Genomic DNA, 57,671 nt, shown 5'->3' with positions numbered 1-57,671 from the left:
AGTATAACCAGTACGCGTTACTGACAAATGTCATTCAAACCGATGACAATACACCCTGTTGCCCTAGATCAAAAACCTACACACTAAACCTGTTGATTAAGAGCATCGGCCTAGGGTTGAAAGTAATAGAATGGAAACACCTTCCCAGCTAGAGAGGACTTCGAGTGACCACAAAAACAAAATCCGATCTTTTGCAGCAATTAACCATCGACAAAAGCACGAGCGCCGAGTCGACGGGCATTTCTCAAATAGTTGTTGTGTTAATCACTGTCGTATTAACTGCCATAAGTGTCGCCTTGATGATGTGGTTTTTAGTACTGAATCGAGGTGCTAATAGCCAGGCCCCTAGCGACCCTGCAGCAACGGCCACGAAGCCGATCTCTGGCACCAAATATAACGTCGAAAAACCGAGAATAGATTCCACCGCGAGCGTGTCGTCTGAGCCGGATGGGCAGCCGGTTCTAAATGCCTCTGGTTATATCACCGCGCGAAGAATCTCTACCGTTGCCGCCGAAATTGCCGGTCGGATTACGACGATTGAAGTGGAAGAGGGAATGCTGGTGAGCGAAGGACAAGTTCTTGCAACGCTCGATCAAACCCTCGCTAAAGTGAATTGGCAGTTAGCAAAGGCTCAGCACCAATCACAGCTACAGCGTGTGGTAAGTATCGAAACCGATCTGCGCGAAGCGGCACGCGTATTGAAGAGGCTAGAACAGCTCGGTATAGACCAGTATTCCAGCGAAGCACAGCGCAGTCGCGCACAGGCGGATGCCGACAAACTCAAAGCGGCGTTAGCTAGTGCCAAGGCCGAACTTAAGGTCACCAGCTTAAATGTGGAACGGCAGGTAGAGCTGTTAGATAACCATATTATTCGCGCGCCGTTTGGGGGTGTTGTCACCTTTAAGAACGCACAGCCGGGTGAAATAGTATCGCCTGGGGGTTACAACAGCCCGGGCATTTGCACCATTGTTGATATGGATTCGCTCGAAATCGAAGTCGATGTGAATGAAGCCTACATCGGCCGTGTAAGTGAACAACAAAAAGTGGTTGCGAATCTCGACGCCTATCCAAATTGGGACATACCCGCGAGCGTCATCGCCATTATTCCAACTGCAGATCGCGCTAAAGCCACTGTACGTGTGCGCGTTTTCATCGATACCAAAGACGCGCGAATTTTGCCGGACATGGGCGTAAAAGTTGCGCTCTACTAACCCGAGAAACAATTGAGAGTCATCACCCATTACAAGGAATAAGGAACAACGCTATGACCGCAGAACGACTATTTGACCTGAAAAGCATTAGCAAAAGTTTTAGTAAAGGGAAAGAGAGCATCGCCATTTTCGAAGGCTTGAACATGGTGATAGACAAGGGCGACTTTGTTGCCATTATGGGGCCGTCGGGGTCTGGTAAAACCACCTTGCTAAATATGTTGGGTGGTGTGGATAAACCCACCAAAGGCGAAATTCTATACGCTGGTAAGGGCATCGAAAAATACAGCGAGGGCCAGCTCGCCAATTGGCGTGCAGCTCACATTGGTTTTATTTTTCAGTTTTATAATTTAATGCCGATGCTAACCGCCGCCAAAAATGTTGAATTGCCATTACTGCTGAAAAAAATGAGCAGTTCGCAGCGTAAAAAAAGTGTTGCCGCAGCACTGGAGTTGGTTGGCTTGGCCGATCGCGCTAAACACAAACCAGATGAACTTTCTGGCGGTCAGCAGCAGCGTGTGGCAATCGCGCGTGCAATTGTGTCAGACCCAGACCTGCTGTTGTGTGACGAGCCGACCGGTGATTTAGACCGCGCCACCGCAACAGAAATTTTAGAAACACTACAGCTACTGAATAAAGATTTTGGTAAAACTATTGTGATGGTGACCCACGATCCGGCCGCCGCGAAATACGCCAAGCGCTGTGTGCATCTAGATAAAGGCGAATTTGTCGAGAAGGAACTAGTGGCATGAGTGACTTCTATTTAATTCGAAAAAACCTCACCCGCAATAAACTAAGGTTAAGCCTTAATAGCTTTGCCATCTTTATTGCGTTCCTATTGTTTGGTGTACTTGCCTCACTACAGGCGGCTTTTGATGCCGGTGTAGAGCTGTCTTCAGAACAGCGCATGATAGTCACCAATAAAATTAATTTTACTCAGCCTATGCCGCTGGCCTACGTAAACAAAGTTCGTGCGGTTGAAGGTGTTGCTTCAGTTACCCATGCCAATTGGTTTGGCGCCTACTATCAAGATCCGCAAAAACCGTTGGTAGGTTTTGCCGTGGATGCGGAAAGCTATTTAGAGGTGTATGAAGAGTTTGTGCTAGCGCCAGAGCAACGCGAAGCTTGGTTCAATAATCGCATTGGTATTGTTGTAGGCGATCAAATGGCGAGAACACTTGGCTGGAAAGTGGGCGATAGACTGCCGGTTTCGTCAAGTATTTTTACCCAGAAAGATGGTTCCAGCGTTTGGGAAATGGAAGTGATGGGTATATTTACAGGTAACGATGAACAGTTTGATACCAATTACTTTTTACTCCATTACAAATATTTTATTGAGACGCAATCGTTTGGTGGTGACTGGATTGGTTGGATAACCATAAAAACAACAGACCCGGCCTTGAATGATGAGGTGTCTAAAACCATTGACGCACAGTTCGCAAATTCCCCAGCGGAAACCAAAACCACCTCCGAAAAACAGTTTAGTAAAGCGTTTGTCGAACAGTTTGGCAATATAGGTTTAATGATTACCTCAATTGTGGGTGCCGCATTTTTTACGATTCTATTTATTGTGGGCAACTCCATGGCACTGTCGGTACGCGAGCGAACCAACGAAATAGCGGTGTTAAAAACCATCGGCTTTCAAGCGCCACGCATTTTTAAAATGGTATTGAGTGAGTCGATTTTGCTGGCACTATTGGGCGGCTGTTTAGGTTTGTTTGTCGCTAATGTGCTGGTTAACGGCGCGGCACAGGCACCGCAGTTGCGATCTATGCTGCCGAATTTAGTTCTCACCGATATGGTGGCTTTCAAAGCGCTGGGTTTAATGTTGGTGTTGGGTTTGGTTACCGGTATTTTGCCCGCATGGCGAGCAATGAAATTAAATACCATTGACGCACTGAATAGGAGATAGGCCCGTGGGATCTTTAATGGCTCAAATAGTCGCGGTGGTTGCAATGAATATTCGCAGCTTACCGCAAAGAATATGGATGTCGATTGCCACCTTAGTTGCGGTTGGAATTGTGGTGGCGGTATTGCTCGCATTCTTGGCGTTATCAAACGGCTTCGAAAAAACCCTAAACACTTCTGGGAGTGACAAGATCGCGGTAATGCTGCGAGCCGGTTCGCAGGGCGAAATGAGTTCGGTGTTACTGCGTGACCAGTTAAATATTATGGAACTCGCACCTGGTATTAGTCGCGATGCGAATGGCCCTGTGGTATCGGCGGAACTTTACGTGATTGTCGATGGTACTAAACGCAGTACAAACACGCCGGTTAATTTACCCTTGCGCGGTTTAGAGCTGAGCGGTGTTGAACTCCGCGAAAATTTCTCGATTGTAGAAGGTCGTATGTTTGAGCCGGGTAGAAACGAGCTGGTGGTTGGCGAGGCGGTACAAACTGAATTTAGCGGCTTCGAACTCAATAAAAAAGTTCGATTAGGGCAAAGTGAGTGGACCGTTGTGGGAGTATTTAGTGCTGGTGGATCGGTATTTGGCAGCGAGCTTTGGGGCGATCTAAAAACCGTACAGAGCCAATTTAATCGCGGCAGTAGTGCACAGCTACTGCGTGCGAAATTGGCAACACCTGGCGATGTAAGTGAGATTCAAGCCTATATCGAAAACGAGCCGCAGTTAAATTTGGATGTAAAAACCGAGGTGGCGTACTACGCAGAGCAATCTAAAGGTATTACTAACGTTATCTTTTATTTGGGTTGGCCATTGGCAATTGCCATGGCCCTGGGTGCATTGGCAGGAGCCTTAAACACTATGTATAACTCAGTGGCACAACGATCTATGGAAATAGCAACATTGCGGGCGATTGGCTTTAGTGGCGTTTCTGCCTTTATCGGTACGCTAGTGGAGTCACTGGCCTTGGCGGCAATTGGTGGTGTGTTGGGTTCACTGGCCGCGTATTTATTTTTTGATGGGCTTACCACTTCGACCCTAAGTGGTAATTTCACGCAGGTGGTGTTCGATTTTAAACTCTCCGCGGACAGCTTTATCAGTGGCTTGAAGCTAGCCTTAATCGTTGGTTTTATAGGCGGATTCTTTCCAGCCTTAAGGGCCGCGCGACTACCGGTTGTTATCGCGTTTAAAAATGCAACCTAAGCATTTTCGCCTTAGCTATTGGTGAATGTCCTACAGACCAAAGTCGGTACACCCGACTTTGGTCTAATTGTTATCAACGGCCCACAAGCGCATTATCTCATCACCGGGATGGAGGGATGGAAACCCCAACCCATAGCACTAGGAAGGTGCGAGCATCGTATTGGTTAGCGGTGTGATTAGCTCAAGGATGATATTGCGCGGCACAACTATGAGTAACAAGGAACGTAAAAGGACGTAGCACTTGGCGTACGGATCACGCCGACGAAAAGGGAGTTTTCGAATATGAACCCATTATGGTGTTGTAAGGCGGCTTAGGCCGCCTTTTCTTTGTCTGAGATGTAACTGAAGATTAGCCGCCGTATTTAGCCGGAGTATATAGGCACAATAAGGCGCTACCACGCATAGCTTAAGCCGATATTCAATTCGCGGCGCGCCCCAGGGAAATAACGCTCCTCACCAAAGTTCACATCGGCGCGTTCTGCATAGCGTGTATCGAGCAAATTATTCACCCGCAGTTGTAGCTGTACAGGGCCCATTTCCAACCACTGTAAATTCACATTCCACAACTGGTGGCCGGGGTAGCTAAAGCTGTTTTCCGGGTCGAGAAAGTAACGGCTGACGTTGGTGTATTCGAGTTCACCTTTCAAGCCTGTATTAGGTTGCCACGCGATAACCGCTGCGCCCATTAGCTTGGGTGCAGTGTCGATGTCGTTACCTTCAATGTTGCTGTTATCACCTAAACCCAGAAGGTCGGGAGCATTACGATACTTGTGGCGTGCATAGCTGCCATTTAGCCGAACACTGAGCGCTGGGCCGAGCGATAAACCAAATTCCCACTCAACGCCTTGGTGGGAAGTTTTCGCGCCACTGAGGGTGACCCGTTCGCTATTCTGAAAAATGCCATTGTTGGCGACCATTGCATACAAGCTGATTTCATAAAAATAGCGCGAACCGCCACCCCGCAGGCCGGTTTCTATTGCGTCTAATTGAACCGATTCAAGCTGAGCCCTTGGCGCCTGCTGCAGACGATAAAGCTCGCTTGCTTGGGGAGCACGAAACCCGCGGGACAGCGAGTTAAACCAACTGTGTTTGGCGGTAAGTGAATACTGGGTGCCCAACCTGTAGCTGGCGTTCTGAAAGCTATCACGGCTATCGCCTAAGCGATAAAAGCGACAGTTTGTAACGTCCGGCGCGCAAATCGAGCTGGTGATGTGATCACTGTGATCATAGGCCATGTAATCCCAACGCAATCGCAGTTGCGTACTAAGTCGTGGTGACGCTTGCCAATCTAGGCCGCTGCTAAGCGCTGCGTTGTTGGCGTTAACGCTGTAATCGTAGTGACGGCCGACGGGGAAGGTCGCCGGCGAGAAAGGGGCCTCCTCTGTTTGAACCTCGGAAAGTGTTGCGTGGGTTTTTTCCAGCTCTGTGCCTAGCGAAACCTTAACCGTCTCGGTTAGTTGTACTCGGTGCGAAAACTGTAAGCCAAGGGATTGATGAGCATTATCTTCCTCGGGTTGCCAGGGTACGAAGTGCATCAAAAAAGACATCCGGTTGGCGCGCAGGTAGGGCGTAAGCTCCGTGACGGAATCGTCGTTGCGCCATTGCCAGCGGCTGTAGACGCGCATCGCACTAGCCTTGCGCCAAGCCTCTGGGTTGACGTTGCCGGCGCGTAAGGAATCGTCTTTATAGGCATCCGCGCCCATGATGTAGCCTGCTGTTTGCTGGTCTAAAGCGCTAACACTAATCCCATTAGTGACGCTGGCGTCGCCGAGCTGGACATTATTCTTGAGACTGAACTTTACTTGATCGTAACCGCTGGCGGCGCGAGCGCTATCACTGTGGGTAAGCGTGAGTTGCGCCCAATTGCGCGCTCCGTCAGTAGAGTTCGAAAAAGGAGAGCTCACGGTCAAGCGCGTAAATTCATTAGGGCCTAAGTCTAGCTTCGCCTTACCCTGTTCGGCGGTAAGAGGATCTGGTAGTTGAATATCAATAGAACCGTAGACGGCATTGCTGCCGCTCACCGCTGAATTTGGGCCGCGAAAAACCTCCAGCCGCTGCGCTGCTTCAAAATGGCTATCGAACAGCTGGTTGACGTTGCAAAACCCAGCGGCGCGCAGCGCGATACCATCTTCGCTCATCGCAAACGCGCCGCAGGCGCCAGCACCGGTAAACACCGGCGAGCGAATGGCCGTGAGGTGTTCTTGGCCATCACCACGGCTGACCCAAGTGCCGGGGCTCCATTGCAGCAGTTGTTGCAAATGTTCAGCGTTAACACTTTCAATTTGCTCAGCATCAATTAGGCTAACGCTGGTGGTAAGCGCAAGCCGTTTGCTTGGCGCTCTGTCAGCGGTCACAATCACCGTTTCTAAGGCTTCGGATTGCGACCTAGGCGTTTGTATCGATTCATCTGCCGACGCGAAAACGACCGAAGTTATTAGCGGGCTTGTGAGTATAGTGACGGAAATAATGGCTAGGGCAGTACGACTGGGCGTTAACACAATGATTAGCTTCCGAGCAAAACGAATTAAGTTAATGGTCTACTATACCTTGTTGCCTATCGCTATAAGGTTAAATGGCGAGCTACCTAACTGCCAGGGGAAGCGCTGAGTTCGTGTTAAGCTAACCGGCTTATTTTAGCCTGGTGGTAACGTGATCTCGGGCGAAAAGCTACAGCTTCTACAATCGCCAAGGTATAAAAGGTGAGTTGAACCCACAGGCCACTTCTAGCCTAGTAATATTTTAGAAACCGTTCTGTTGTAATCAAATACCGATCTTTGAGGATCTAAAATGCACTTTGATGTCATTGTTATCGGCGGCGGTGCCGCGGGTTTAATGTGTGCGGCTACCGCTGGTCAGCAGGGTAAACGCGTGGCACTGCTCGATCATGCCAATAAAATGGGTAAAAAAATTCTGATGTCTGGTGGTGGGCGCTGCAATTTTACCAATATGTATTTAGAGCCTAGCAACTACCTTTGTAGCAATCCGCATTTTTGTAAGTCGGCGTTAAGTCGCTACACGGAATGGGATTTTATCGAGTTGGTCAATCGCTATCAAATCAATTATCACGAAAAAACCTTAGGGCAACTCTTTTGCGACAACAAAGCCAACGATATTTTGCAGATGTTGTTTGCCGAATGTGACAAGGGCAAGGTTAAAAGAATTACAGATTGCACAATTTCCAGCGTAGCGCGGCGGGATGAAAGCGATCGAAATCAGGTGGACGCTGGCAATAAAAATGGCACTGACGCTGATGAAAATAGATTTAATCTAGAGACAAGCTGTGGAAAATTTTCCTGCGCATCACTGGTAATTGCCAGTGGCGGCCTATCTATTCCAACCATGGGTGCGAGTGGCTTTGGCTATCAAATAGCGGAACAGTTCGGTTTAAAACTATTGCCGAGGCGGGCATCATTAGTGCCTTTTACGCTTTCGGGGAAGTGGCTCGAAAAACTACAGCCGCTGGCGGGGGTAGCTATAGATTGCACGTTAAGTTGTGATTCGGCCGGCCGGAAAATCGCCTTTAACGAAGCCATGCTATTCACCCATCGCGGCTTAAGTGGCCCAGCGGTTTTACAAATATCTAATTACTGGCAGTTGGGTCAGCCTGTCGAATTCGATTTCTTGCCTAGCGACAATATCACGGCGCTAATTAACGAGTGGCGCGAGCAAGGCAATAAACAAGAGCTTAAAAACCTACTAGCGCAAAAGCTACCAAAACGTTTTGTCAGTATTTGGTTGAGCGAAGAAATAATGACCAAGCCCGTACAGCAGCTTAGCGTTGCGGATATCACCAAGCTAGAACAAGACTTTCATCACTGGAAAATAATTCCCTCCGGAACAGAAGGCTACCGCACCGCGGAAGTTACACTGGGCGGAATTCATACCGATGAAGTAAGTTCCAAAACCTTCGAAGCCAAAAAAGTACCCGGCCTATACTTTGTCGGCGAAGTGCTAGACGTTACCGGTTGGCTTGGCGGCTTTAACTTTCAGTGGGCATGGGCGAGCGGCTACTGTGCAGGGTTAAGTGTGTAAATCAAAATACGAATGAAGCTGAAATTACCGCTAGGTAATGCAGTTGGCAAGAAGACAAAAGATTAGATTACATTTGCAACACTAAAAGATTAACCCACAATAATAGTACACATATAAGTCCAAACCAAAATGCTAGCATGCGATGCACAACATTGTTGTAGGTTAAATGGATGTAGGCCTGCACACACCTAAGACCAACAAAGATCGAGCTGAGAATAATCGCCAACAGACTTTCTATATGAAGTGCGATATACAGAGTGGAAACCACGTAAAATAACATGGGCACTTCAAACATGTTATTCACACAACGCGTGGTTTTGGTGATAACTTCTGGAATCTTGTCGCCCTGCATAAGTCGATAGTATTTGATTGGCACCGATCCAGATTTTACACTGTTAAATCTACAGCTAACCGCTATAACAGCAACGATAGTTGTAAGTAAGATCATGGCAAACATTGGGTAAATCATAATGACACCTGTTATTAATTTTAGTCTTATCTCGGCCGTTTATCACACCGACCTGAAACTAATCCGAGTTTAAAAAAAAGCCGCCAATCAATGTTTGGCAGCTTAGTGTACTTACGAGATGTGTAATTCACTTTAAGCTAGGGAATACCGCTGAGTTGCACCGTCGATTGAAGCAGGTAAATTTTCCTATTTCTTTCTATGGGAAATATCTGGCGAACGTTTTCTACACGTAGTACCTCGTAACCGGGCATGGGTATCTTAGCAACTTTATAGGGCCGTGCTAAGGGCTGTTTGAATGCTAACATGGTTAAGCTTTGTGTTGGATTGAGTAGTAACTGTTCCAGGTTGTTATACTCTAGGCCGCCGTCAAGTTGATAGGCCGCTATGTTGAATTCCTCGCGCGCACTGTCAATCAGTTCGTATCTAACCCGAGACCAGCTGTAGAAGTCGTGTGCCAAGCATACACTTAAGATCAGCGAACACATAAAATAGGAAAGAATTGTTTTCGTATATCTATTGATTAAAACTTGATAGCTCGGGTTAAGAGCGGTAATCAGCACGATAAAAAGTAACGATGGGAAAACCACGTAGCGTACAAACCACGGGCCGTAGAAAATACCAAAGGGCGCATAAGAAATTACGGCACTTAAAAAAATAAAAACAAAAACACCGTTTATCTTATTTTTTGTCCCGGCGGAAATTAATAGAACTCGGTTCCATATTCCTTTAACTAGATCCACCATCAAGGTAGAGCCAGCGATAGCCGCGAGCAGGGTTAGCAGCCAGCGTAACATTCCCGGAGTGCCATACGCAGTGAACGGATCGATAAGCTTTGGTCCTAAGCCATGGGGGCTCATTACATTTCCAGCAGGGACAGGCTGGTGAATGGCTACGCTGTAGCCAAACAGCAGGGCGGTGCAAGCTATATAGGCGAAAAGCGTAGCGACATTATGCCGTGAATTGATAATTACTTGAGCAAATCTAATTGCCGCTATGGGAAGCAATAGCAAACCAAAATGCAGTACAAATTCTACTATCGCGTAAATCATAGGCTTAAAAACACCGAGTTTTAACGCGAGTAAATCAGCAAGTCTCTCGTGTAGGCCTGAGGTGCGAACGCTGTAGTCGGACGATAACGGAGCGATATGCTCCATTAGCGCAGGAAATTCAGCAACGAGGTAAAGGCAGCACCCAAATAGTATTCCTGAACGCAACAAAACTTTGGGTTTGATACCGTTGTTGTAAATATCAGCAAGTAAAAAACCAAGTGCGATGGCAATACCAATTTGACGAATTAAAATTGCCATTATCAGAAAAGAAAAGCCAAAAAGGTAGGGCAATACGGATGGGTTACGACTATAGACCGTCGTCGCTAGGCAGCAAGTCGCGAGCGTTGAGAAGGCCAAAAAAGGTGTGTCAGTCATAAACGTCGAAGACGACATTATCCAGACCGGAAAAGAGAGAAAGCCGCTCGCTATTACGAAGGCGACTTTTTTATCAATACCGCTAGCAATACAAATTTTATAGCAAGTATAGATAAATATACCGCCAAGAATTGCAGTTAAAATACGCAAACCGAAATAACTAAACCCGAATAACTCACTCCACAAATACCCCAGAAACACCTGGAAAATTAGTGTCATAGATTGCCAGTAGGTTAATCGTAATTCGTCGTTTTCAGAAAGCCATTTTACCGGCGTAGAAAAACCAAAGTCATCATTAACTGGGAACTCGCCGTAAGGCCAAATAATAATAAAGGACAAGGTCCATAAAAGTATCAAGATGAGCCAAGGTTTTTTGTGTGTGCGTGACGCCACTAGACTGTAGATGTTTCCCATAAGATTCAACGCCCCCTGTTGAAATCAGTATCTGATCAAAGTTGAAAACTACGTGCTTCCGAACCCCAAGTTCCATTAACAGGGTTTTAAGGAAGTACGTTTCCCCCTTGCTCACTAAGTAATGCAGCAAGGGATTTAAAGTATCAACTAAGCTCTACGGTTAAGATGTATACAATAGCTGGACGTCGAAAGCAAAAGAAAATTCAGTCGCTAACTAGTTTAATGAATAACGTGACAGGCGCACTAAAGCTGGGCGAAAAGTTTGTAAAAAATTTCGACCCAACATTCATTTGGCGCCTGATTAAGGTGCAACTTTATCGCTGCTGGGCGCAGGCGTGACAGTTTTTGTGGCAGGCGTTATCTCAAATTGAGAATAATATTCTTGATAGTTGGTGGCGTAGGGGCCGGGCGGTATGGCGGTACGATTGAGTAAAAATACTTCGCTGTTGGCTTGCCGTGTGAGTGGTAGGTAATTTGGTTTGGCGCGTTCCATTGCAGCTGAAATTGCTGCACTAATGAGATTGCCGAGGCCATTACCTGTGTCGGAATTTTGTGGGCTGTAGGTTAATTGTTTTCTCGCGCGCCAAAACTCGTGGCCGTCTTTACTTACAATTCTATAACTGAAATCCACAATCGTGGTGGTGGAAAGTAAAATATATTGTGAGGTCCATTCGTTAATGGTCACGTATAAAATGCAATCTGCACCAAACATCGCCGCTAAACTCTCTGGTGGCTGTGCGTGAATTTCAGCAGGCTCGTAAAAGCCCTCATGATCTAAAATCGTTTTGACCGTATTTATTGGGAATACATAGTAGCCTTTGTTACCGAGCACCATTGGCAGGGTAGTAAGTAAATAGGTAGGGGCTTCTACATCGACAGATTTATTGACTACGGGTACGACTAATATAGAGGCGGGACGCAATTGTTCAAATTCGGACATGCTGCGTGGCTGCTGAGTTGTTTCACAGCCATAAAAAAATACCGTCATACTGAAAATGAAACAGCGCAGAAAAATTCTAGAACTAAGTATTGCGATCATTTAGAGCCTACTTTCTTTTGCAAATTCTCAATCAAGGCATCCATCAGCTTCGTGCTTTCAGGCCAGGCGGCGCGTTCTAGTTGGTACATTTCGATGGCTTTTGCTAAGTCGCCTTGTTCCAAATAAAAAGTGCCGGCTTCTGCGAACATACCGGGAGCCAATTTTTGACCATTGATCGGAGGGTTGGCTACCATATTCAAATGGTCTGAAATGACTTTATCTTTGCGGCTGGGTTGGTGGTAATAATCAAACATATTTTTTTCGTAATTACCCCACTTGTACTGAGTGGTTGCGCCGCAACCGCTCAGCAAGAGTAAGCCAATAATTAAAAATACAATGCGATTATTTGCCATGGGTTACCTTAAGGACACGTGTTTCATTCGCACCCAAGGTTACGTCGTAGGTTTTAACTACCGTATCATTATGGATGATGTCGATTTTATGGCGACCGGAAATAATACGTAGTGCATTTTTGTCGGACATAAAATTAGCTAAGCTTCCGTAAGCTATACCATCGATATGAACACTATAGTTTTTTGGCGACGAGCCTAAATCTGCGGCGAAGGTCACGCGTGGTCTATCGTCTACCACTGTGGTGTTTTGCGTCGGCTTATTCACACAGGCGGTAACAAGTAATACGGCGATGGATAATAACGCTACTCGAATTGAAAATTTCATTATTTAGTCTCCCTAACTTCCAAGGTGCTGACGTCAATACCGGCGATAGAACCTTGTACCACCGAACCGAATGAACCTTCTTCCAATTCGTTATCGCCAAATAATCCCTCAATGTTAATGGCAGCGACTTTCTTGCCCGGCAGGGTAATAATGCCGCCAGTCGTTGTCGATTTAACCGCTTTACCTTTGGTGAACACATCAAAGGTCATACCGGTTTTAATGCCTTGGTGGCTGCCGCCGCTAATAAACACTTTGCCGTCTTGTACGGCTAACACATCGGCGGCCCAGGTTTTTTCCAGCATAATTTTATTGAGTTTTTCTACCGCAGCATTTACGGCGGCCCCGATGGCACGGTCATTAATGCTGCCGTCGTAGCCAGCAACCGAACCAAAACCCATGGTACGAGCGGTTTCGGTAGATGATGAACCGCTGCCTGTTACCGAAGAAAATACCCGTCCGGTTTTGGTTTCAACTAAACGTAAGTCTACGGTTGCAGTGGCTTCTTGTTTTTTAGAGGAGGATAAAAAGCCCGACTCGCCAGTGGTGTTGCGACCAAACTGTGTAAGCGAGCCAATAACTAGGGTATCTACGCCAATAAGGTTCACGCTTTGACCGCTGAGCTTGGCTTCATTGTTCAGCAAATCTAAATCGGGGCGTTCGAAGATTAAGTAGTTGCCGCTATTGGCAAGGGATTGCACAAACATGTCGGATACTTTTTCGCCCAACACATCGCTGCCACTAGAGCCGAGTAAACTTTTACCATAGCTGGTTTCGTTTGAAAGTCGACCAACGGCTATTTTTCGTTTAAGTGCTAGGGTCTGTGTGGCTTGTGATTCAAGTAGTTGCGCCTGTGCCTGACGCTGCTGGGTTTCGGAAACCGAAGGTTCAATGTCCTTAAGACGGGGTTCTTGGGAGGCACAGCCGAAAAGCAGTGCAACCGTTAAGCCGGTAATGGCGTATTTCATTGGAAATCTCCCTTGGGTATTTGTCATGCACTTTAGTAAGTAGAGTGTTGTTGATTAACGCAACACTTAGGCCTGTATCGTTATCGGTGATATTCAGTTGGTTTGGTCAGTTGCTAAGTTCATACGATAGTTGCGTTCAACATAGGTGACCTGTACCGAAAATTCTGTGTACCACTTGGCTTTACCGAGAGCTTGCGCCGCTTGATGCATTGGGTCTGCGTGCCAAGCACTAATATGCTCCAAACTTGGCCAATTGGAAATGGTAATTTCTTTACTGCCGTCGCAAACACTGTCTAAGGCGAGGCAACCGTAGTGGTTAAAGGCCAAATCACGCATCTTGGCTACGGTAGCGGAATATTCTTCGTCGAGGTGTTTGAGTGTAGCTGTAAAAATGACCGCATACATGGGGTGTTCGTTCCTTCTATTTATGGAGAAAAATGTAATATCACATTTGTATGGAATAAATTCCGTTCTGCCTCGTTAAGTTATTGAACCAACCAAAAACGAGGAAACAACCATGAATAAACCAACTTTACTTTTTACCGCATTAACCGCTTGTAGCCTACTCTCTATTGCTGTTTCGGCTGATGATTTCAGTCAAGCCCGTATCGGTGTCAATTCCAGTGCCGACGTACGGGGTAGCGCGCAAATTGAGCCTGAAAGTCAAGCGACATCAGCGGAGTTAGACGGCGATGCAAAGACGAACGCTTCTGCTGCAGCGGATGCGCCTTCTGTAGCGGTGTATGACGACAACCGCACTGAAACTGAGTCGGCAACGAGCGCGCCAAGTGATACGGCGAGTAGCTCAAGTCTTAGTTCAAACCTGAACTCCGAGGCAAGCTCTAACGCTAGTTCCAATGCTAGCTCGAGCTTCCGCCAGAGCGGTGAATCGCTCGCTAGCGACACGACGGCGGCTACTGCCGAGCTAACCGCAAAAGCGACTAACGCCACAGCCTCGATCACCGCAAATCTAAATCAAACCGCGAATGCAGGCATGCAGACGGCGGTGACGGTAAACGCAATGGCGGAACAAACGGCTACCGCCCTAGCAAATGAGCTAGTCGCAACACAAATACAAACCACCGAGATGACCAATGCTATCGATGCTGCGCTAACCCAAAGTATCAGTGGCGCAGTGGACGCGTCGATTTCCGGCCAAGTGCAACAAGCCACTCAGGCTGCTGTTAATGATCAAGTTAGCGCTACGGTAAATGAGCAAGTTAACAGTGCGGTGTCGGCGGCGGTTGAGGGCTCTATTGCGCAATCTCTTTCTGGTAGCCTATAAAATCTGGCGTCACCTTTAAGTGATCACCATAAAGTGTTCAATACTCGTATCCACTGTCTTGAATAACTTTAATCTTCAGTAATCTTTGTTTTTTGTAGTGACGGCCGCAGCTGGCGAGACTTACTCATAGTCCCGCCAGCTGCCCGCTTCAGCACGCGTATTTAAAGCGCAGCAACGAAAAACACGGTTCAGTTAATTTCAAAAAATGTTGAGGTTCTCATCATGGCCATTCGACCAATATACAGTTTAACGGATTGCGTAAAAGCCACCGCAACAAATGCGATAAGCAAGCGAGCGCAGGTAGTAATGCTTACGCTAGGCTTGGGGTTTAGCTTGCCTTTATACGCTGATACCGCTGCAGTTTCAGCGCAGGTAGGTGTGGGCACAGAATACGATAGCAATGTGAGCCTAGTGGAGTTAGATCGAAATACCCAGCAGGGCGACTGGGCGACAAAAACGAATTTAGGGCTGACCGCAGAGTGGCAGCCAAAAGAAAAATTAACCCTGCGTGGCGGCGTTTTTTACGACGGGAAAAAATACCAGCAATATGAAAGTTTTGATCTCGCCGTAGCGCGCGGTAATCTCGAATCCAGCTATAGGTTTTCGTGGTTAACCGCTGGTGCCAGCTACAACTATGCGGCGGCGTATCTTGATCGGCAGGATTTTCTCGCTTTATCGCAAACCAGTGTATTTGCCTCTAAGCTTTTCACGCAAAAATTTTACCTGCGCGCAGCGGCGACACAAAAACACAAAACCTTCGCGGAGCAAAGCCAACGCAATGCCGACACATGGGAGTGGAGCGGCGACTTCTATCGGTTTATGAATAGCGGCCAGCGTTTTATTACTGTGGGCTTTTCGCTAGAACAGGAAAGTGCTCGCGACCAAGCCTACAGCTTTGATGGTGTTAACCTACGCGCGCGCTGGTCAAATGATTTCAAGCTGTGGAACAAGTCTAGCCAAGTACAGCTGGGTTGGCGGTATCTCAAGCGCAACTATTCTGCCGCTAACGTTTCTGTTGGAAGTGACCCACAGGGCGAATCTCAACAAAGCGGCGTGGAACAGCTTGATGGCTTGCAGGATGAATATGGAGATGCGAACTCCGATGGGCAGGCGGCGCGAATAGCCAATCGTGCTGATACTCAACAGCATATTGAATTACAGTGGAGCGTGAAGTTAAACCGCTATATAAGTGTGGCGACCAAATTAAGCGCCAGCGATTACCAATCCAATTTAGCCGCAGCAGACTACCGTGAAACCCTAAGCTCCTTACAAATCAAAGCGGAGTTTTAATCTGCCGCCGCAGTAGGCCAGCACCAAAAACCGTGTCTGGCCCTACTTCTCCCAAATCTTCTGCGCTGGCGTTAAGTGCTTGCCATCCGCCCACTAGGTTTTGTTGCTTGCCGAATAGCTCACACGCTAAACGTGCCGTAACCACAGGCGCCGCTATCGAAGTGCCGGACTGGCGACCCTGCAATGAGGTGTTTTGGTTTGTTTGCACCCGTGCAGTTACCACCGAAACGCCAAGCGCAGAAAAATCCACATACTTACCCTGATTGGCCCAACGATAAATAGCACCATTGCTGTCGACCGCCGTTACCCCAATAACCTCATTATATGCTGCAGGGTATAAAGGTGGAGACGCTGGCCCCTCGTTACCGACGGCGGAAACCATGCCAATACCAAGCGCGTGAACTCTACCCACCGCTTGCGCCAGGAGCGAATTTGGCGGCCCCGCCAGCGACAAGTTAATAACCTGTACCCGCTCAGCTGCGAGCCAGTCCAAAGCCTTTATTAAACTCAAGGCCGTTGCGCCCTGAGCGTAATCCGAGCGGGCGTAAAATGCCGAGGCCGCAAATAACTGCGCTTTCGGTAACAGCGCGGTTATTCCGTTTGATGGCGCGTTATCGAGTTGGCCAACTAGCAAACCAGCCACCGCCGTACCGTGAGACATAGGTGCGCTTAAGTCCGCGGGAAGAAAGGATTTTGTAACGATGTGCGCATTGCTAAACGCGGGGTGTGAGGCCTGCAAAGCGGTATCGACCATGCCGACTTTGACCGGTAGTAAGCAGCTCGACCCAGCGTCGAGTAATTGAGCTTTGATTGGATGTAGCGGCAAGGCTTCGGTATTCGCGGACTGACTGCCGTAGCTATGGTTGCGATCAAATTGGTCGCCCAGTGTTGGCGGCAACAAAGCACTAAGCGCTGTGCGGTTATCCAATGATTGGGGCACCCGAATACGGACTACTTGCAAACCTAACCCCGCAAATCTCTGCTGGCTGAGAATTTCCACCGCGGTTTGCGCTAGGGTTTGCCGCAAGGTAATCAGTTGTGTGTCGCTCAGTGTTATCAGCCATTCCTGGGCTATCGCCCGCCAGCCGTCTTCCACTTCGACCTCGACAAGCTGTGTGTTCCCAAAGCTGTCTACAATGTTTAACACTTGGGGAAGTTTGGCTAGCGGGTTGCCAAGGGCGTTGGCGATAGGGTCTGTGGCTGCTAACTTGGCTGCCGCAATCGCTTTAGCTTTGGCAATATCCAGCGCGTCTTGGGTTGCGCCACTCAACTCGCCTAGATCGCGGCCGATGTCGTCAATTTCGCGAGCCATTTCTGTAATTGGATCGAGTAGGTTGGGGCTATTCACCAGCTGAGCTTGGGCACTGCCCGCGAACACTAAGCTGCTGGCGAGTAACGCCCAGTGCCCCGTGCGTTTATGTTTCATGATAGCTATCCTTTGCGCGCAATGGTGTCGCGCTAATATGCGGGGTATTTGAGGTTAGCTCGTAAATCAATACAAGAGCTACATAGCTAAAACGTGTCGCAACCATAAAAATTCCATGGATGGGGAATAAAACCCAAGCTGAGCCGTTAAAGGGATAACAGCCGAAACTTAACAGGAGAATCGAGCCGATGAAAGAAGCGCTCACCGAGCTACTGCCGTCGCTGCGACGCTTTGCATACTCGCTTACCGGTCAAATGGCAGACGCCGACGACCTGCTGCAGAGCACGGTAGAAAAACTACTCAGTAAGCCTGTACCCGCCGACGTGCCACTAGCTGCTTGGGCATTTCGTGTATGTCGCAACCTGTGGATCGACGATTACCGCGCGCGCAAGGTACGCCTTAGCGCTGCGCAATCGCCGGAACTCACCGACTATCAAATTGTAGATGGCACTCGCGCTATGGAGCAAAAAGTCGCGCTAGAGCAGGTAAACCAAGCGATGGACAAGTTGCCCGACGATCATCGCTCGATTCTCGCGCTGGTGTGTTTACAGGGCCTATCGTACAAAGCTGTGGCCGAAGTGTTAGAAATTCCAACGGGTACTGTTATGAGTCGTCTCGCTCGGGCCCGTATCGCATTGGCAGAAAGCCTCAAACCCCAAAACCTCAACCCCGCGAGGACGCCGCTATGAAGATTACCGATGAAACCTTGTCCGCTTTTCTTGATGCACAACTCACTGACCGAGAGATGGACCAAGTGCGTGACCGTATCGCTAGCGACGAGCGCTTGGCAAACCGGCTTGCGGAACTTGCCGAGAACGACGCCTTGGTGCGCGCCACCTACAGCGCGATAGACCAACAGCCGCTACCTAACAGCATCACAGATCTGTTGAGCGAGAAGGCTCCCGCTGACAATGTTGTGCAGCTTTCTGTTTGGCAGCGCCTGCGCAGCTCGACACAAAAAAATCTCGCGGTAGCAGCCAGTATTACCTTTGCACTTGGCTTTGCGATAAGTCACTTTTCTCATAGCCCGAAAACTGATAGCCCGAAAACTGATAGCCCTACGGCTGATAGTTGGGTGCAAGTGGTACAAGCGTTAAACGATACTCCCAGCGGCAAAGCTGTGAATTTAGTGGGGTTTGGCGAGCTAACGCCGCGCGTATCCTTTACCGACGCCGAGGGGGACTTGTGCCGTCAGTTCACTACGCGCACGGATTCAGAAACGACTCAAGCATTGGCGTGTATCAACAATGGCAAGTGGCAAAAGCTCGCGGCCTTTACCACTGCGGCAACTGGTGCGGGCAATTACCAGCCTGCCACGGTGAATAACCCGATTAACGATTTAGTCGACCAGCTGGCGAAAGGCCCGTTCTTAAATGCAGAACAAGAAGCGCAGGCGATTGAAAACAACTGGCAGAAATAAGGACCTGTACACCTACAGATCTAGATTCGGCAACCCAAACAGACAACGAGGTAAACAATGAAACGCATATGGATAAAGCCCCCTGCATTACTAACTTTTTCGTTGCTGACGTTTTCTTTTCTGACCTTAACTGGTTGTGCCAGTAACAGCGGTTACCAAAAAGCTGCCGGCTATGGGTATGGATATTCCGAAACGGTGATAAGTGACAACCGCTATCGTGTGGATTACAAAGCACGCAATAAGACCAACAGCACGGTCAGACATTATGCACTGCGCCGAGCGGCTGAGCTGACCTTGGAAAAAGGTTACGATTGGTTTGTTGTGGTAGATCGCGATTTACAGCTAGAGCAATCTAACAACACGATACAAACCAGCATGTCCAAAATGAGCGAGCGAGAAAGTGCAACGAAGCGCTGTGGCCTATTGGGTTGTACTACCGAACCTTACCCTGCCAGTAGCTATGGCATGGGCTTGCATACCGACACTGGAGATCGAGCGACTAAAGCGATAGCCAGTCTAGAAATACGTTTGGGAAAAGGTGTGCGCCCCGAAAATGTCGAGAGCTACGATGCGCGTGAAGTGAGGGATAACTTGTCTAGACAGTAAAAAAACTAGCGGGAAAGAAGCGGAAAGGCGGGATAATTTCACCAAGGAACACCGCCGAAGTGTGTTGTGGCCGTAAGTCCAGCCTTTGCGCCATGCTCGAGTGCCAATTCAATATTGCGGTGTTGAAAGTAACTTAAGCTAAATGCGGCTTGAAATGCATCCCCACAGCCGGTGGTATCAATAACTTTTTTCGTGGCAATGGCATCTTGGTAAAACGCTTTGCCATGAAAAAACGCCACGCTGCCATTTGCCCCAAGGGTTAATACGAGCAGGCTATCGACTGCCAAGGAAAGCTGCGACAGGCTTTCAATCATAGACGAATCGCCACCAACATAAGCTATGTCGACCCTACTTAGGGTTTGCGCCAATACAGCTATATCCGGTAGGTGCAGGTAATCAACGCAAAGAAAATTCTCGTGTTTACGTTTTAAGGTTTCGAAAAAGTTTGGGCAACTGGCATGGCTAGACCAAATGTGAAAATCGCGAATATAGCGCCAACTACTTTCAGGAATAGAATAACCTTCATACACACCGCCATCCCAAGCGCCGTCTTCGCCGTACCTTTCGCCTTCTGCGTCATTTATCAAACGATTAGACGCGGATTGTCCGCCACATATCGCCAGCTGGCTTAAGTCGACGTTATTACGGGATAAAAGCTCGCGAAGTTGAACGCCGTGAGCATCATCGCCGAGTGCGCCAATGAAAGCGCTATGTGTGTTTAGCTGGGCAAATCGAATCGCTTGGTTTAACGCGTTCCCACCAGCAAAATATTGATCTTGCTGCGGGAAGTAATCCATAGCTGCAACACTAAAGCTAGCGACTTTCGTGGGGTTTGTTTGCATAAGGAGGTTACCTTGGTTAAGTCGAAAATAATCAAGTCGAGAATTAGCTAAGTCGGTACTATTGGACTTAAACCCTACTTGTGTTTTCGTCCAAGGCATTGCGCGTTTTCGAACGACTAAACAATAGAAGCGCAAAACACATTTCAATAATACCACCACAAAATGCACCCGAAATAACCGGAGCACTAAGGAAGACCAAGCCTAGCGCAGATGCAACTAAGAGCGCACTTAGCAACCAGAATATCCGCATGCCGTATAGTGTATTAAAGGTAAGATACCGACCCGCAATTACCAGCAGCATAGCAGGGAAAAATAACTCGATCTTGTAGAACGATGCGAGCACTGCGATGGGAATAGACAGCAGCATCCATATTGTTCCCTCAATGGCAAGTGACGCAAGAGGGTTGTCGGCTTGGTGTTTCCCCGTTCTACCAAACGCCTTACACAATAAAACAGACAGCGGGAATATTAAGGTTCCGGCAAAAATGAGCGTTAACATTCCGGCCGTTGAACTGACAAGCATCGCCGCTAGACCAGCTGCAATCCATATCAATCCAGAAGAGAAAACGCCTGGAAATCCATCGTAGTAGGCACGGCGCATATCGGCTTGGGCATCGACTATTGTGATCATTCAAATTCCTTAGATTGTCGCGAATGGATAAAGCTAGTGCATTGCCGTGTTTATAAGAGGGGTAATCTGACGGTGGTGTTCATATCTAAATTAAATCCTGCGAATTTTTTAGTTGCAAGGAATAATGTTTTCTCACAATAAAACGCAACAAATTTTTAGCGCAATGATTAATAGAGCCTATTAACAATAGCTTTTATGCCGTTGGTAAAATGCTGAGTAGCACTGCCGCCGCTTGTAAGCACAACAAATTCCAAATTCTTGTCCGGTACTATCGTCATCTCGGTTCGATAACCATCCCATAAGCCTGCGTGGCCATAGCTCGTTTCGGTCAGCATAAAGCCGTAACCGTAGCCGCCACCAAATAGCTCGGTGCGCGGGTAGGTCATGTTAGCGAGTGTAATATTAGAAATAAGTAGGTTTTCGCGCAGGGCTCTAAAAAAATGAATAAAGTCATCGCTTGAGCTTACCTGCGCCATGTTGCCGGTCAGGTAGGTATTGATGCCATACTGACTGCTACTGGTTGCGAAGTTTAGGGCATCGCCTAGGCGCATTGGTTGGTGTTTTTCGGTAATGTAGCTGTCGCCCATGCCAGCGGGCTGAAAAAGATATAGTCGCATGTAATCGCTAAAGCTGTAGCCGGTTACCCGCTCGATGATTAAGGCTAAAAAATTATAACCGCTATTGCTGTAGCTGGTTTGGCTTCCCGGTGTAAATTTTAATGCCGGGTTGCTGATAAAATATTCCAAAGCCCCAGCATTAGTTAAATCTTCTAAGCGCGACCTAGACCATATGTCGTTTAATAAATCGTATATACCAGAGGTATGAATCAACAGCATCTTTAAGGTGATGGGCTGCCAACTGTCATCTAACTCAGGCAAGTAAATCAATATAGAATCGTTTAGATGTATTTCACCTTGCTCAACCAATTGCATTATGGCGATTGCGGTAAAGGGTTTACTCACGGATGCCAACCGAAACCCGGTGTGGCGGTTGACGCTAATACTGGCGGCGTTGTCAGCGAAGCCGATGTTGTTGTGGTATGCCACTTCACCATCTTTAACAACCAGCAGGCTAACGCCGGCATTGGCAGGTGTTTCATGTTCAGCGATATAGCGGTTTATTTCATTGGTTAGGCGTGCGGATAATTCAGATGTTGGTGTTCCGCTTGGGGATGATGTAGGAATACCGGTAGGTGTAATTGTTGGAGTAACAGAGCCTGCACCATTTTGACTGCCGCCGTTACAGGCGGCGAGAGCAAGTGTAAATATAAGTGCAAGCACAGGTGCGAATAAAGGTCGTAACCGATAGCTGAAGGTGCGATGGTTACTCCTGCTGTTGCAACCAGTCATATTTATTCGCCCTTGTGAGTGTGCCCGTAGCTTAATAATGCGGCTAAGTTAAGGCGTTCGAGCCGATAAATCAGAACCCATGTAGGTCAGCTTTCCATTGCTGCCGGTTGGCCATTGTCTATTGAATATAGTTCACAACGTCACGGCTGCTATTGGTCAAACAAAAACACAGCGACTAGGGCGATAAGCGCGGGCAGCCCCTGAAAGATAAGCAGAGACTTATTAACCTTATAACCGCCATACACACCGGCAACCAAAACACACACTAAAAAATAGATTTGAATTTGGAATCCCACAAGGTTATTGGGGTGAACTAGCCCCCAAAATAGACCAACGGCGAGAAAACCATTATATAATCCCTGATTAGCGGCAAGTGTTTTCGACTCCCGAGCCTTTTCTAGGCTCATGCCAAACGTTTTGAGCCCTGCGGGTTTAGTCCAGAGAAACATTTCGAGATAAAGGAAGTATAGATGTTCAATGGCAACGAGGGCCACGAGGCCTATTGCGATCCACTCCATAGTATTTTCTCCATAGATATCTAGTGATATTAAGCGTTAGCTACTTTACCTTGTAAATAATTACCAAACAATCGAGTGAGATAGTACCAACAGCCGTCACAATAATGGAATTTGCGCCGCACAGTGACTATGCTGTAGTGAAATCGGCCTTGGTAGACAAACGCTTTTTCTCCGATGTTGGGCTGCGAGCCAATCCTTCTATTTACTCCCATTATTTATCGGAAGGATATGTGTAATTCATTGATGAGTTAATTCGAAAAAGGATCGCAACAATGGGATTTAAGACAGCTGTTATTTCTTTTGCTAATAAGCTTCTCGCAGTACTCTTTTATCAACCTATCCGTAATTTTAAAACACGAAATTTTATCGAAAAAACCATAGCGGTAATGTTTGCTTTTATTCTATTAGTAATCGTTTGGGCGACGATTGGCGCAATTTCACGCGCCTGGGAGTTTCGTGATAAAGATCCGGCCCGTGGCGCGCTGGTTGTAAGTAAAGACCCACTCGGCGATCAAGTGGATGAGATTACCTACTTGGATCAGGGCTGGCAGCCAGCCGATAGCCTCTGGTTCTATAATGTTAGCCAAGGCTCCAACCTTATCCCCTACGATTTTTTCCTAGTACTTGAACAAAAAGAATCTCGCGAACTGTTTCGCCAAAATCAGAATATTTTGCGTTATCGCTATCTGCCGCAAAAGCCTACAGCGACTAATCCCGACGGTCTACCCTTAGGAATGGCGTTAGATACCTATAAAGGTAAACGCTACATGGGCTATACCTGTGCGGCCTGCCACACTACCCAAATAAATTACCAGGGCGTTGGCATGCGCATCGATGGTGGCCCAGCAATGGCCGACATGGAAAACTTTATGGTCGATCTAGCTGCGGCAATGGAAGATACTTTGGAGAACCAAGCTAAACTAGATCGCTTTGTCGACGCTGTAACCGAGTTTGGCGACTACTCTGATCGCGAAGAAATATTGGCCGATCTACAAAAATTCGCGTTGCGTGTTGAGTCCTACACGATTATTAACAACCCGCGAACAGCTACGCGGCCCTTAACGACCTATGGCTATGCGCGGCTGGATGCCTTTGGCCGAATTTATAACCGTGTACTCGAACATTTGGTAAACCCAGAAACACTCTTAGATGCAATGTCGCGTGCGTTTACGCCGGCAGAATATGCAATGGTTTTCGCGGAAGTTGAACCGATACTTAACGGTGATGAGCACGATCATTTAATCGAGCGGATTCGCAGTGTGCCCAGTTTAAGTGGCGATGATCAGCCCAGCTTGAAGCGGTTGGTTAAACTTCGCGATGAAATTTTTAATCCTGCCGATGCGCCGGTGAGCTATCCGTTCCTTTGGGATATTCCACAACACGATTATGTGCAGTGGAATGGTGTTGTCGGTAATGCCGGTATCGGCCCGATAGGGCGCAATGCCGGTCAGGTTATTGGCGTGTTTGGTACGCTCGACTGGCAGCAGAAAAAAGGTGTAACCCTTTCGTCTATTCTAGGCGGCCAGGGCTTTGATAATCGGCATATTGAGTTTGACTCGTCGGTTAATATTCGAAATGTTCGTCGTGTTGAGAATCAACTGCGCGACCTATATTCACCACAATGGCCAGGCGAATTAGAAAATCTCCCCGATTGGCCGGAGGGCAAGCCGGTATTGCCAGCGATCGATCAAGTTAAGGCGGATAAAGGTAAAGTGCTATTTCGCGGCTACTGCGAAGGCTGCCACGAGAACATTAATAGAACCAGCCCCGATCGGCGCGTAGTGGCGAGAATGACAAGCCTAAAAACGATGAAAACCGATGCGAAAATGGCCGAGAACAGTGTCGACTGGAACGGTTATAGCGGCATAGTCAAAGGAAAGTATGCTGATGCCGGCGTAGGTAAGATGTTGTTAGAACGCAAAGCCCCCGCGGCGAGTTTGCTTACCATCGCCACAACAAACGTGGTGACTACGCCAGACCCAGACAAAATTTTTATTCAACGCTGGGCAGAGCGGGTATTCGATTTTGCCATTACCTTTTTTGATAATGAAGTAAAAGCGTCGATAAAAGAAGGTAATTACGATCCCGACTCTACCGTAAAACCATTGCAGTCTTTGCTCTCATATAAGGGCCGATCGCTGAATGGAATTTGGGCTACAGCCCCTTATTTACATAATGGTTCGGTGCCAAGCCTCTATCATTTGTTGTTGCCCAAAAAGCGCCCAGGAGACCCAGATGATGGCCTCTATCGACCAGATGAATTTATTGTTGGCTCGCGTGAGTTCGACCCGGAATATGTAGGCTTGAAGTGGCAAGGTTATGACGGCTTTTTGTTTAGAACGGATATTTATGGCAACGGCAATGGTGGTCACGAATATGCGTCTGGGCATTCACCACAGTTAAATGGCGAAGTACTACCCGCATTGAATGACGACCAGCGTTGGCAGTTGGTTGAATATTTAAAAACCCTTTAATGACTTAATCCTTTAACCTAGAACGCTTAAACTCTGCAACAATTAACCTAAGTACGGAGAGGCTCATGACGGATTATCTAGCACAACTTGACGCAGCAGAAGATGACCAAAAATTCAATTTGGTTCGCGCTTGGATAGCCAGTGAGCCGTTGGCGTTTTTTAAAGTATTGCGCCAGCAACGGCCTATTTTGCAAACGGATATGGCAACACTAATAACACGCTTAGACGATTGCGTAGAGGTGTTGAATCAACCTAAGGTTTTTACCGTTAAATTGTATGAACCAAAAATGTCCGATTTTTTAATGTCTCATGATGACGATGCCTTTCACACCCGTGAAAAATCGATTATGCAGGGCTTTCTTAATCGCAACGATCTGCCGCGCGTCCGCGCCTTGGTCAAACAGGTTAGCGCGAATATCTTGGCCAAGGCGAATGGTCGAATCGACTTTGTGGGCGATTATTGTCGAATGGTGCCGGCAACTTTGGTGCAAGACTATTTCGGCTTAGATGGCGTCGACAAATCCGAATTGATCGAGTGGTCTTACTGGAACCAGGCCGATACTTTCTACAACCAACCCTTCGATGATCACACCCAGGCCGAGCGCGATGAGATTGTTGCGCAGCATAACGCCGCCGGAGAAAAATTGGCCGCCTATGTGGTAAAGCTTATGGCCCGAAAAATTATTGCCGTAAAAGCGGAACAGGCGAAAAATATTTTATTGGTGGTTTGGTACGGGTTACGAAAGTTAATAAGCCACTTGATGGGCGACAAAAATACCACCACCACAGACGATATTGTCTGCCGGATGATTCGCAGCAGCTTCGCTGAAGAGGTGGAGTTTAATATTAAGCGTGTCGGTATTAATGCTGGCGGGCTGCTAATTGGCGCAATCGAAACAACGTCGCAAGCGGTTGCACAGGCGGTGGAGTATCTGCTGAATCACCCCGATATTTTAGCCGAGGCTAAAATCGCCGCTGCCAGTGACGATACCACCAAATTCGACAATTATGTTTGGGAGGCATTGCGCTATGTGCCGATTTCACCCTACTTGTTCCGACAAGCTGCGTCCGAGGTGGTAATCGCTCGCGGCACTGAACGTGAAGTTACGGTTCCCGCTGGCGGCTATGTGTTGGCCGCTACGCAGTCGGCAATGTTTGATGAGCGTGCTTTTGCCGACCCAGATGAATTCAAACCTGGGCGTAATTGGTATCACCAGTTTCATTTTGGCTATGGTGAGCATGCGTGCCTTGGTCGCTACATAGGTGCGGAGATGATTCCTGAAATGGTACGTCAAATTTTGTTGCAAGACGGTCTCCAGCAGCAGGGCCCAATCGACTATCAAGGCGGGCATTTACCCCAGAGCTATCCACTCACTTGGGCGGTGTAGGTGCGACTTTTACCTAGAGTTTGTTAGAATCAGCACCCGAATTACCTTCATCTAGCGATCATCACTATGTCTGAGTCGTCGTCCGTTGCTGAATCCGCATCTCCCGATCTTGCCAATACCGATACTAATGTACTTAATAGCTCGAGCTTTTGGCAAAAGCCGGAAAACCTTTTACTGTCGATGACCTTTATCATGTCGTTTTTGTTTGCGACATGGCAGGTGTTGCTAAACAATTTTGTTGTTGAGCGAGCCCAGTTCACCGGTGTCGAAATTGGCATTTTGCAAAGCTTGCGCGAGGTTCCAGGTTTTTTGGCTTTTACCGCCGTATTTGTATTGCTGATTCTGCGCGAGCAATATTTTGCCTTGCTGGCCATCGCGCTTATGGCTTTGGGCGTTGCCGCAACGGGCTTCTTCCCATTTGCGATAGGCCTCTATCTAACCACCGTGGTTATGTCGATTGGCTTTCACTATTTTGAGACGATTAATAAGTCTTTGACCCTACAGTGGTTACCTAAAAGTAAAACCCCGCACTTTATGGGTCGCGCCTTGGCGATAAAGGCCATTGCATCGCTATCGGCCTATGCGCTTATTTTTATCGCAATGGATATGTTTGGTGTCGACTACAAGTGGATGTATCTGTTGGCAGGTGCTGGCGGTTTGATTCTGGTGGCGATTCTGGCGTTGCGATTTCGCGATTTTGGTCATCAGGTTGAACAAAATAAAACGCTATTTTTACGCAAACGCTATTGGCTCTATTACGGGTTAGTCTTTTTAAGTGGCGCGAGGCGGCAGATTTTCACGGTGTTTGCCGGTTTTATGATGGTCGAAAAGTTTGGCTACAGCGTCGGCGAAATTAGCGCGTTGTTTATTATTAACTATGTGTTTAATTTTATGTTCGCTTCACGCATTGGTAAATTCATTGGTTTTATCGGCGAGCGGCGTGCGCTTATTATTGAATACATTGCGCTCATTCTAGTGTTTACCAGCTATGCGTTTGTTAGCAATTCGCATATTGCGGCCGGTCTGTATGTTATCGATCACTTGTTTTTTGCGTTCGCTATTGCGATTTCCACCTACTTCCAAAAAATCGCCGATCCAAAAGATATGGCCGGTACGGCGAGCGTGAGTTTCACTATTAATCATATTGCCGCGGTGGTTATTCCGGCGCTATTGGGTATGGTTTGGATCTATTCGCAAAGCGCAGTTTTTCTGGTAGGTGTGGTGTTTGCGGTGTGCTCACTGGTGTTAAGTTTTAATATCCCTCAGGCCCCAGCTGCTGGTAATGAAGTGATATTGGGTTTTCGCGGTAGCAGCTCGAACTAATTTTTCTAGTTTAAAATTGGTAGCGTTTTAGCTTGCGCCAGCTATCCCAAGAATAGAGCGCCAGTGCCGACCAGATAAACACAAAGGTAAGCGTTTTTTGCCACACTAATACTTCGCCAAACCAGAATACGGCGGTTAACAGTACAGTGCTGGGTGCAATGTACTGAATAAACCCCATGGTGGAGTAGTTTAAGCGTGATACCGCGGCGGCAAATAACATCAGCGGAACGCTGGTAAGTGGTCCGGCGCAGATTAAAAATAGCGAGAAGCTAAAGCTGTCGGCCATTTGCGTAAGTGAATCACCAGCGGAAAAATAGAATAAGTACACCAGTGATGGCGGTGTGAGGATTAGCGTCTCAATAAATAAACCTTCCAATGCGCCAACCTTTATGATTTTGCGTAAAAGCCCATAGAGGCCAAACGCAAACGCCAAGATAAGCGCAACATAGGGCAGGCTGCCGAGCGTAATTGCCTGTAGCGCAACACCGGCACTGGCAAGTGCGACGGCCAGCCATTGCAAGCGTCGCAATTTTTCACCCAAAAACAGCAGACCACAAAGAATATTAACCAGCGGGTTAATATAGTAGCCCAGGCTAGTTTCCAGCAAGCGGCCACTGTTGGCAGCCCAAATAAACACCAGCCAGTTAATGGCAATAAATAGTGTCGAGCCAAACAACACTAGCAGCGTGCGCGGATTACTTAGGTGCACCCAGATAAGTTTATGGCGCTGACTAATGAGTAGCGCTATGCCGGTGAACAGCAGCGACCAAATAATACGGTGGACAAAAATTTCGGCGGCCGAGATGTGATCCAGCGCTTTAATATAAATTGGTAGAAATCCCCAAATGCCATAGGCGGCGAGGGCGTAGAATAATCCGCGGCGGTCTTCGGCTAGGCTTGATGAAGTTGAAGTCACGGCTGAATGCTCTGGGAAATGGGGGTTGAACAAAGTGCAAAACGACGATTGGATTTCGCAACACAGTATAGGGCTAGCAGGGTAAAAGGTTGACGAAAAAAACAGAATTAAGCCGCGAGTGGTTTGTGTACATGATGTTATGCGCCGACGATACCCTCTACACGGGTGTTACGACTGATCCACAGCGGCGCGAACAAGAACACAACAGCGCTACAAAAGCGGCACGTTATACACGAGCGAGACAGCCAGTGAGCTTGGTTTACAGTGAAGTGAGTGAGTCGCGAAGTAGCGCCTGCAAACGAGAGGCGGAGCTTAAAAAACTCTCCCGCCTACAAAAGAATGCATTAATAGCTGAACAGCGAAGCTAAAAAACGTACAATTGCGGCCCTTTGTGAATTGAGGCTGTCGCCTGTTTCGCACGCCTCTGCTGCAACCACAGATGTAAGACATAAAATCATGATTGAATTTGTACAAGGCCAACGTTGGGTGGTCGATTCTGAACCGGAGCTTGGTCTCGGTATTGTTACTCAAGTCGCGCCGCGCACTGTGTCGATTTTCTTCCCCCTGGGCGATTGCGAGCGTCAATATGCGCGCCGCGAAGCGCCACTAACACGCATTCAATTTACCATCGATGATGAAATTGATCTCGCCTCCGGAGAGTCTGCAACCGTTGTTGCCGCTCACGAGCATGACGGTTTGATGATTTACGATATTGGTGAAGAGCTGGTAGTCGAAACTAAACTCGCCGCACAAGTGAGCTTGAATCAACCGTTGGTGCGTTTGTTAACAGGGCAACTAGATGCCCCCAAATGGTTCTATTTTCGCCGTCAGCTCGACGAATCTATGGGGCGCCTGTGGCGATCGCGTTTAGCCGGTTTGCTGGGCGCGCGTGCGAATCTTATTCCTCATCAACTCTATGTTGCCTGGATGGCCTGTGAGCGCGAGAAGGTCAGGGTACTGTTGGCAGACGAAGTTGGTTTAGGTAAAACCATCGAAGCGGGCATGATCTTGACTCGCTTGTTGAAGTTCGAACGAGTGCAGCGGGCGTTAATTTTGGTTCCCGACTCCCTACAGGTTCAGTGGTTGGTCGAGATGGTGCGCAAGTTCAACCTGATCCCAAGCCTATACAGCCCTGAGGGCCACGACTTCGAGTCGGGTCAGATTCATATCGTCCCTCACGGTGCAGTCGAGTACCTGAGCGACGAACTGCTGAATGCCGACTTTGATATTACCATTGTCGATGAAGCTCACCATATTGCGCCCGGCAGCGTAGCGTTTGATTGTTTGGAAGCGCTTTCCTATAGCAGTGATCACTTGGTATTGCTGACAGCAACACCGGAACAGCTCGGCGTAGATAGCCACTTTGCGCGCTTGAAACTACTCGACCCCGCCAAGTTTACCTCCCTTGCAGAACTGCAGCAGCAAGAGCAAAACTACCAAGAGCTTAACCAGCAGATTCGCGACTTGCCCGGCAGCCGCGCCGACTTGTTAGCGCGTTACGAGCTCTCCGCTGACCTGAGTGATGAAGAGGTGGTTGACCAATTACTCGATTGCCACGGTATTGGCCGCGTAATGTTTCGCAATGTACGCTCGGCGATTCGAGGTTTTTGCGATCGCGTGGCTCGCCCTGAATTGCTGGAAGGCGATAGCTGGGACGACAAGTTTGAGTGGCTAGCGCAATTTGTGAAGAGCTACCCCGAAGAAAAAATCTTGGTTATCACCCACGACTACGACGATGTGCGGGCCTGCGAAAGTTACCTCTGGAAAAAACACGGTATCGATGCCGCTTTATTCCACGAGCATCAAAGTTTAATTGAGCGCGATAAGGCCGCCGCTTACTTCGCGGATCAAGACAGTGGCAGCCAACTGCTTTTATGTTCCGAAATTGGTAGCGAAGGCCGAAACTTCCAGTTCAGTTGTCATCTGGTTTGCCTTGATTTACCTGACCATCCAGACTTGTTAGAGCAGCGTATTGGCCGTCTAGATCGCATCGGTCAAACCCGCGAAGTGAATATTCACATACCTTTCTGCGAAGGCACACTCGATGGTTACCGATTTTATTGGATGCATGAGATCCTAAACTGTGTCGAACAGCAAAACCCTGCCGCCGGCATGGTGCACGAGGCGCTGTTGGCTGAAACCACAGCCGAAGAATTCTATACGCTGGAAGGTTTAAACCACGACCTTACCGAACGCGCGCGGCGCGATGTGGCGGAGCAGCAGCGTTCGATTCAAGATGGCCGTGACGCCCTGTTAGAAATGAACAGCTGTCGCCAACCATTTGCCGATGAATTGAGCGACCGAATCGCACTGTTTGAGCAAGAGTCGCCGTTAGCCTTGGTGGAAATGTCCAGTGACCTGCTGCAATTTCATTTCGAGGCCACCCAAGATGGCTGTTACAGCTTAGTTCCATCGGACAAGATGTTAATCGGTGCACTGCCAGGAATTCCCCCGGAAGGTGTAGAGGTAACATTTTCGCGCGAGATCGCCGGTCGTCGCGAAGATGTACAGTTTATGAGCTGGGACTCGCCCTTTATCAGCGGTTTGTGGGAGCTATTACATCATTCTGATCTCGGGGCAGCATCCGTTGCAACCCTACCGAACCCGCAGTTGCCGGCTGGCCACTGTTTGTTGGAGGTCTGTTTTGACGTGGTTATTCAGTCGCCCTATTCGACCGCTTGCTTACCATTCTTAACCAGTCATTCGGTGCGCGCCTTGGTGTTAGATGTCAGCGCTAAAAACCTGGCTGGACTGCTGTCTGAAGAGTCCCTGCAAAATACCGTTGAGCCGGTTAAAAAGTATTTGGCCCGGGATGTCGTGAAGTCTCGTAAAACTGAAATATCAGCTTGGTACAAAAATGCAGAAGCATTTGCTGAACAAGATAAGGAAGTACTGTTAAAAACCGCGGCGGAACAAGCACAGCATTACTTTTCTGGCGAGATTGCCCGTTTGGATAACCTTGCGAAACGCAACAGCCTGATTAATCCTGATGAGGTCGCCCAGCTAAAATTACGCCAAGAGGGTGTAGTTAACGCTCTGCTAAACGACGCTCGATTGCAGCTTTCTGCCATACGCCTAATCGTTATTACGGAATGATTCGAGTCCGCAGGGCCGCTAAGAGTGATAAAGGCGACACATAGTACAAAAATTCATACTTTTGTGCGGTTGCCCTGCAAACGGTTACATTGTAATTTAAACGACACTGTAAGGGATGTGTCGTAAAGGCCCCCTTCCTTGTAAGGCTATTGCCGCTTAATTTGATGCCTTGTTGCTGTCTTTGCAGCGGGGTACCGGTGGTAAAAATAGCGCTATAAAAACAATAATTAACGCGAACCTAGATTACTCAGTAATCAATATTACCCAGAAAACTAACTACAAATACCGAAGCCTGTCTGTCGTCCGGATTTTATGCCGGTATGGGCGTCGAGTTTATTTACTCTCTCAAAAGTTTTGGAGCTAATAATAATGAACAAAACATTATTCAAACAATGTGCAACTAAGCTGGCTAAAGCCGGTGCTGTTGTAACCGCAGCGATGACGCTGACAATAAACGCATGGGCCGGTTTTACCGTGTCTGGCACTCAGGTTTTAGACGGAAACGGTAACGCTTTCGTAATGCGCGGTATTAACCATGCACACGCTTGGTACACCGGTGAAACTCAATCTATCGCTGACATTGCAGCGACCGGTTCTAACGTTGTTCGTGTTGTATTGAGCAACGGCGAGCAGTGGACCCGCAACAGCGCCTCAGACGTGGCCAACATCATCTCTTTGTGTAAAGCCGCGCAAATCATTTGTATGCTTGAAGTTCACGACGCCACTGGTGGCGGTGAAGAAAGCGCAGCCGGCACTATCTCTGGTGCGGCTAACTACTGGGTTGATATCGCTAGCACTTTGCAGGGCGAAGAAGACTACGTAATCATTAACATCGCCAACGAGCCTATCGGTAACAACCAATCTGATGCAAAGTGGATCGATGAGCACAAAGCTGCCATTCGCACTATCCGTAATGCTGGTTTGACCCATATGTTGGTTGTAGATGCGCCTAACTGGGGTCAGGATTGGGACAACGTTATGCTGAACAATGCTTCTGATGTTGCTTCTGCGGATACTCGCAGCAACACCATGTTCAGTGTTCACATGTATGAGGTTTACCAGACTCGTAGCCGTGTAGAAAACTATGTATCTGACTTCCTAAGCAACCATAACCTACCTTTGATCGTTGGTGAGTTTGGTGCTGATCACCAAGGTGAGCCAGTTGACGCCGACAGCATTATGGCTGTTGCCGAGCAGTACAATATTGGCTACATCGGTTGGTCTTGGTCCGGTAACGGCAGCTGCTGTGAAGCCTTGGATATCGCCAACAGCTTTAATGCAAATAGCTTGAGCTCTTGGGGTGACCGTTTGATCAATGGCGCTAACGGCATTGCATCTACCTCACGTAAAGCTACCGTTTTTGGCGGTAGCAACGGTTCTAGTTCTTCTTCAAGCTCTTCTAGCTCGTCTTCATCTTCTAGCTCAAGCTCTTCAAGTTCTAGCAGCTCTTCAAGCTCGTCTTCTTCTAGCTCTTCGACTGGTGGTGCTTGTACCGAACAGTGTAAGTGGTATCAAGATGACCCACGTCCTTTGTGTGCTAACCAAACTAGCGGTTGGGGCTACGAAAATGGTCAGAGCTGTATCGGTCGTACCACTTGTGAATCACAAGGCGGCAACGGTGGCGTTATAAGCTCTTGTGGCAGCTCATCTTCAAGCTCTAGCAGCTCTTCAAGCTCTTCTTCAAGTTCTAGCAGCTCAAGTTCTTCAAGCAGCTCGTCTTCAAGCAGTTCTTCAAGCTCTAGCAGCTCATCGTCTAGCTCTAGTTCATCTAGCTCAAGTAGTTCTTCTACCGGCGGTAACGGTGGCCAGCAGTGTAACTGGTACGGTACTAACTACGCGTTGTGTGCTAACCAAGATAGCGGTTGGGGATACGAAAGCAACCAGAGCTGTATCGGTCGTACTACTTGTGAATCACAAGGTGGTAACGGCGGTGTAGTTGGCGGTTCTTCTAGCTCGTCTTCTTCATCTTCTAGTTCTTCGTCTTCTAGCTCGTCGTCTTCATCTTCGAGCTCAAGCTCTTCAAGTTCTAGCAGCTCATCAAGTGGCGGCACTGGCGGTACCTGTAACTGGTACGGCTCTAGCTATCCACTATGTACCAACACTAGCAGTGGTTGGGGATGGGAAAACAATGCGAGCTGTATCGCTCCTAGCACTTGTAATTCTCAGTAATTATATGAGCTAGTCACCATTCGTTTTTTGAATGATGAGAAAAAAGCAGGGCCTTAGGGCTCTGCTTTTTTTTTGCCCGTATGAATTGCGGGAGCAGCCGCTATACTAGCCACCGTTTCAAATTGATAAAAAGAGTAGTTGCCGTGAAAGTAGGTCAAGTGTTTACCGGAACCGTTAGAGATTTAGCTAGCGATGGCCGTGGCGTGGTAGTGAACCCGGACGGTAAAACGTTTTTTGCTGCAGGCGTTTGGCCGGGGGAGAAGGGCGAGTTTCGCGTTACCGGTTTAAAGGGCCGGGTAGGTTTCGCAAAGTTGTTAACCCTTGATATGGCTAGCGCTAACTCAAAACGGGTAACGCCAGCGTGCCAGTATCACGGTATCGACGACGCCAGTTGTGGCGGCTGCCCTTGGATGTTTATGGACTATGAAGAGCAGTTAAACGCCAAACAACAACGCGTAGCGCAGGCGATGCAAAGGCTGGACGCCGTGGCCAGCGTACAGCCGATTATTGGCTCTGCGAAAACCTTAGGCTATCGCAATCGTGCGCAATTCAAATCCAATGGTCCAAAGTTGGGATATGTTGCCTTGGCTAGTAATAATCTTGTTGATGTTGCCGAGTGCCCAGTGTTAACACCCCACAACAACACGACGCTAAAAGATCTCCGTGTAGAGTTGCCCAATAACGCTTGGCGGCCAAAGTCTAAGCAGCAGTGGGTCACCTTGGATATCGATGAAAGCGTTACGGCGAGTAATGCCAGTGTTAATGCGCGCTTGCCGTTTCAGCAGGGCAATGACCAGCAAAACAAAGTAATGCAAGATTGGTTGGCTGGAATGCTTGAGACTTTTCCAACATCTTTAAAAGTGTTGGAGCTGTTTTGTGGGTCTGGCAACTTAACTAAAATAATCGCGGCTGCGGGCTTTACCAAGATAACCGCGGTTGAGGTGATCGATACCGCGCTGGAACAGTTGCGAGAGCAAGATTTGGCTGGTGTTGAAGTATTGGCCTGCGATATTTATAACGAGTACAAACTGGGCCCGGTGCGCGTTGCGTTTAAAAAACACGATGTCTTGGTGTTAGACCCGCCCCGTGACGGCTTAAAAACCTTGCCGATATTAATGCCGGGTAAGCCCAAGTTTAAACATATTTTTTATGTCTCCTGTGACTTGCCCACCTTCACTCGTGATGCGGGCGTGTTAATTGAAAAGGGCTACAAGCTGAATTCTGTGCAGCCGCTCGACATGTTTCCGCAAACGCAGCATATTGAGTTGATGGCGCATTTTAGCCTTTAGCTGATTCGCTTTATCAAACCCAACATTCAACAGCGTCGAGTCTGATAAAGCATCGTGTAGCGTCGCTGATCTAAACTGAATTAGCTCGACAAAGCTTTCGCATGGTAGGCGATATGGTCGGCGATAAAACTCGCGATAAAAAAGTAACTGTGGTCGTAGCCGGGCTGAAAGCGAAGCGTAAGCGGATGCTGGTTAGCCTCGCACGCCTGTTGCAATAACTCGGGCTTCAATTGCTCCTGCAAAAAGCCATCATCTTCCCCCTGATCGATAAACAGTGGTGTTTTACACTCACTTTTACCAACCAGTGAACAGCTGTCGTAAGTTTCCCATAGGCGCTTATCGCTACCGAGATAACCCTGCAGCGCCTTGTGCCCCCAGGGGCAATTAATTGGCGAGCAGATTGGCGCAAACGCAGAGATTGAACGATATAGTTGAGGGTTCTTCAAGCCTAACGTAATGGCGCCGTGCCCCCCCATTGAATGCCCGAAAATACCGCTACGCTGGCCGTCTACGGGGAAATTGCTCTCCACTAATTGCTTTAACTCTGTGGTGATATAAGTTTCCATTTTATAGTGAGACGCCCACGGCGTTTGTGTTGCATCTAAATAAAAACCGGCGCCTTTACCGAAGTCGGTGGCGGTTTCATCGTCGGCAACGTCTTCACCTCTTGGGCTTGTGTCGGCGGCCACAATTGCAATGCCATATTCAGCGGCATAGCGTTGTGCACCTGCTTTTTGGACGAAGTTTTCGTCGTTGCAGGTAAGCCCAGACAGCCAATACAGCACGGGTACAGGCTTTTCTGGCGAAGCATTTTCTGGCAGATAAATAGAAAAACGCATACTGCAGTTGAGAGTGCTGCTTTGATGCTGGTAGCGTAATTGAGTGCCGCCAAAGCATTTTTGATGAGCGATTTCGAGCATTTAGGTAACCCTGAATATTAGTGAGGCTTGCCCCTAGCGGCGTAAGTGACCGGCTAGGGGAGCTGAGCTTTCGCAGACTTAGTCGCTGGAATTAATAAACCACCACGGAGCGGATACTCTCGCCGCTGTGCATTAAGTCGAAGGCTTTATTGATGTCATCAAGTGGCATGGTGTGGGTGATAAGGTCGTCGATATTAATTCGGCCGTCCATATACCAGTCGACAATCTTAGGTACGTCGGTACGGCCGCGAGCGCCACCAAAGGCGCTACCGCGCCACGAACGCCCGGTTACCAACTGAAAGGGTCGAGTGGAAATTTCTTGGCCTGCGCCAGCCACGCCGATAATACAGCTCTGCCCCCAACCTTTATGGCTGCATTCTAAGGCTTGACGCATAACATTGACGTTGCCAATACATTCAAAGCTGTAATCAACACCGCCATTGGTTAAATCAATAATGGCTTCAGTAACATTGCCTACTTCTTTGGGGTTTACAAAATCCGTCATGCCAAACTTACGGCCAAGGGCTTCTTTAGCAGGGTTGGTATCGACGCCGATAATGCGCGAAGCACCTACCATGCGGGCGCCCTGAATAACATTCAGGCCAATACCTCCCAAACCAAATACGGCCACAGTACTACCGGCCTCGACATTCATGGTGAAAACCACGGCGCCGATGCCAGTGGTAACGCCACAGCCGATATAGCAGACCTTATCAAAGGGGGCATCTTCGCGAATTTTCGCCAGGGCAATTTCAGGCAGCACGGTGTAGTTAGAAAATGTCGAGCAGCCCATATAGTGCAACAGTGGCTTACCTTCGAAGGAGAAGCGGCTGGTGCCGTCGGGCATCAAGCCCTGGCCTTGAGTGGTTCGAATTGATTGACACAAGTTCGTCTTCGGGTTGAGGCAAAAATTACATTCTCGGCATTCAGGTGTATAGAGCGGAATAACATGGTCGCCGGGTTTTAGTCCTTTTACGCCTGCTCCAACTTCACGAACAATGCCCGCACCTTCGTGACCGAGAATGGCGGGGAAGGCGCCTTCGGGATCGTCCCCAGACAGAGTGAAAGCGTCGGTGTGACAGACACCGGTGGCCACGATTTCCACCAGAACTTCTCCGGCCTTGGGGCCTTCAAGATCTACTTCGACAACTTCTAAAGGCTTTCCGGCGCCAAAGGCTACCGCTGCGCGAGTTTTCATGGCTTGTATCCTTAAATATAACGAGAAAATTACTTTAGGGTGAGTGAACTAAAAATCAGCGTTGAGTAGCGCCCGACCAATTCGCAATAGGAGTGAGGATTAACAGTTGCGAGGCTGGGCGCGATTAACTCAAAGCGGCTTTGAGGGCTGGTTGTGGGGACAGCCTTGTGCACGTTTTGCGCGCATGTTCCTTTGTTCTAGCGTCTCTTCCGGTTGGTCGAGCCAGCCTTGGGTTTGTTCACCGACTAACCGCGCCAAAAATTGAATATGGCTTTCGCTGGCGTTCAGCGCTGGAATATAGGCGAATGATTGACCGCCAGCCTCGAGGAAATAGCCGCGATTTTCGTCGCCAATTTCTTCGATAGTTTCGAGGCAGTCGGATGAAAACCCTGGGCAAATAACCTGAACCGATTCTACCCCTGATGCTGGTAGCGATTTGAGTGTAGCGTCTGTATAAGGCTGCAACCACTGTGCACGACCAAATCGGGATTGAAAGCTGGTGATAACGTCGCTGTCATTCAAGCCGAGGTTCTCGGCAACTAAGCGGGAGGTTTTCAAGCATTGGCAATGATAGGGGTCGCCCTTGTGTAGATAGCGCAGCGGAACACCGTGGTAGGAGAAGATTAGCTTATCTGCACTGCCATGCACTTCGCGATAGGCGCGAACACTGTCGGCGACAGCCTGAATATAGGCTGGATGATCGTGATATTGGGTTACAAAGCGCAATTGTGGCAGCCAGCGCCGCTGTTTAAAGTCGGCGGCTAGTGCATCAAAGGTCGAAGCTGTGGTGGAGGCGGAGTATTGTGGGTAAAGGGGCAGCACCAGTAGCTTCTCAACTCCGGCGTCTAAGAATTGCTGAATTCTTGATTCGATACTGGGTTGGCCGTAGCGCATTGCCCAATCAACCTGAACTCGATCGCCGTAGGCCGCCTGTAAGTGTTCGCCAAGCTTCTTCGCTTGATCTGCGGTGTGAAATGCGAGCGGCGAACCGCGCTCAGTCCAAACCTGCTGGTAGGCTTTTGCGGACTTCGCTGGACGTATATTCAAAATGATAACGTTGAGAATAAACCACCAAATCAGGCGTGGAATTTCCACCACTCTGGGGTCCGACAAAAATTGTTTTAAATAAGGCCGCAATGCTTGCTTGGTTGGCGCCGCGGGGGTGCCAAGATTACAAATTAACACGCCTACTTTGGCTTGCTGGTTGTGGCTGTATGACTGACCGTTAAATTGCACCTAAAAACCTCTGCAGCTGGAAAGTGTTAAAAATAGGATAAAACGTTTTATAACAGCGCGAACAACAGGGTTGTGAACGTGCTTGGTGTATATGTGCCTATTTCGTTCTACGTGTGTAGCTTGTGCCTCGCAGGGCGCCAAGATTGAATTAGGCCGAAAGTATAAGAGGCCAGCAGGCGTGAGTCGACCGCTGGCGGACAATCGTTGCTATTGAATGAAACAAATAGAGTCGTCGATAGTCGCAAGCATTAATTTAGCCAAGCCTAATAGCTTTGCATTGTTACGTTGAATCTAAGACAATTGGATCAGTTTTTTTAGTGGCAGCGCTATATAGGCGGACGCTTTCTGTTCGCACCAATAACGCTAGCAATATTATTGTAAGCACGGAGAAATAATATGAATAAAGTGCGCTTGATTTATCTACTTTTGGCAGCGGTTATTCTATTGGTGGCGGGCTGTGGTAGTCAGCCAATTGCTCGTCTTGATGATAGCGGTATTGATTATGCGAGTATTGCGCCCTATAAAATTGGCGTTGCCGACAGCCTTAGTATCGTTGTTTGGCGAAATGAGGAATTATCGGTAAATGTTCCTGTTCGTCCCGATGGCAAAATATCTATTCCCTTAATTGGCGATATTATCGCTGCAGGCAAAAATGTACCGCAGTTGGCCCTAGAAATTGAAAAGGCCTTAGACAGCTATGTGCGTTCGCCAAAAGTCACTGTAATTGTTACCGCCGCAACTAACGCCGAATATTTGCATCGTGTTCGCGTCACCGGTGCCGTTAATTCGCCAATCTCTGTTCCTTACAGCGAAGGTATGACGGTTCTCGATTTGGTATTACAGGCGGGAGGCGTGAGCGAATTTTCGAGCCCAAATAGCACCAAGTTGTATCGTAAAGGGCCGAAAGGTATGAAAGTCTACCCCGTGTATTTAAACGATATTATGCGTAAGGGTGATTTGCGTTCGAATTACGACTTACGTCCTTCAGATGTTATTACCGTTCCCGAGTCCATATTCTAATTAGTCGCATGAATAAAGCTGTGAAGCTACAGCTTGGTAAACATTGTGGCGTATGCGTTAGACCCGTTGCGGGGCAGTTGTTCACTTCTCTGCAACTTCAAATGGTGCCGAATTTATGAAATTTAAGCACGCACTCCTTCCCTTGTTGATTATGCAAGCCTCTACCGCGATTGCGGAAGTTGATCTTGTGGGGCAGTTGGGTTGGAGCAGTCTCAGTAATGCGAATCTATCGGTAGTCGACCCGCTAAGCGATGATGTTTTAGTTTACGGCGGTGAGCTTAGTGTTGAAGAGTCTAACGATTATTCGTTAATAGATTTAAGCTACAGCTATATAAAAACCGACTACCAAGACGAAGTTATGCCCAGTCGTAGTCAAGTGCTGGGTGTTGGCCACCTTGAGTTAAAAACGGCGAATAACGCGTTTGCGTTACTTGTCGATAATCGTGTTCGAGACTCTGCGCTCGATGTGCTGGCTGGCGATAGCCTGCCAAGTAACCTACAGCGCGTCACAACTAGCAGTGTCGCCCCCAGAGCGCGGTTGCAACTTGATTCGCGCGATACCGTCGATATGACTGTCGCACGGACTTGGGTTAAAACCGAAAATGCCACCGCTGATAGTACGGCGGATTCGGTGTCGGCTAACTGGTCGCGAGCAACAAGTGCAAAGGGTTTTTTTGCCTTGAGGCTGAGTCATTCGGAAATTTCACCGCAACAAGGGTTGGTCGAGCAGGTAAAGCAGCAGCGGGTAACAGCGCATGTTAACCGACGTATAAACGATGGCAGTGTGTCTTTCTCGATAGGTGCTTCAACCACAAAAACGTCTGCTAGTTTCGAGTTTGAACAACTTTCAAGTGAGCTCGAATACGACGCGGCATTAGTTAAGCGTTTTGATATTGGTAGTTTTAATCTCGCGTTCAGTCGTGAGGTTGCAACTACGGGCTTGGGCGCTGTAAATTCGACACAGGCATTATCCGCTGGTAGCGATCAATTTCAGATTGAGATATTAGAGCGCACAGTGCTTGGCTACAACGCCGACCTGATAGCGAATCGATTGAACCTTGACCTAGAGTTGAGTCAAGCAAGTGAAGAGGATCGTCTTTCGGGTGGGGCTGTGGATATCGAAAACGCTGCAGCAACACTAGCGGCGACACTTCGGTTTGGGCTGCTATCGCTGCGCGTAAATTCTAGTGACCGCAACGTTATCGGCAGTGATAGCGGCACGCTCGGTCGCAGTGGTACGGAACTAAGCTACGAGCTAGCCTACAGTGCGGAATTGATTCGTGACTTGCGAACAACTTGCAGGGTTGAAATAAGTGAGTTCAAGCGTGATGAAGGCGACATAGATGCCGAGACGTTTGGTTGTCGATTTGATTACAAATTTTTCTAGATGTATTCAGTTGATATTTCTTTGGCGTAGATAGCCAATATAAGCGTGTGCTTGAATAGATAAATTAAAGAACAGTAGATAGGTTTTATCAAACATAAAAAAAGGCGAGCTATATAGCTCGCCTTTTTTGTTATTGCTTCTAACCGAGTGAACTTAGGCCGTCTTGCGACGCTTGCGCAGAGAGCCGAAAGCCAACAAGCCAGTACCGAAAAGTAACAGCGAACCGGGTAAAGGAACGGGGTTAACATTCACAGATACACCGTTTAGCTTGAAGAAGTCATTGCCATCAGTGAAGCCACTAGTTGAGCTGATATTGGCGTTGTAGGCACCAATTAGCCAATAGCGAGAAGTTAAGCCGCCGCTGTTAGCGCTAGTGTCTTGGTTCAGGTTGTCGATGCGAGTATTACCTGCAGATTCCCAGCCTTCGCTAAGTAAATCTTGCCACTGCTTGCCTTCAAAGCTGGAAAGGTCGCTTAAATCGCCGGTGAAGGCCATAAGGCTTGCTTCGCTGTTAGTGGCGGTGCCTGGGTTTAACCAGTTGCCGTTTCCGCGCCAGCCAGAAGAGATAGACTCAAGTGAAACAGCTTGGTCGAACGATAAAAGGATCATATCGTAATCGCCGTTTCTGTTGTCGATTGCGTGATCTGGGCTATCCGCTACTTCTACGCCTAGGCCATAATCTGGGCCAAGCTCCGACCAGTTCCCGATATAGTCATTAACAATTTCGCTATTGCTGTCGTAAGACCAGCCAGTCGCGGTCATATTAAGAGGTGTATCGCCACCGATGTTGTAGGTGTAGTCTGTCGCGTAAATATTGCTTTCAGTGCTTGTTTCGCGGGTAGTACAGGTACGCCAGATCCAGTAGCCAGAACAGGTAGTACGTGTGACAACCTCTACTAGCGCGCCATCGCGGCTATCGGGTTCGCCCAGATCCAAATCAACTGATATAGCGTTTGCTGGGTTTGCTAGAGCAGTAATACCTAGCGCGGTACCCGCTGCTAATAATGTTTTATACATAGTTTTCAATGCCTCCGCATTTTCGAGCTTTTTAATATTCTACTGCGCAAGTGCCATTTGCCTCACGCTACCAAAACTTTGAACTTGGTCACATATAAGCAATTGTGGGGCCAATATTTTAAAATCCAATGAAAACAAGAAGATAAGTGTGTTCGTGTGGGATTTGCGTTGTCGTCCTGTAAATAATACTGACACACGGTTATGAGTGAACTAGATGAATAAATAAGATTAAATCGGGTATCATTGCTGGCGTTAAATAATCGGTCAAAAGTATGGGGAGTTGGGAATCGTGCGAAAAGGTATTGTACTAGCAGGGGGCAGCGGTACACGTTTGTACCCCTTAACAAAAGTTGTAAGTAAGCAGCTTATGCCGGTTTACGATAAGCCGATGATCTACTATCCGCTTGCAACCTTAATGCAGGCGGGTATTCGCGAGATACTCATCATCAGCACCCCGATGGAGCTGCCGCGATTTGAACAGCTATTGGGTGACGGAAGCCAGTGGGGAATCTCACTAAGTTACGAGGTTCAGCCTGAGCCCGAAGGTTTGGCGCAAGCCTTCATTATTGGTCGTTCATTTTTAGATGGCGCGCCCGCGGCACTGGTCCTTGGTGATAACTTATTCTACGGCCACCAGTTGGTCGACAGCTTAAAAGCGGCAAATGAACGCAAAATGTCTACGGTTTTTGGCTATCACGTTGCCAATCCGAAAGCCTACGGTGTAATAGATTTCGACGAGAGCGGAAAAGCCTTATCAATTGAGGAAAAGCCCGTTGCGCCAAAATCCAATTACGCTGTCCCTGGCCTCTATTTTTTCGATGAGCGTGTATCGGATGTGGCCGCATCTGTAAAACCGTCGCCGCGTGGTGAGTTGGAAATTACCGATGTGATTGAGCATTACCTCAACCGTGGCGAACTACAGGTAGAGATTATGGGTCGCGGTACGGCGTGGTTAGATACCGGCACCCACGATAGCTTGCTCGAGGCCGCTACCTTTATTTCTACCCTAGAAAAGCGCCAGGGTTTGAAGGTGAATTGCCCAGAAGAAGTGGCCTTCCGCAACGGCTTTATCGATGCTGCACAGCTCGAAAAACTCGCTCAGCCCCTAATCAAGAGTGGCTACGGCGAATACCTCTTGGGCTTACTGCAAACTAAGGTGTTCTAGTGAAATTTATCGAAACCTCTATTCCAGCTGTAAAAATTCTTGAGCCGAAGGTCTTTGGTGATGAGCGTGGATTCTTTTTTGAATCGTTTCGCGCCGATGAGTTTGCCGAAAAATGTACGCCTAAACCCTTTGTACAGGATAACCATAGCTCGTCTCGTCAAGGTATTTTGCGCGGTCTTCATTATCAGTTAGTGCAGCCGCAGGGCAAACTTGTTCGCGTTGTGCGCGGTGCTGTGTTTGATGTGGCGGTTGACGTTCGCCGCGCATCGCCAACCTTTGGTCAGTGGGTGGGGGTTGAGCTCTCCGCCGAAAATAAACGCCAGCTATGGGTTCCCGAAGGCTTTGCTCACGGCTTTTACGTGCTTAGCGAAATGGCAGAGTTTGTATACAAGTGTACCGATTACTACAACCCCTCCAGCGAACGTTCGTTGCGCTGGGACGACCCGACAGTCGCGGTCGACTGGCCGCTAGTGAATGGCGAAGCGCCGTCACTATCCGCAAAAGATGCCGCAGGTAGCAGCTGGGCTGATGCAGACTACTTTGAGTGAGACCAACCTTGAAAATTTTAATTACCGGTGCCGGCGGGCAGTTAGCTTGGGAGCTTGCCCAGACGGCGAGTACCGATAAAACCCTAGTATTGCTCGGACGCGAGCAGCTCAACATTGCCGATCAAGCTGCTGTCTCTGCAGCAATCGCAGAACACCAACCCGATGCCGTTATCAATGCGGCGGCTTATACCAATGTCGATGCCGCAGAATCCAATCGCGAGCAGGCGATTGCCGTCAACTCGATAGGCGTCGAAAACCTAGCGACGGCCTGCGTAAAACAGCAGTGTTATTTACTTCACGTATCGACCGATTTTGTTTTTGATGGCAGTGCTAACCGGCCGTATAAACCGGACGCGATTGCGGCCGATCCGTTGGGCGTTTACGGTTTGTCGAAACTACAGGGCGAACAAAAGCTTGCCGCCATTATGCCGAACGATTGGGCGATTTTGCGTACCGCATGGGTCTATTCTGCACACGGCAATAATTTTGTAAAAACCATGCTGCGACTTATGCGTGAAAAACCTTCCCTCGGTGTGATCGCCGATCAAATTGGCAGCCCCACCTGGGCTAAATATTTGGCTGTGGCCTGTTGGGCTGCGGTCGATAAAAAGCTTCAGGGAATTCACCACTGCACCGGCGACGGTGTAGCGAGCTGGTACGATTTTGCGGTAGCGATTCAAGAGCTAGCTATAGCTCGGGGTATGTTGGCGACCGCGGTTCCGGTAGCGCCTATCCCCACCGAGGCCTACCCAACTCCTGCGCAGCGGCCGTCGTACAGCGTATTAAATAATCAAAGTTTACAGCAGGCGCTGCCGGAGCTTCAGCATGAGCACTGGCGCAGTGCCTTAGCGAAAATGTTAGACGAACTCAAACAACTTGAAAGTAAGGCATAAACGATGGGACAAGTGATATTGGTAACTGGGGGTGCCGGTTTTATCGGTGTGAACTTTGTACATTACTGGATGAAAAACTACCCTGACGATCGAGTGATTGCGCTTGACGCGTTAACTTACGCTGGCAATTTCGCCAGTTTAGCGCCGGTGATAAATTCTAAAAACTTCCGCTTTGTACATGGCAATATTCTTGATCAAGGGCTGGTGGAGGGCCTGCTGCGAGAAGAGAGTGTTAACACGCTAGTGCACTTCGCCGCGGAATCTCATGTCGACCGTTCGATTACCGGCCCAGATGCATTTATTGAGACGAATATTGTCGGCACCCACAGCTTGTTAAAAGCAGCCAAAAAAGTGTGGATCGATGAGGGGATGTTTCCGCAGGATCACCGCTTCCATCATATTTCTACAGATGAAGTTTACGGCACATTAGGGCCTGATGATCCGGCGTTTTCCGAAACTACAAGTTACGCGCCCAACTCTCCTTATTCGGCGAGCAAGGCCGCGTCAGATCACTTGGTGCGGTCCTACCTCCATACCTATGGTTTGCAGGTGACTACCTCAAACTGCTCGAATAACTATGGCCCTTACCACTTTCCCGAAAAACTTATTCCCTTGGTTATCACCAATATTCTTCACAATAAATCACTGCCTATTTACGGTGATGGTCAGCAAATTAGAGATTGGCTCTACGTCGAAGATCATGCGCGCGGCATCGATTTAATTTTGAAAAAGGGTGTAGTTGGCGAGTGTTACAATATTGGCGGAATTAATGAGTGGGCTAATATCGATATCGTCACGTTAATTTGTAAGTTAATCGACGCGAAGTTCGCATCGCAGCCTGAGTTAAAACAGAAGTATCCCTTGGCATTGGCGGCACAGGCGGGCGATTGTAAGTCGTTAATTACCTACGTAACAGATCGCCTTGGCCACGATCGCCGCTATGCGATTGATCCGGCAAAAGCCAATGCCGAGCTCGGTTATAAGCCGGCGGAGTCGTTTAACTCTGGTATCGAAAAAACCATTACTTGGTATTTAGACAATGAAACTTGGTGGGCTGAGATATTAGACAAAACATATCTGGATAGAAATGCTAAAAGCTAACGATACCCAATCCACCAAATGGAGCTCGGCTCGACTATGAGCAATATTGGCGCTATAGAAATTCGACCTAAACGCTTGCTGAGAAATCACGACACGTTTAATCAATGGGTTCAACACATACTCAATATTACCTGTGTATGTGCGACGTTAATATTATTGACCTATTCCGAGGTGGGAGAATTTACGGTTCCCTACCGTTCGCTTATCGCGTTCACCATACTCTTAATGGTTATGGTGTATAAATCGATGGGTGTCTATCGTCGTTTTGATAATTTAGATGGCGGCATTAGGTTGTTGTGCCGCGCCTGGGGGGTCGTGTTAATTCTGTTGGGCGCGCTCTCGCTTATTACCGGCGTGTCCGATATTTTTCTCAAAAATGTGATAGTGGAGTGGGGTGTACTCTCTATTGTTTTCCAAATATCTATCTATTTCGTTACCTACAAAATACACGTTTGGTATAGCCGCAGGGTACAGAAACGTATCCCAACACTGGTGGTAGGTGCTGGTGCGATGGCTAAACATTTGGCCGAGCGCTTAAACAGTAATATTTGGCTGCCGGATGAAGTGGTAGGGGTGCTTACCCGCAATGCGGTACCAATCGAATGGGAAACCGATAAATACAAATTACTTGGCAATATTGATCAGATCGCTGACGTTGTAAAGCGCTTGGGTATCCGCCGTGTATATGTTGCCTTAGCGTTTCACAACACGGAAAAGCTAAAGGATATCCAGGAGCATCTAAAAGGTATGCATGTGGACCTGATCTGGGCGCCCGATATCTTTTCGCTGAATTTACTTAACCACAGTGTGCGAGAAATGGCCGGCGTGCCGTTGATCAACTTAAACGAAACGCCACTATTGGCCGGTGGCCCAGCTTTTTTGAAATACACTCTAGACAAAATTGTGTCTGTGTTGGCTTTGGTTATGTTGGCTCCGCTATTAGCGGTAATTGCCTTGATAATAAAATCGACTTCGAAGGGGCCGATTATTTTCAAGCAGATTCGCGACGGTTGGGACGGTAAGCAGTTCTACGTTTACAAGTTTCGAAGTATGTATATGCATGACGACGATGAGGTTGTAAAGCAGGCAACCAAAGGTGATAGCCGGATAACGCCAATAGGCGCATTTATTCGGCGAACCAGTATCGATGAGTTACCGCAACTTTTTAACGTGCTGGAGGGCAGTATGTCGTTAGTTGGGCCGCGTCCTCATGCGGTATCTCACAATCAGTTTTATTCAAGCCGAGTAAAAGAATATCTGGCTCGACATAGAATTAAGCCGGGGATGACCGGTCTAGCGCAAATTAACGGTTTGCGCGGTGAAACCGATACTCTGGAGGCTATGGAAGCGAGGGTGTTGATGGATCTTGAATATATCAAGAACTGGTCGCTCTCTTTAGATTTAAAGATTCTACTGAAAACGCCGCTATCGTTGGTGTCAAAGAACGCTTATTGATCTGCGGTCGCGGTTAACATTTCGTGTTAGAAAATTAATGGCGAAGACACCCAGAGGCTCGAATAAAATGGAAAGATTTTTGTGTGGATAGCAACTAAGGCTCGCGACGTGTATTTGCTGTTGATGGCAATTTTTGCAATTGCTGCGTTGCTTTTTGTGCAGACTTTGGCAGAGCTTGTTATCTACTGGCTGCAAACCCCGGAATATGGTCACGGAATTCTAATCGCCGGAATTGCTGGCTACCTCGTGTGGCAGCGACGCAAAGCAATTGCGAGCATTCCTGCAACCCCATCTCCTTTCGGTTTGCTATTACTGCTTTTTGCATTGGCGCTATTTTTAGTGTCGTCATTGGGAGATGTACGCGCCGGTAAGTTTTACGCTGTAACTTTTATATTTGCGTCTATTCCGCTTGCCTTGGGTGGAACCAAACTATTTCGGCCGTTTCGCTTTCCCATTATTTTAATTCTCTTTTCTGTACCTTTACATCCGGTTCTGAACCAGCATCTTACTCGCGAGTTACAGCTCATATCATCCGACATAGGCGTGTGGTTTATTCGCGCTATGGGGATGCCAGTGTTACAGGATGGCAACATAATAAATATGGGTAGTTTTATTATGTTAGTCGAGGAGGCCTGTTCAGGGCTTCGTTACCTGCTGCCGCTGACCGGTATCAGTTTGCTTGCAGCCTATTACTTTAAAGCAAACCTTTTGGTGCGAAGTTTTATTTTTTTGTCGTCGGTACCCATTACCGTAATGATGAACAGCTTGCGAATTGCAGTTACAGGCTGGTTAATAAAATATTACGGCGCCTCAGCGGCTGAAGGGTTTCTTCACGATTTCGAAGGCTGGTTTGTTTTCCTGGCTGCGTGCGGACTCTTGGCCGGTGTTCTGGCTATTGTTGCCTTAGCGCTGCGGGGGACCTTGTCATTCGCCGCAAATATCGACGCCGGTAAAGATGGTGTTATTGGGCCGGTCAGCTGGGTCAGTAGCCTGAAGCCGGCAGCACTTGTGGTTGTGGTGCTCGTGCTTTCGACCCTACTCATTCATTTAATTACGGCATCGCGCGCGGATGTTCAGCCAAAGCGAGATAGTTTTTCCAGCTTCCCGCTTGTGTTAGATGGTCGCGATCTGTACCCCGACGTGCTAAGTGAGCGCATCTTAGGTATTTTAAAAACTGACGATTATTTTATCGGCGATTTTTATGACAATGTACGGCCGCCTATTAATCTCTATATGGCTTACTACGGCAGTCAGAGAGAGGGAAGTTTGATACATTCTCCGAAAGATTGTTTGCCTGCAGGCGGTTGGGAGATTGAATCGACTGAAATTATCCAGCTGCAGAGTTTAGGTTTGGCGGGGGATGCAAATCGTGTCGTTATCTCTAAGGGCGATCAAAAACTTTTAGTTTACTATTGGGTCGCACAGCAGGGTATTAGCTACGCCAAAGAGTCAGATCTTTACTACTCATTATTAAAGCGAGCGATTCTTTACGGCCGCACCGAGGGTAGTTTGGTGAGATTATTTATTCCCGTTGGCGATACCGAGAGTGACATGATTAAGGCTGAAGCCGAATTGCAAGCGTTCGTTAGACAGGTGGCGCCGGTCTTGCCGAAGTACATCCCAGAATAAATATGATCTACCGCGGCAGATTGCTTGTTGGTAGCTAGAGGTGAAAAACAGTGATTGATTTTAGAGTGTTAATTTTGGCGATACTTGTGTTGCTGGGCGGTTGTGATAGCGCAGAACAAAAGACCACAAAATTCTATCAAAGTGGCCAGGATTATTTTGCGCAACAAAAATTTGATGCTGCAAAGATCGAGTATACCAATGCATTACGTACAAACGACTCCCATATACCCTCGCTGTATGGTTTATCCCGCGTTTTAGAGATAGAAAAAAACTGGGAGTCGATGGAACAAAACCTGAACAAACTTTTAGAGCTAGACCCAGACCATATTCAGGCAAGAATAAGTTTAACTAACCTGTACATAGGAAGTGGCAGGACTAACCTGGCGGTAGAAAATAGTGCTTATTTGATGAAGCTCGCACCAGAGCAAGTGGATGTGAAGATAGTGCGCGCAGCGGCATTATTTAAAGTAGGTAATTACGCAAAGGCTGCAGATATTATTGACGAAGTTCTAGCAACGGACCCTGCCAATATTGACGCTGCAGCTTTGACTGCTAGCCAACATGTCGGCCGGGGTGATGCCGAATCGGCATTGGCTGCGCTTGCGCCAGCACTGGATCAGCATCCAACTAACAGTGTGCTGCTTTATTTAAAGCTGAGAGCCTACGCCCTAACTAATAATTTTTCTGGGTCTATCCCTGTCTACCAGCAGCTAATGACACTACACCCGAACAATACGGCGCTGCCTGATGCGCTTGCGCGTGGCTATTTAAAAATGGGCCAGTTCGACAGCGCGGTAGAATTGTTTGAGGGGATCGCCGCAAGCCGCAAAAATGTCGACTATTTATTTCGAGCCATCGAGCTTGTGAATGCGGTTCAGGGTGTTGATGCTGCCGAGCAAGCTGTACGCAGCTATCTCGTAAAGTACCCGACTATGACGAAGCTACATTTTGCGCTGGCGGATATCTATATTAAAAAACGCAACGTCAATGACGCGAAAGCCGAAATACGAAAGGTGATTTCCGCGAGTGAGAATGAAAACGTAGCATTGGAAGCTATGAATAGATTGGCTCGTTTAGAGATGATTACCAGCAATCATGATGAAGCGCTGACCATGGTGGATGAGGTTATCGAACGCGACCCGCAAAATATCAGCGCTATCTCAATACGGTCGTATATTTGGATTTCTCAGGGTAAAGCTGAATCTGCAATTCGAGAGTTGCGTACCTATTTACGCAATGCCCCAAAATCAACAGAGTTGTTGATGACGCTGGCAAAGGCTCACGAAAGTGAACAGCAGTGGGAGCTAGCGAATGAAAACTACGCTCGAGCAGTGAAGGCCTCAGATGGCAATCCTCAATATAAATTAGTTTACGCAAACTACCTACTAGAGAGAAAACAGTACCAGCAGGCGGAGGAATTAATTAGCCCGCTGTACCGGAATAATTCTAACAATGAAGAAGTGGTAACCCTTTACGCAAAGCTGAATGTTGCCCAAGAAGATTGGCCTGCTGCGGAAGAGGCGACCGAGGCTTTGCGGTCATTAGCTGGAGATTCTCCGATGATCGCACAGTTGCGCAGCCGTATATTTTTTGGAAAAAATGACGTAGCAGCGGCGATTAAACAGCTTGAGCACTTACAAACCTTAGCGCCAGATTCAGTGCAGGCCACTGGCATGTTGGTGAACGCGTATTTAGAAGCGGGGCGTAGAGGCGAGGCCGAGGCGTTGATTCGACGCATAATTGCCAAGGATGAGAAACACTATTTTGGCCACTTGTTACTCGCGAACTTATATATCTACGTTAGCGAATACGAAAACGCGGAGCGAAGTTTTGAGGCTGTGCTTGCATTAAATCCTAAGATGCTTGAAGCCCATACTTCATTGATTCAATTATTACTAAGGTCCGAACGTAATGAAGATGCGGAAGCTGCTGTGAATCGTGCCTTGCAGACCTTTCCGAAGAATAGTGTTCTGCTAATGTACGCGGCGAATATTCAGCAGCGGAATAAAAACCTAGAGGCAGCAAAGCAAATCTATAGCCAAATATTGGTAAGTGCACCCGGTCACGATGTAGCCGCAAATAACTTAGCTTCACTGCTATTGCAGGACGGTTCCGCAGAGTCGCTAGCTCGTGCAGAAACCGTAGCGGATCGTTTCAGGCAATCGCAAATGCCACAGTTCCAAGATACCCTTGGCAGAATATATACATTACAGGGCAAGCTTGACGAGGCGATCTATTTGTTAAAGCGCGCGGCAGCGGGCTTACCTAGCGTTGGTGAGGTGCGGTACCACCTCGGCCACGCTTACGTACTAAAGGGTGACAAGGTGAGTGCGAGCATCGAATTAACGGCAGCGCTAAAAAATGCGAGTGGTGATGAGCGCTGGTTACCCGACGCCAAAGCGCTGTTGGATACGCTTTAAGGGCTATGTCGAGAGGCGGCAACTCAGTCGGTTTTTTTTACATTTATAGCTTTGGCTAAATTGGCCGTAATTTCCCAATCGGACAGTTGGCGTAAATTTACAGATGGATGGCGCGATTAGCCTTGTTTGTGGTGCAATAGTACCTGTAAGAACCCTATCCCAGATACTTGGCATGCTTATTGGATAGTAACTAGCAGCCAGCTGTGTTTGAGCTTTTTAAACCAGCCATTAAAAGTTATTTGGGAGATCTATCGTGAAGTATATTAAGCAACTATTGATTGCTGCAGTCTGTGTTGCGCTTTCAGTAAGTGCCTACGCCGTCATCTTTGGTGACGTGGCCAGCACGGGCGAGCAGGGAAGCTTGGGAATCCCTCTTCCGGTTATGGCAGTAGCATTTGGTACTGCTCTTATTATCTTCGGCTACCGTAAACCGAAACAAAATTAAGAGACCGTTAAAGGACGGATTGCAGCTATGTAGAAAAGATAGCCTGTAAAGAAGTAAAAAGGGGCGTAGAGCCCCTTTTTTTGTTGTACTCTTTCGGTTCTACATATCTACAACTGTCTGTAATCACTAAACTTTAGTGATTAAATTCTAACTTAAGGATTTTCTGTGTATACCGAAGACCAGCAAGCAGGGGCAAGTATTGCACCCAATTATCTTCACGCGATTTTGCGCTATAAGTGGTACATCCTAGTTACTGGGCTGCCGTTACTTATAGTCTCGGTCATCATAGTTGCCTCACTCCCCCCCGTGTTCCTGTCTGAAGGAACGGTTATGGTTGAGACGCAAAAAATCCCCGAACAACTCGTACAAACTACCGTAACCACCGCAGTCAATGAGCAAATTGACATTATTAAGCAGAGGGTAATGACCCGCGATCAGTTGCTTTCTGTCATTCGTAAATACAAATATTTCAATTTAGATGAAAGCTCGCCAATTCAGGTCGGCCAAGTTGTTTCGAGTGTACGCCGTTCAATCAATATCGATGTGAAGCAGTCGCGAGTTGGTCGAGAAATATCGATCATCGCCTTTAATGTGGGCTTCAGTTCGCGTAACCCCGCTATAGCGCACGCCATGGCGAGCGACCTTGTCACCTTATTCATGAGTGAAAACATCAAGGTTAGAACCGAGCGTGCGTCTGAAACGACCGCTTTTTTCCGAGCGGAAGCCGCCAAAGTGAAGGCGGATCTCGATAAAACCGAAGAAGGCGTAGCCAACTTCAAGCAGCAAAATAAAGACGCGTTACCTGAGCACCTAGAGTTGTATAGCGATATGCGCGAGCGAGCGCGGGATAGGCTCGATCAAATCAACCGCAATATACGCTCTGCCCAAGAACAAATAGAATTGTTGCGATCGCAGTTAGTCTTATCTGCAAAGTCAGACCCAGAAAATTTAGAGGCTATGCGTGCGCGCTACCGCGAACTTTCGCTTATGTATAAGCCGGATTACCCCGACCTTATTATTCTTAAAGAGCAAATAACCCTGCTTGAAGAGAATCTGCTTAACAATGTTGCCGGAGCGAATTCTGGCAGTGCCTCCGAGATGGCTGTCCGAAGTAAGATAAAACTTATTGAGTCCGAGATCGACACCTACAATCAAGATCGAGTAGATACTGAAGAAAATATCTCCGATTTGGAGCGTAGGATTTTGAATATACCGCTGGTGGAGCGTGGTTTAATTGATCTCAATCGAGACTACCAAGCGAAGCTGGGCCAATATAATTCGTTAACCGGAAAAATTATGGAAGCATCCATGGCGGAAAGTTTGGAGCAGGGCATGCAAGCCGAGAAGTTCTCCATACTTGAGCCGCCGATTTTACCACGAGTGCCGGCGGCGCCAAATCGGTTGAAGTTAATGATTGCCGGCTCGGTACTGTCTTTGGGTTTTCCGTTTGGCATTGCTTTACTACTTGGTCACTTTGATCGTACCTTTAGGAGTTTAAGCTCTATCAAGAAGGTGGCCAAAAACTATCACATGATAGAAATTCCATTCGTTATCACCGAAGCGGAAAACAGCGGTAGTAAGCGTCGAATGAGAATGTCGTTCGTTGCCGCTGCTATTGCGTTCTTGATAGTGGCTCTGTCGTTACACTTTTTGTATATGCCGATCGATCAAATCGCAGAAAAATTATTGGCGCGTTTTGGTGTGTTTATTTTCTAGTTGATCGTGGAGTTTTCACCGCCGGCATTCACACTTCGAAGCCAAATTTCAGGTGAGCTCCAAAAACAAAGCGTGTAACAAGTAGATAAAACAAGCAGGTAATAATAATTATGAATACATCTATGGCGTCGACGCCAATCACAAGTTTTAAAAATGCTATTCGAGAGCTCGTGCGACCGATCAAGTTTTGGTACACGCTAAAAACTCAGCCGCGGCAAAACAAGGTGTATACACAGTTCAATCGCTTTCCGCATCAGTACCAAGCACTTATCGAAAAAGTTATTCCTCGATTTATTGATGCCGACGGCTTGAGTACGCGCGGGCCTTTAAGAATCGCCGTATTTGCCTGTTGTACCGGCGCTGAACCTTTTTCGCTCGCCTATACCTTGCGCAGCCATTTCCCTAAGCTAGAATTTAATATTCAAGCTTACGATATTGTCAAAGAAGTTGTTGAGCAGGCAAAAACAGGTCGTTATACGCAAGAAGAAGTTGATGAGGGAGATTTTATTAATAATGAGTTCATCGAAAGTGTATTCGATCGGGTTGATGGTGGTCTTGAAGTAAAGCAATGCTATCGAGCGCCGGTAAGTTTTGATGTAGGTGATATGCTGGATGCAGAATCAATGTCGTCTATCGGAAATTGTGATTTAGTGTTTGCGCAGAATGTATTATTCCATTTACCCGCTGATCTCGCGGTGAATGCGTTCTCAAATTTGTGTAATTTATTGTCGCCTAGTAGCGTACTGTTTATAAATGGTATGGATACCGATATGAGAATTAAGTACACCAAAAAACTAAAGCTCTTCCCGCTTAACTATCTCGTAGAAGAAATACATAACGACGCACGTGTCAATCGCGGTGCGGGTTGGGCAAACCAATATTGGGGGCGCGGTCCCTTTTCAACTAAATCCCGCGAGTGGGTGCGAAAATTTGGAACAATCTATAGCCCAACGGAGTGGCTATGAAGGCGCCAAAGTCTTTCTGTGATATCGATGTTGAGGGGTCTGTCGCGAGAAGGTTTGAACTGCAAGTGCAGCGTTACCCTGAGAGGATTGCAATCGATTATGCAGGGCAACAATTTAGCTACGCAAAGCTCAATAGTTTAGCCAATCATTATGCTCATGCCTTATTAGCGGTATGCCCAGCGGCAGTGCCTACACGCATCGCCGTATTTATGGACAAAGGTATCGAAAATATCGCTGCTATATTAGCCGTACTTAAGTGCGGTCATGCCTATGTTCCCGTCGATCCGGAATTCCCGGATGACAGAAACGCGTTTATTCTTAGCGATAGTGATGCCGGCGCGATTATTGGCCAACACAGCCACAAAGATTATATTGCCAAGCTTACGTCGAACGCTGTACCCATTATTGATGTTGATCAGCTCGAATCGGTTGGCATAGTCGAAAACTGTGACCTTGATGTGTCCGCCGACGCGCTCGCTTACGTTATTTATACCTCAGGCTCAACTGGCCGCCCCAAAGGTGTAATGCAAAATAACCGCAACCTTTTACACGGTTGTATGCGCCGTACGAATTTGCAGTGCGTTACCCCCGATGATCGTATGAGCCTGTTTTATTCGTGCAGTGTTATGGGTTCTGTGTATTGTATTTTCGGTGCACTCTTAAATGGTGCCGGACTCTACCCTTATAACATCCGCGAAGATGGATTAGATGAATTGGCTGACTGGTTAGTCAGCAATAATATCTCTATCTACCATTCTGTTGCTTCCGTATTTCGGCAGTTTTCGGCGTCCTATTCGCAGTCATCACAAAAGTTTTCGGTACGGCTGGTAATTTTTGGTGGTGAAAAAGTATTGACCAGTGATGTCGACGCAGCGAAAAAAGTTTTTTCGTCTAAGGTAAGTTTCTACACCGGACTTGGCTCTACAGAAACTGGAACCATTCGTTATTTTCCTATCACAGCCGAAACCGAAATCACATCAGATGTTGTTCCTATCGGCTACCCTATCGAAGGCGTTGAAATTTTGCTGCTCGATGAGAATGGCGCGGTAGTCGAAACGGGTGACATAGGTGAAATCGCTGTTAAGAGCCGCTATATCGCCTTGGGCTATTGGAATAATCCAGAAGCAACTAACAGCGTGTTTTCTGTGGATGAAAATGATTCTGCAGTCCGAATTTATCGTATGGGTGACCTGGCAGTAGAGAATTCTGATGGCTTATTAGTCCACCGCGGCCGTAAAGATTTTCAAGTTAAAATTCGCGGCTTTCGGGTCGAGACGGGGGAAGTCGAGTCCGCGCTTCAGCAGCACCCGTCAATTGATGAGGTAGTTGTTACTGCTGTAGATGTAGGCGCGGGCACTCAGCTGGCCGCCTATATTGTGTTAACGAAAGCGCTATGCCACAAGGGCGTAAGTGTGCGCAGTTTGCGTGAATTTTTAAATGGCATTTTACCCTACTACATGATCCCTACCATGTTCGTCGAACTCGATGAACTTCCAAAAACGCCTAATCGCAAAGTAGATCGAAAAGCGCTACCGCAACCTAGTGCAGCGAATGAGCTTGTAAGCGAGGCGCCGATAGCGCCCAGCACGGCGACAGAAAAACTGGTTGTCGAGATCTGCTCAGTCTTACTACAGCGCGACGACATAGGTATAAACCAGAACTTCTTTGAGATTGGTGGTGATTCCTTGACCGCGACGCAGCTCGTCTCGCGACTTAACAATCAACTCAATAAAACGATATTTATGCGGGATATATTCTCCGCAACCGATTTTAAATCCCTAGCGGCTGTTTTAGATGAGACGACTGAATCAATTCAGACTCCAGAGCAGGGTAAATTGCAAAAGGCGAAGCGCGGCGACCGGATACCGTTAAGTTTTGCACAAAAGCGGATGTGGCTAGTTGATCAACTGCATGACGCTAGTTCAACCTATAATATCTCTAATACGATTAAAGTGAACGGTGTGGTTGATATTGCGGCGTTAACTTTAGCGGTGAATAAAATCGTTGAACGTCACGAAACGCTAAGGACGATCTTTCCATCTGATGTTAATGGCCCTTGGCAGCAGATACAAAAATTTAAATCGTTCAACCTGCCGCTGTTAGATTTAACGTCGAATGATAAATCAGGGCGTGAATGGGAAGCTATGCGCGCCGTGCAAGATATGGTTCAGAGCCCTCACAATCTCGCAATCGGCCCGTTGTTTGATGCAAAACTGATAAAATTAGATACCTCAGAATTTATTCTTTGTTTTGTGTTCAATCATATTATTTACGACAATATCTGGTCATCCGGCGTATTTTTCAACGAGCTAAACGGTTGGTATCGGCATTATCTTAATAACCAGCCGGAAGAGTTCTTGCCTGAACCCGAGTTTCAATTCGTTGATTACGCGGTATGGGAACAGTGCCGAGTAGATGCTGCCGCTCAGCAGCACATTAGTTACTGGCAAAGCCAATTAGCTAATCCACCGGGCCCGTCTCTTTTACCAACGGATTTCCACCGCCCGAGTAGAGCAAGCTTGCGCGGTGCGCAGGTGCAGCTCACCTTGCCCGAATCGGTTCGGTTAGGCTTGTCACATCTATCTAAGCTTGAATCTGCTACCCATTTTATGGTGTTAATCGCCGCTTGGCAGTGCTTGCTCTACCGCTATAGTGGCCAACAGGATATTTTAGTGGGCACGCCGACTGGGCGTCGCTATCGTACCGAAACCGAGGGAATGATTGGCCTGTTCATTAATAACTTGGTCGTGCGTAGTCAGTGTAACCCCGCCTTGACCTTTCGTGAGTATTTAGCGCAGGTACGCGCCACGACTATTGAGGCATTTAGCCACGACGAGTTACCCTTCGAAAAAATAGTGAGTGAAATCAATCCGGACCGCATACAAGGCGTATCACCCTTTTTTCAGCATTTTTTTATTCATCGAAACGCGACAAAGTCGGCATGGAAGCTTGGTGATTTGGCGGTAACGCCGCTAGCAATGCATCAGGGCGGTTCAAAATTTGATATAACGCTATCGGTGTTGGAAGACGACGATAAAATTAGCGGTACGCTAGAATATGCTACAGATCTATTTGAGCGCAGTAGCATGGAGCGTATGGCGGCCAACTATATCGAATTGCTGAGCAGCATTGCGGCTAATCCCGATCAGTTGTTGAGCGAGCTTTCGATAATCGCGCCGAATGAGCGGCAACAGCTCT

The 57,671-nt window shown here is 47.8% G+C and carries 48 protein-coding genes; 30 read left to right on the top strand and 18 right to left on the bottom strand.

Going from position 1 to position 57,671, the window contains the following annotated elements; translation table 11 throughout:
* Positions 1–164: 164 nt before the first annotated feature.
* Genes IDZ20_RS13695 through IDZ20_RS13680 form a run of 4 tightly spaced genes read left to right on the top strand, consistent with a single transcriptional unit; the run spans position 165 to position 4,315 of the window.
* On the top strand, positions 165–1,211 hold the full coding sequence (locus IDZ20_RS13695; protein ID WP_245792332.1) for an efflux RND transporter periplasmic adaptor subunit: 1,047 nt from the start codon (positions 165–167) through the stop codon (positions 1,209–1,211).
* Between the two features lie 53 nt (positions 1,212–1,264).
* On the top strand, positions 1,265–1,960 hold the full coding sequence (locus IDZ20_RS13690; protein WP_188152003.1) for an ABC transporter ATP-binding protein: 696 nt from the start codon (positions 1,265–1,267) through the stop codon (positions 1,958–1,960).
* Positions 1,957–3,120 carry an ABC transporter permease gene (locus IDZ20_RS13685; RefSeq protein WP_188152002.1) on the top strand — a complete coding sequence of 388 codons (1,164 nt, stop codon included), beginning with the start codon at positions 1,957–1,959 and terminating at the stop codon, positions 3,118–3,120. The genes IDZ20_RS13690 and IDZ20_RS13685 overlap by 4 nt, the downstream gene beginning before the upstream one ends.
* A gap of 16 nt (positions 3,121–3,136) precedes the next feature.
* Entirely contained in the window at positions 3,137–4,315 is a 1,179-nt protein-coding gene (locus IDZ20_RS13680; protein ID WP_188152001.1) for an ABC transporter permease, read from the top strand.
* A gap of 392 nt (positions 4,316–4,707) precedes the next feature.
* Here IDZ20_RS13680 and IDZ20_RS13675 read toward each other — a convergent pair whose 3' ends face one another.
* Positions 4,708–6,813 carry a TonB-dependent receptor gene (locus IDZ20_RS13675; protein ID WP_188152000.1) on the bottom strand — a complete coding sequence of 702 codons (2,106 nt, stop codon included), beginning with the start codon at positions 6,811–6,813 and terminating at the stop codon, positions 4,708–4,710.
* A gap of 289 nt (positions 6,814–7,102) precedes the next feature.
* On the opposite strand from IDZ20_RS13675, the gene IDZ20_RS13670 reads away from it, so the two are divergent.
* Positions 7,103–8,347: a BaiN/RdsA family NAD(P)/FAD-dependent oxidoreductase gene (locus tag IDZ20_RS13670; protein ID WP_188151999.1), complete on the top strand. Its 1,245-nt coding sequence runs from the start codon at positions 7,103–7,105 to the stop codon at positions 8,345–8,347.
* Positions 8,348–8,414: 67 nt separating this feature from the next.
* Here the strand turns inward: IDZ20_RS13670 and IDZ20_RS13665 are convergent, their stop codons facing one another.
* From IDZ20_RS13665 to IDZ20_RS13635, 7 genes are all read right to left on the bottom strand, one after another.
* Positions 8,415–8,816 (bottom strand): MAPEG family protein, encoded by a 402-nt coding sequence (locus tag IDZ20_RS13665; RefSeq protein ID WP_188151998.1) that lies wholly within the window; start codon positions 8,814–8,816, stop codon positions 8,415–8,417.
* A gap of 137 nt (positions 8,817–8,953) precedes the next feature.
* Positions 8,954–10,654: an ArnT family glycosyltransferase gene (locus IDZ20_RS13660; RefSeq protein WP_188151997.1), complete on the bottom strand. Its 1,701-nt coding sequence runs from the start codon at positions 10,652–10,654 to the stop codon at positions 8,954–8,956.
* Between the two features lie 301 nt (positions 10,655–10,955).
* Positions 10,956–11,594 carry a DUF799 domain-containing protein gene (locus IDZ20_RS13655; protein ID WP_245792331.1) on the bottom strand — a complete coding sequence of 213 codons (639 nt, stop codon included), beginning with the start codon at positions 11,592–11,594 and terminating at the stop codon, positions 10,956–10,958.
* Positions 11,595–11,689: 95 nt separating this feature from the next.
* A complete protein-coding gene (locus tag IDZ20_RS13650; RefSeq protein WP_188151996.1) occupies positions 11,690–12,046 on the bottom strand; it encodes a DUF4810 domain-containing protein in 357 nt (118 codons plus the stop codon).
* A complete protein-coding gene (locus tag IDZ20_RS13645) occupies positions 12,036–12,371 on the bottom strand; it encodes a hypothetical protein (protein WP_188151995.1) in 336 nt (111 codons plus the stop codon). The genes IDZ20_RS13650 and IDZ20_RS13645 overlap by 11 nt, the downstream gene beginning before the upstream one ends.
* The gene (locus IDZ20_RS13640; RefSeq protein WP_188151994.1) at positions 12,371–13,336 is read right to left on the bottom strand and encodes a CsgG/HfaB family protein; all 966 of its coding nucleotides are present in this window, start codon (positions 13,334–13,336) and stop codon (positions 12,371–12,373) included. The genes IDZ20_RS13645 and IDZ20_RS13640 overlap by 1 nt, the downstream gene beginning before the upstream one ends.
* Positions 13,337–13,429: 93 nt before the next feature.
* Positions 13,430–13,741 carry an antibiotic biosynthesis monooxygenase family protein gene (locus IDZ20_RS13635; protein ID WP_188151993.1) on the bottom strand — a complete coding sequence of 104 codons (312 nt, stop codon included), beginning with the start codon at positions 13,739–13,741 and terminating at the stop codon, positions 13,430–13,432.
* Positions 13,742–13,853: 112 nt separating this feature from the next.
* Here IDZ20_RS13635 and IDZ20_RS13630 point away from each other — a divergent pair, with 112 nt between their 5' ends.
* Complete coding sequence (locus IDZ20_RS13630; protein WP_188151992.1) at positions 13,854–14,621, top strand: hypothetical protein; 768 nt, start codon at positions 13,854–13,856, stop codon at positions 14,619–14,621.
* A 222-nt stretch (positions 14,622–14,843) separates the two neighbouring features.
* Positions 14,844–15,911: an LPS-assembly protein LptD gene (locus tag IDZ20_RS13625; RefSeq protein WP_188151991.1), complete on the top strand. Its 1,068-nt coding sequence runs from the start codon at positions 14,844–14,846 to the stop codon at positions 15,909–15,911.
* Here IDZ20_RS13625 and IDZ20_RS13620 read toward each other — a convergent pair.
* A complete protein-coding gene (locus tag IDZ20_RS13620; RefSeq protein WP_188151990.1) occupies positions 15,895–17,337 on the bottom strand; it encodes a S8 family serine peptidase in 1,443 nt (480 codons plus the stop codon). The genes IDZ20_RS13625 and IDZ20_RS13620 overlap by 17 nt on opposite strands.
* Positions 17,338–17,525: 188 nt before the next feature.
* On the opposite strand from IDZ20_RS13620, the gene IDZ20_RS13615 reads away from it, so the two are divergent.
* From IDZ20_RS13615 to IDZ20_RS13605, 3 genes are read left to right on the top strand one after another with little or no spacing between them, the layout of a single operon-like run.
* A complete protein-coding gene (locus tag IDZ20_RS13615) occupies positions 17,526–18,026 on the top strand; it encodes an RNA polymerase sigma factor (RefSeq protein ID WP_188151989.1) in 501 nt (166 codons plus the stop codon).
* Positions 18,023–18,757 carry an anti-sigma factor family protein gene (locus IDZ20_RS13610; RefSeq protein ID WP_188151988.1) on the top strand — a complete coding sequence of 245 codons (735 nt, stop codon included), beginning with the start codon at positions 18,023–18,025 and terminating at the stop codon, positions 18,755–18,757. The genes IDZ20_RS13615 and IDZ20_RS13610 overlap by 4 nt, the downstream gene beginning before the upstream one ends.
* Positions 18,758–18,814: 57 nt before the next feature.
* Positions 18,815–19,363 carry a CC0125/CC1285 family lipoprotein gene (locus tag IDZ20_RS13605; protein WP_188151987.1) on the top strand — a complete coding sequence of 183 codons (549 nt, stop codon included), beginning with the start codon at positions 18,815–18,817 and terminating at the stop codon, positions 19,361–19,363.
* 38 nt (positions 19,364–19,401) lie between these two features.
* Here the strand turns inward: IDZ20_RS13605 and IDZ20_RS13600 are convergent, their stop codons facing one another.
* From IDZ20_RS13600 to IDZ20_RS13585, 4 genes are all read right to left on the bottom strand, one after another.
* Complete coding sequence (locus IDZ20_RS13600) at positions 19,402–20,205, bottom strand: carbohydrate kinase family protein (RefSeq protein WP_188151986.1); 804 nt, start codon at positions 20,203–20,205, stop codon at positions 19,402–19,404.
* A 67-nt stretch (positions 20,206–20,272) separates the two neighbouring features.
* Positions 20,273–20,836, bottom strand: a complete 564-nt coding sequence (locus tag IDZ20_RS13595) for a DUF7010 family protein (protein ID WP_188151985.1) — start codon at positions 20,834–20,836, stop codon at positions 20,273–20,275.
* A 167-nt stretch (positions 20,837–21,003) separates the two neighbouring features.
* The gene (locus IDZ20_RS13590; protein WP_188151984.1) at positions 21,004–22,185 is read right to left on the bottom strand and encodes a serine hydrolase domain-containing protein; all 1,182 of its coding nucleotides are present in this window, start codon (positions 22,183–22,185) and stop codon (positions 21,004–21,006) included.
* 149 nt (positions 22,186–22,334) lie between these two features.
* Complete coding sequence (locus IDZ20_RS13585) at positions 22,335–22,703, bottom strand: DUF1304 domain-containing protein (protein ID WP_188151983.1); 369 nt, start codon at positions 22,701–22,703, stop codon at positions 22,335–22,337.
* A 272-nt stretch (positions 22,704–22,975) separates the two neighbouring features.
* Here IDZ20_RS13585 and IDZ20_RS13580 point away from each other — a divergent pair, with 272 nt between their 5' ends.
* From IDZ20_RS13580 to IDZ20_RS13570, 3 genes are all read left to right on the top strand, one after another.
* Complete coding sequence (locus tag IDZ20_RS13580; RefSeq protein WP_245792330.1) at positions 22,976–25,177, top strand: di-heme-cytochrome C peroxidase; 2,202 nt, start codon at positions 22,976–22,978, stop codon at positions 25,175–25,177.
* 65 nt (positions 25,178–25,242) lie between these two features.
* Positions 25,243–26,565 carry a cytochrome P450 gene (locus IDZ20_RS13575; protein ID WP_188151982.1) on the top strand — a complete coding sequence of 441 codons (1,323 nt, stop codon included), beginning with the start codon at positions 25,243–25,245 and terminating at the stop codon, positions 26,563–26,565.
* 180 nt (positions 26,566–26,745) lie between these two features.
* Positions 26,746–27,888, top strand: a complete 1,143-nt coding sequence (locus IDZ20_RS13570; protein WP_245792344.1) for an MFS transporter — start codon at positions 26,746–26,748, stop codon at positions 27,886–27,888.
* A 10-nt stretch (positions 27,889–27,898) separates the two neighbouring features.
* Here the strand turns inward: IDZ20_RS13570 and rarD are convergent, their stop codons facing one another.
* On the bottom strand, positions 27,899–28,804 hold the full coding sequence (gene rarD, locus IDZ20_RS13565) for an EamA family transporter RarD (RefSeq protein WP_188151981.1): 906 nt from the start codon (positions 28,802–28,804) through the stop codon (positions 27,899–27,901).
* Between the two features lie 89 nt (positions 28,805–28,893).
* On the opposite strand from rarD, the gene IDZ20_RS13560 reads away from it, so the two are divergent.
* From IDZ20_RS13560 to IDZ20_RS13545, 4 genes are all read left to right on the top strand, one after another.
* Positions 28,894–29,172, top strand: a complete 279-nt coding sequence (locus IDZ20_RS13560; RefSeq protein ID WP_245792329.1) for a GIY-YIG nuclease family protein — start codon at positions 28,894–28,896, stop codon at positions 29,170–29,172.
* An 88-nt stretch (positions 29,173–29,260) separates the two neighbouring features.
* On the top strand, positions 29,261–31,900 hold the full coding sequence (locus IDZ20_RS13555) for an SNF2-related protein (protein ID WP_188151980.1): 2,640 nt from the start codon (positions 29,261–29,263) through the stop codon (positions 31,898–31,900).
* A gap of 438 nt (positions 31,901–32,338) precedes the next feature.
* The gene (locus tag IDZ20_RS13550; protein WP_245792343.1) at positions 32,339–34,069 is read left to right on the top strand and encodes a cellulase family glycosylhydrolase; all 1,731 of its coding nucleotides are present in this window, start codon (positions 32,339–32,341) and stop codon (positions 34,067–34,069) included.
* Between the two features lie 143 nt (positions 34,070–34,212).
* Positions 34,213–35,358 carry a class I SAM-dependent RNA methyltransferase gene (locus IDZ20_RS13545; protein WP_188151978.1) on the top strand — a complete coding sequence of 382 codons (1,146 nt, stop codon included), beginning with the start codon at positions 34,213–34,215 and terminating at the stop codon, positions 35,356–35,358.
* A gap of 80 nt (positions 35,359–35,438) precedes the next feature.
* On the opposite strand, the gene fghA is transcribed toward IDZ20_RS13545, so the two are convergent.
* The 3 genes from fghA to hemH form a co-directional block, all read right to left on the bottom strand.
* Positions 35,439–36,278 (bottom strand): S-formylglutathione hydrolase, encoded by an 840-nt coding sequence (gene fghA, locus IDZ20_RS13540; RefSeq protein WP_188151977.1) that lies wholly within the window; start codon positions 36,276–36,278, stop codon positions 35,439–35,441.
* Positions 36,279–36,369: 91 nt separating this feature from the next.
* Positions 36,370–37,476: an S-(hydroxymethyl)glutathione dehydrogenase/class III alcohol dehydrogenase gene (locus IDZ20_RS13535; RefSeq protein ID WP_188151976.1), complete on the bottom strand. Its 1,107-nt coding sequence runs from the start codon at positions 37,474–37,476 to the stop codon at positions 36,370–36,372.
* A 129-nt stretch (positions 37,477–37,605) separates the two neighbouring features.
* Positions 37,606–38,712, bottom strand: a complete 1,107-nt coding sequence (gene hemH / locus IDZ20_RS13530) for a ferrochelatase (RefSeq protein WP_188151975.1) — start codon at positions 38,710–38,712, stop codon at positions 37,606–37,608.
* Between the two features lie 396 nt (positions 38,713–39,108).
* Between hemH and IDZ20_RS13525 the strand changes: the two genes are divergently transcribed.
* Both IDZ20_RS13525 and IDZ20_RS13520 read left to right on the top strand, forming a co-directional pair.
* A complete protein-coding gene (locus tag IDZ20_RS13525; RefSeq protein WP_188151974.1) occupies positions 39,109–39,732 on the top strand; it encodes an XrtA/PEP-CTERM system exopolysaccharide export protein in 624 nt (207 codons plus the stop codon).
* A gap of 115 nt (positions 39,733–39,847) precedes the next feature.
* Positions 39,848–41,119, top strand: a complete 1,272-nt coding sequence (locus tag IDZ20_RS13520) for a hypothetical protein (protein WP_188151973.1) — start codon at positions 39,848–39,850, stop codon at positions 41,117–41,119.
* A 153-nt stretch (positions 41,120–41,272) separates the two neighbouring features.
* On the opposite strand, the gene xdp1 is transcribed toward IDZ20_RS13520, so the two are convergent.
* Positions 41,273–42,136: an exosortase-dependent surface protein XDP1 gene (xdp1, locus tag IDZ20_RS13515; RefSeq protein ID WP_188151972.1), complete on the bottom strand. Its 864-nt coding sequence runs from the start codon at positions 42,134–42,136 to the stop codon at positions 41,273–41,275.
* Between the two features lie 256 nt (positions 42,137–42,392).
* Between xdp1 and rfbA the strand changes: the two genes are divergently transcribed.
* The 11 genes from rfbA to IDZ20_RS13460 form a co-directional block, all read left to right on the top strand.
* Positions 42,393–43,301, top strand: a complete 909-nt coding sequence (rfbA, locus tag IDZ20_RS13510; RefSeq protein WP_245792342.1) for a glucose-1-phosphate thymidylyltransferase RfbA — start codon at positions 42,393–42,395, stop codon at positions 43,299–43,301.
* Positions 43,301–43,849: a dTDP-4-dehydrorhamnose 3,5-epimerase gene (gene rfbC / locus IDZ20_RS13505; protein ID WP_188151970.1), complete on the top strand. Its 549-nt coding sequence runs from the start codon at positions 43,301–43,303 to the stop codon at positions 43,847–43,849. The genes rfbA and rfbC overlap by 1 nt, the downstream gene beginning before the upstream one ends.
* A gap of 8 nt (positions 43,850–43,857) precedes the next feature.
* Positions 43,858–44,742: a dTDP-4-dehydrorhamnose reductase gene (rfbD, locus tag IDZ20_RS13500; protein WP_188151969.1), complete on the top strand. Its 885-nt coding sequence runs from the start codon at positions 43,858–43,860 to the stop codon at positions 44,740–44,742.
* A gap of 3 nt (positions 44,743–44,745) precedes the next feature.
* A complete protein-coding gene (gene rfbB / locus IDZ20_RS13495; RefSeq protein ID WP_188151968.1) occupies positions 44,746–45,843 on the top strand; it encodes a dTDP-glucose 4,6-dehydratase in 1,098 nt (365 codons plus the stop codon).
* 36 nt (positions 45,844–45,879) lie between these two features.
* On the top strand, positions 45,880–47,298 hold the full coding sequence (locus IDZ20_RS13490) for an undecaprenyl-phosphate glucose phosphotransferase (RefSeq protein WP_188151967.1): 1,419 nt from the start codon (positions 45,880–45,882) through the stop codon (positions 47,296–47,298).
* Positions 47,299–47,379: 81 nt separating this feature from the next.
* Entirely contained in the window at positions 47,380–48,927 is a 1,548-nt protein-coding gene (gene xrtD / locus IDZ20_RS13485; RefSeq protein WP_245792328.1) for a VPLPA-CTERM-specific exosortase XrtD, read from the top strand.
* Positions 48,928–48,977: 50 nt separating this feature from the next.
* The gene (locus IDZ20_RS13480; protein WP_188151966.1) at positions 48,978–51,347 is read left to right on the top strand and encodes a tetratricopeptide repeat protein; all 2,370 of its coding nucleotides are present in this window, start codon (positions 48,978–48,980) and stop codon (positions 51,345–51,347) included.
* 253 nt (positions 51,348–51,600) lie between these two features.
* Positions 51,601–51,792, top strand: coding sequence for a hypothetical protein (locus tag IDZ20_RS13475; protein ID WP_188151965.1), 192 nt, complete (start codon positions 51,601–51,603; stop codon positions 51,790–51,792).
* Positions 51,793–51,957: 165 nt separating this feature from the next.
* Positions 51,958–53,508 (top strand): GumC family protein, encoded by a 1,551-nt coding sequence (locus tag IDZ20_RS13470; RefSeq protein ID WP_188151964.1) that lies wholly within the window; start codon positions 51,958–51,960, stop codon positions 53,506–53,508.
* Positions 53,509–53,618: 110 nt separating this feature from the next.
* Positions 53,619–54,473, top strand: coding sequence for a CheR family methyltransferase (locus IDZ20_RS13465; protein ID WP_188151963.1), 855 nt, complete (start codon positions 53,619–53,621; stop codon positions 54,471–54,473).
* The coding region (locus IDZ20_RS13460; RefSeq protein WP_188151962.1) for a non-ribosomal peptide synthetase at positions 54,470–57,671 on the top strand (3,202 nt) is incomplete at its 3' end. The genes IDZ20_RS13465 and IDZ20_RS13460, both read left to right, overlap by 4 nt.

This window comes from Teredinibacter waterburyi (genome assembly GCF_001922985.1).
Taxonomy (GTDB): domain Bacteria; phylum Pseudomonadota; class Gammaproteobacteria; order Pseudomonadales; family Cellvibrionaceae; genus Teredinibacter; species Teredinibacter waterburyi.
The sequence above is the reverse complement of the archived record's forward strand: the minus strand, read 5'-3'. Positions and strand labels throughout refer to the sequence as shown.

Bases quoted from the DNA above. Each gene is read 5' to 3' on its own strand.
- fghA (WP_188151977.1), bottom strand. From the start codon at position 36,278: ATGCTCGAAATCGCTCATCAAAAATGCTTTGGCGGCACTCAATTACGC.
- IDZ20_RS13585 (WP_188151983.1), bottom strand. From the start codon at position 22,703: ATGGAGTGGATCGCAATAGGCCTCGTGGCCCTCGTTGCCATTGAACAT.
- IDZ20_RS13620 (WP_188151990.1), bottom strand. From the start codon at position 17,337: ATGAAACATAAACGCACGGGGCACTGGGCGTTACTCGCCAGCAGCTTA.
- rfbB (WP_188151968.1), top strand. From the start codon at position 44,746: ATGGGACAAGTGATATTGGTAACTGGGGGTGCCGGTTTTATCGGTGTG.
- IDZ20_RS13680 (WP_188152001.1), top strand. From the start codon at position 3,137: ATGGCTCAAATAGTCGCGGTGGTTGCAATGAATATTCGCAGCTTACCG.
- IDZ20_RS13595 (WP_188151985.1), bottom strand. From the start codon at position 20,836: ATGATCACAATAGTCGATGCCCAAGCCGATATGCGCCGTGCCTACTAC.
- IDZ20_RS13650 (WP_188151996.1), bottom strand. From the start codon at position 12,046: ATGGCAAATAATCGCATTGTATTTTTAATTATTGGCTTACTCTTGCTG.
- IDZ20_RS13605 (WP_188151987.1), top strand. From the start codon at position 18,815: ATGAAACGCATATGGATAAAGCCCCCTGCATTACTAACTTTTTCGTTG.
- IDZ20_RS13615 (WP_188151989.1), top strand. From the start codon at position 17,526: ATGAAAGAAGCGCTCACCGAGCTACTGCCGTCGCTGCGACGCTTTGCA.
- IDZ20_RS13590 (WP_188151984.1), bottom strand. From the start codon at position 22,185: ATGACTGGTTGCAACAGCAGGAGTAACCATCGCACCTTCAGCTATCGG.
- IDZ20_RS13640 (WP_188151994.1), bottom strand. From the start codon at position 13,336: ATGAAATACGCCATTACCGGCTTAACGGTTGCACTGCTTTTCGGCTGT.
- IDZ20_RS13635 (WP_188151993.1), bottom strand. From the start codon at position 13,741: ATGTATGCGGTCATTTTTACAGCTACACTCAAACACCTCGACGAAGAA.
- IDZ20_RS13625 (WP_188151991.1), top strand. From the start codon at position 14,844: ATGGCCATTCGACCAATATACAGTTTAACGGATTGCGTAAAAGCCACC.
- IDZ20_RS13570 (WP_245792344.1), top strand. From the start codon at position 26,746: ATGACCTTTATCATGTCGTTTTTGTTTGCGACATGGCAGGTGTTGCTA.
- IDZ20_RS13575 (WP_188151982.1), top strand. From the start codon at position 25,243: ATGACGGATTATCTAGCACAACTTGACGCAGCAGAAGATGACCAAAAA.
- xdp1 (WP_188151972.1), bottom strand. From the start codon at position 42,136: ATGTATAAAACATTATTAGCAGCGGGTACCGCGCTAGGTATTACTGCT.
- IDZ20_RS13535 (WP_188151976.1), bottom strand. From the start codon at position 37,476: ATGAAAACTCGCGCAGCGGTAGCCTTTGGCGCCGGAAAGCCTTTAGAA.
- IDZ20_RS13520 (WP_188151973.1), top strand. From the start codon at position 39,848: ATGAAATTTAAGCACGCACTCCTTCCCTTGTTGATTATGCAAGCCTCT.
- IDZ20_RS13555 (WP_188151980.1), top strand. From the start codon at position 29,261: ATGATTGAATTTGTACAAGGCCAACGTTGGGTGGTCGATTCTGAACCG.
- IDZ20_RS13645 (WP_188151995.1), bottom strand. From the start codon at position 12,371: ATGAAATTTTCAATTCGAGTAGCGTTATTATCCATCGCCGTATTACTT.
- IDZ20_RS13465 (WP_188151963.1), top strand. From the start codon at position 53,619: ATGAATACATCTATGGCGTCGACGCCAATCACAAGTTTTAAAAATGCT.
- IDZ20_RS13550 (WP_245792343.1), top strand. From the start codon at position 32,339: ATGACGCTGACAATAAACGCATGGGCCGGTTTTACCGTGTCTGGCACT.
- IDZ20_RS13655 (WP_245792331.1), bottom strand. From the start codon at position 11,594: ATGTCCGAATTTGAACAATTGCGTCCCGCCTCTATATTAGTCGTACCC.
- IDZ20_RS13525 (WP_188151974.1), top strand. From the start codon at position 39,109: ATGAATAAAGTGCGCTTGATTTATCTACTTTTGGCAGCGGTTATTCTA.
- IDZ20_RS13665 (WP_188151998.1), bottom strand. From the start codon at position 8,816: ATGATTTACCCAATGTTTGCCATGATCTTACTTACAACTATCGTTGCT.
- IDZ20_RS13600 (WP_188151986.1), bottom strand. From the start codon at position 20,205: ATGCAAACAAACCCCACGAAAGTCGCTAGCTTTAGTGTTGCAGCTATG.
- IDZ20_RS13630 (WP_188151992.1), top strand. From the start codon at position 13,854: ATGAATAAACCAACTTTACTTTTTACCGCATTAACCGCTTGTAGCCTA.
- IDZ20_RS13610 (WP_188151988.1), top strand. From the start codon at position 18,023: ATGAAGATTACCGATGAAACCTTGTCCGCTTTTCTTGATGCACAACTC.
- IDZ20_RS13690 (WP_188152003.1), top strand. From the start codon at position 1,265: ATGACCGCAGAACGACTATTTGACCTGAAAAGCATTAGCAAAAGTTTT.
- IDZ20_RS13660 (WP_188151997.1), bottom strand. From the start codon at position 10,654: ATGGGAAACATCTACAGTCTAGTGGCGTCACGCACACACAAAAAACCT.
- IDZ20_RS13670 (WP_188151999.1), top strand. From the start codon at position 7,103: ATGCACTTTGATGTCATTGTTATCGGCGGCGGTGCCGCGGGTTTAATG.
- IDZ20_RS13580 (WP_245792330.1), top strand. From the start codon at position 22,976: ATGGGATTTAAGACAGCTGTTATTTCTTTTGCTAATAAGCTTCTCGCA.
- IDZ20_RS13685 (WP_188152002.1), top strand. From the start codon at position 1,957: ATGAGTGACTTCTATTTAATTCGAAAAAACCTCACCCGCAATAAACTA.
- IDZ20_RS13490 (WP_188151967.1), top strand. From the start codon at position 45,880: ATGAGCAATATTGGCGCTATAGAAATTCGACCTAAACGCTTGCTGAGA.